Genomic DNA, 57,671 nt, shown 5'->3' on the forward strand with positions numbered 1-57,671 from the left:
TATCGCTACATCGGCGGGCGCCTCGTCGCCACCGAGCATGGACCCGCCGGCCTCTTCATGTACGAGGACGGCCACGGCACGCGCCTGGCGATGCTGGTACGCCCGATGGCAATCGAAGGCGACACACCGATGAAGGCACACGTACAGGCCGGCGTGGCGGGATACTCATGGGCCAATCAGGGCCTTGGATACAGCCTGGTGGCGTCGGCGTCCACCAGCGGCCTCCACCCACTGGCCGACGAGATGCGCCGGCAGATCAATGGACGGGACGGATCGGTAGACGCTGGCAGCAAACATCCTTCGCTGTAGGGAACGGCACCACCAACTGCCGCATGCCCCAAGGGCAATGCCTTTGCCCTTCGCCCCAATGGCGTACCGTCGATGCGCCCGCAATCGCGTTCACCGGGGCACCGGGTTGCGAGGATCAAGAACTGCGAACGGATCCACGCAATCCGGCAGCGCCATCGGTTGCGCACTTCGCGGACAAGACTCGGCCGGACGACCCGCTTGCCACGTAACACCCAAAATCTGCAACGACAGGAACGGCATTCTCAGATACGCATTCCATCGAGAACTGCTGGGCAAATCTAAAGCAAATATTTCATGTCGAGGCGCATCCTGCACCCAAAAAACTAACTTCTGACACTCAGGAAGTTCACTCAGAATTCTGTGCAGTCAGGCTCGTACTTGTCGGGATATACGGGTCCGCACACCTGGCCAACGCCCCCATACCCAGGCCGGCACAAATTCGATTGGGACAAACAAAGAGGAAAACATGAAGAACAGCCGATTTCGCGCGAGCGTCGTGACGCTCGTCTCCGCCGCGGTGCTCTCGCAGTTCGGCGCGGCCTATGCCCAGGACGCGCGGAAGGACGCCACTAGCGCGACAAAGGCCGCCAACCAGAAGCTCCTCAGCGAATTGCCTTTCTCGGATCGCTCCGATTTCGATGACGCACACCGCGGCTTTGTCGCGCCGCTGCCGAACGCGATGATCAAGGGGCCGTCGGGTAACCCCATCTGGAACCCGAACCAGTACGCCTTTATCAAGGAAGGTTCCCAGGCGCCGGGCACGGTCAACCCGAGCCTCTGGCGTCAGGCTCAACTGATCAACATCAGCGGCCTGTTCCAGGTGACCGATGGCATCTATCAGGTTCGGAATCAGGACCTGTCGAACATGACCATCATCGAGGGCAAGGAAGGCATCACGGTGGTCGATCCCCTCGTCTCGGAAGAAACGGCCAAGGTCGCCATCGATCTCTACTATGCCAATCGCGGCCGCAAGCCCGTGAAGGCGGTGATCTACACGCACAGCCACGTTGACCACTATGGCGGCGTGCGTGGCGTGATCAGCCAGGACGACGTCTCCTCCGGTAAGGTCAAGATCTACGCGCCGGAGGGCTTCCTGGAAGCCGCAGTGGCGGAGAACGTGATGGCCGGCAACGCCATGAGCCGCCGCGCCAGCTACATGTACGGCAATCTGCTGCCCGCCGATGAAAAGGGCCAGGTCGGCGCCGGTCTCGGCACCACGACCTCGGCCGGCACCGTCACGCTGTTGTCTCCGACGGACACGATCACCAAGACCGGTGAAAAGCGCGTCATCGACGGCCTGACCTACGAGTTCCTGATGGCTCCTGGCTCGGAAGCTCCGGCCGAGATGCTGTGGTACATCGAGGAAAAGCGCGCGATCTCCGCAGCCGAGGATTGCACACACACGCTGCACAACACGTATTCGCTGCGTGGCGCCAAGATCCGCGAGCCGCTGCCCTGGTCGAAGTACCTGAATCAGGCCCTGACCATGTGGGGCGCCAAGGCAGATGTCATGTTCGCCCAGCACCACTGGCCGAGTTTCGGCCAGAAGAACGTGGTACACCTGCTGCGCCAGCAGCGCGACCTGTATCGCTACATCAATGACGAGACGCTGCGTCTGGCCAACCAGGGCGAGACGATGGTCGAGATCGCGGACAAGTTCAAGCTGCCGCCCGATCTCGCCAACATGTGGGCCAACCGTGGCTACTACGGCTCAGTCAGCCACGACGTGAAGGCTACCTACGTCCTTTACCTCGGCTGGTTCAATGGCAACCCCGCCACGCTGGACGAACTGACGCCGGTGGAAGCCAGCAAGCGCTACGTCGAGTTCATGGGCGGCGCCAATGCCGTGCTGTCGAAGGCCAAGCAGGCGTACGACAAGGGTGAATATCGCTGGGTGGCCCAGGTGGTCAACCACGTGGTGTTTGCCGACCCGTCGAACAAGGCGGCCAAGAACCTCCAGGCCGACGCGCTCGAGCAACTGGGCTACCAGGCCGAATCCGGCCCGTGGCGCAACTTCTACCTGACCGGCGCCAAGGAATTGCGCGAAGGCGTGAAGAAGCTGCCCACGCCGAACACCGCGAGCGGCGATACGGTGAAGGCCATGACGCCGGAAATGTTCTTCGACTATCTCAGCGTTCGTGTGAACCGCGCCAAGGCGGCCAATGCGAAGATCGCGCTGAATGTCGACTTCGGCAAGGAAGGCGGCAAGTATCTGCTCGAACTTGAGAACGGCGTGCTCAACCACACGGCAGGCGTTGAATCCACAAACGCTGATGCCTCCGTGGCAATGTCACGCGACACGCTGAACGGCATCATCCTGCAACAGACGAAGCTGGCCGACGCGATCAAGAACGGATCGGCGAAGGTCACTGGCAATCAGGCCAAGCTCGACGAACTGGTGAGCTACCTCGACCACTTCGAGTTCTGGTTCAACATCGTCACGCCGTAAGGTAAAAAAAGGCCCCGGCGCTTGCCTCAAGCGCCGGGGCCTTTTGCCGCCCGTTAGTCTGAACGCAGCGGCTACATGCGGAAGTCCGCCGCCATGTCTTCGTCACTGCGGGCTTCGATCTTGCCCGTCCGACACGCGAGCTTGAACGCCTCGTAGTCCTTCAGATTCTGAGTGGCGCAGGCGAACGAGTATTCGGTGATCGCATCGGCGAACCGCTCCCCGCTGCCCAGGTAGGCCGCGATCTCCACTGCCTTCCCGCTTGCCTTCGCGTGCGCGCGCGCCAGCGCCCAACCGCAGAAGCGCGCATATCCCTGCAGTACCCCGTTGCTCATGCGTTCGACGTCGGCCGATACTTTCATGTCGCGTAACTGACGGAAGTAGAACTGTCGATTGGCCGGGCCAGATGTCCAGCCAAGGAACGCATCGCTGGCCGCCTGCAGCAGTCGCTGACCCGAAACGACGCGCTGACCCTGATGCGCCGGACCTTCAGCGTCATAGTGAAGCGCGATCACCGAGTCCCTGGCTTCCTTGACCTGCAGGAACAGCGGTTGCTCGTGGCTGTCCACCATCAACAGCACCAGGCAGAAGGTACCCACACTGCCGACACCTACCACCTTGAAGGCAACGTCCTGCAAGGAAAAGTGATCGATCAGCGCGCGTCGCTCCGAGGGAAGCGTTTTCAGATACCCGTCGAACGCGCGGGCCAGCTTGCCTCGCCACGCCTCGGTGTTGGACCATTGGTCGTGCTCACCAAGCAGCGAAGTGGGGCCGCTGGGATGAAAGATCGCCGGCGGCGCGTCCTGAATCCACCATTGGCCGTCACGCTGCGCGGCCATCTTGTTCAACATGCTTTCGTTGGTCCGCCCTGCGGCCTTTTCCTTCGCCTTGAGAATCGTTCGACGGCCCTCTTCGCTCGTCGCGGCTTCGAGCATGCGTTCGAACGAGACAATCTCGTTCCAGAGATCCAGCGCGCTATACCCGGCGTATTCGTCCATGCGATCGCGGTATTCGTGCACAGCCGTCGCCACGATGTCGCTGACGGTGTCCCGGGCGATACCCATATGCTCGCCAGCAATGGCCAGGCTTCCGGCAAGGCGCTTGACGTCCCACTCCCAGGGGCCCACGGCCACTTCGTCAAAATCGTTCAGATCGAAGACAAGCTGCCGCTCCGGCGTGGCAAAGCCCCCGAAGTTCATCAGATGCGCGTCGCCGCAGATCGGGAATGCAATACCTGCATTTGCCGTGGCGGCAAGATCGTGCGCCTGGAGAATTGCGCTGCCACGAAAGAACGTGAATGGCGACACCGACATGCGCCCATAGCGCAGCGGCACCAGCGCCTCCACGCGCCCCGCGCTGTTCTGCTCCAGCAACGCCACCGGGTCGCGGTCGGTGTTGCCGATCTCGGCATTCGATGATCGCTTTGCGCGGCTGCGTGCTTCACGTCCGATCGCCTGCCGTTCTGCCAGGGTGCGGATGTCTGCCATTTTGGGGCCTCCTGTAGGTGACATGCGGTGACATGCGGAACGCTGCCGCGTGAATCGATCGAATACCAGCCTTCCGAACACAAGGCCGGCATACGGAGGAAATCTAGTCTATGGCAACTATCGTTCGTGCTGTGTGCGCATCGCCACTCAATGTATCCCGCCTTCTATCCTGCTTACCACTCGCGAGAAACCCGGAATCGTGGCGCACCAGGCACTGCCCCGAAGGCCAATTGATTGCACCGGCTACCTATGACTGCAGGTGCGGCAAGCTAGCTATCTCCAAAGGAAGTCATCGGTCAGGCACGTGCGCGGCTTGGGATCATTGCGGTAGCAGTGCTATCGCAGCTTCTGACACGTCCGTCATTGCCACGCCATCTGTCCGGACGCGCTTGAAGCAACGCATGACCGGCGACTGAATCCTTTTCATACGCACAAGAGAAGATTCACTTCATAAGGCAACCGGCTTCAGCGATAGTCTGATGTCGACTGCCGGCGACATTGCACTTCTCACGCGTACGCCATCTGGCCTATAACGTTGAGGGTGTCCTTGCGCCACCAGCCGTGTTTCATTCGCCACGCAGCCAACGCCGCGGGCGCCACTGAATCAGGGGATTGCAATGAGCAAGCTGATCGGGACGATCAAGCACGAATTCATGGAGATGCTGCCGCCGACGATCTATTTCTTCGTCATCCTTCATATCGTCGCGATCATCCGGGCACTCATGGTCAAGGGAACTGGCATCGAGCTGGAGACCACTGCGTCCGTGGCACTGGCTGCCCTGATCCTCGGCAAGGCCGTGTTGCTGGCCGACATGCTCCCGTTTATCAACCGGTTCCCGGAAAAGCCGTTGATCTGGAATGTTGGATGGAAGACAGTGATGTACAGCCTGGTGGCCCTGTTCATTCATTATCTGGAGCGCCTTTATGATTTCTGGAAGGAGGCGCCCGGCTTTGCCGCAGCCAACAAACTGCTGGTCTCCGAGATCAACTGGCCGCGGTTCTGGGCAATACAGATTCTGCTGCTGACGCTGGTGCTCATGTACTGCACCCTCGCCGAACTGGCGCGTGCGATTGGTCGCGAAAAATTCAAGCGGGCGTTCTTCGGGCCGCTCCCGGACAACCTGGCCAGTCGGTCCGTCAACGAAGGCTGATCAACACGCTCACCGCGTTTCCGCGCCGATCCCACTTGGTCCCATGCATCGCGATCGTGTTAGCTGCCGCCCCCGCCTCGCACGTGCACCACAATCGCCGCGCGCCAACGCCGCAGCGTGGATTCCGCATACCTGCGCGGTTGAACCGTTACGCGATTCCATGCAGTCGGCGGCCTCGTCCGATCTGGTGGCTCGGACGATCCATGAGTACTGCAGTCAGCCAAACCCGTTCTTCCACGGTCGCCAATGGCGGCCGTCTCAGCAAGCCATGCCCACCACCGGAATCCGGCGAAGGCATCCATATCCAAGGGGGTTCGCTATGAATCGTGCATTGTGTATTGCCGCGCTGGCCATTTCGCTGGGCGCGTGCAGCAGTCCGGCCCCGCAGGCCACTTCTTCACCCGCGCCAGACACCCAGACGGCGGCCGCGGCGCCGCCGCCTGCAAGCAAGCCTGACGCCAACGCCGTGAACCCCGATGCCATCCAGGCCTTGAAGGACATGGGTGGATACCTGCAGACGCTGAAGCAGTTCTCCGTCAAGATCGACCTCGATGGCGAACGCGTGCTTGAAGACGGCCAGAAACTACAGCATTCGGCCAGTGCCCGCGTCGATGCCGATCGACCCGACAAGATGCGTGTGCAGATGCGAAGTGCACGGGCACAGCGTGACCTGTACTACGACGGGAAGAAGGTTGCGCTCTATTACCCGGAAAGCAACTACTACAGCACGGTCGACTCGAGCGACAACCTGAGCAACCTCGTGGTCAAGCTGCGGGAGCGCTTCGGCATCGAGGTACCGGTTGACGACCTGTTCCTGTGGGGCACGCCGAATGCACCAACTAACGGCATCACATCCGCCATGGTCGCGGGACAGGACTTGATCGACGGCCAGCTGTGCGACCAGTACGCATTCCGTCAGGGCATGATCGACTGGCAGATCTGGATCGCCTCCGGTAACCAGCCACTGCCGCGAAAGATCGTGGTCACAAACCGGAGCGATGAAGCGCGGCCGCAATCCGTGACGTGGTTGACCTGGAACCTGAAGCCGAAGTTCACAGCTTCCACCTTCCATTTCACGCCGCCCAAGGGAGCGAAAGTCGCCGAGTTCGTCCCCCTCAAGAATCAATGAAGGAGCCACCAATGAAACACTCTCTCAATCAGGCGATCGTAGCGCTGCTGGGTGCAGTCATCGTGGTGGCAAGTGGATGGGCACCCGTTGCCGAAGCACGCGGCGGTGGCGGTGGTGGTGGTGGATTTCACGGAGGCGGAGGCGGAGGTGGGGGCGGCGGTGGACGGGGTGGTGGTGGCGCGGCAATGAACGCGCAGGCAAACAGGCCGGCAGACGCACGCGCCAACAACGTCCGCAGCACCAGCGTGAACAGTGTCAACACCAACCGGAACGTCAACGTCAACACCAACCGGAACGTCAACGTCAACGTTGAAAACCACGGCGGTTGCTGCGGCGGCGGCTGGGACAACGACTATCACCCGGTGGCAACCGCGGCGGCAGTCACGGCGACCGTGGCGGTGACCTCTGCCGTCATCGGCTCCGTCGTACGGTCCGTTCCGCCAAGCTGTGCGCCAGTCAATTACGGCGGCATGGTCTACCAGCAGTGTGGCACCACGTGGTATCAACCGCAGGGATCACAGTACGTGGTGGTGAACGCGCCGTACTGATGGAAACCTGAGCGGTTGCTCCGCCGCATCGCATTCGCAGGCCGATGACGTTGCGGCTCGGTTCAAAGCGGAAACTGACGTCCGCATGAGCCGGTGCATGGCGCGGTTCCCGCGACATGCACCGCAGGAAGTTCATTCGAGGCGCTCGCCCCGGATGGTATGGATCTTCATGGTGACCCTGTACAGCGACGGGTAGCCCTTCCGGGACCCGGTCCGGGAATCTGCCTTCCGGGACCGGTCCTTCTTTTCCCCACACCGCGCGCGAATGCAATCACGTCTGATCACTGACATCGTCAAAAATTGACGACTCGAAATTTCCCGCGATATCGAAGGTTCTAAAGCGGCGCTCTCAAAGAATTCAACCCGAACCGAGGACGCAACTCTTATATTGAATTACTCCCGTTCCACTTGCAGGCTGGGCAACGCATGACCGCTTCTGCCTGCAACGCATTAGAAAGCACGCCTCGCGATGAAACCGGAAGCCGCCCTCAAATTCCAGCCATCGAGCCGCACCCTGGCACTGGAGCCTCGCCTGCTGTACGACGCCGCTGCTGGTGCCGCTGTCGAGCAGCAGCACTCGCAACAACAGGCCCAGCCAGACGCAGTCAGGACTGCCCCGACCGACGCACACGCCCCGGCGCCCGATGGTCATGCGGCAACCCAGCAGTTGCTGGTGATCGATGCCCGCATCAATGGCGCCAACGAACTCGCGCAAAGCGCCACGCCGGGAACGCGTGTCGTCGTGGTGGCTGCAGGCCAGGACGGCGTGGCGGCGATCCAGGCCGCGCTGGACCAGCTCGGACAAGTCAGTTCGATCCAGATCCTCGGCCATGGCAATCCCGGCGAGATCACGCTGGGCACCAGCCAGCTCACCGCCGCATCCGCTGACATCAACCGCGCCGCCGAGTGGGCGAGCCACCTGAGCGCGGGCGCCGACATTCTGCTTTACGGTTGCCGCAGTGGTGCGGGCGACAGCGGCGAAGCGCTGATCCAGCGCCTTGCCGCCGTAACGGGCGCCGACGTGGCCGCCTCGACCAATGACACAGGTTCGGCTGCCGCCGGCGGTGACTGGACGCTTGAAAGGAGCACCGGCCCGATCGAGAGCCACCTCGACATCAATGCCGACGAACTGGCCCACTACAACGGGCTGCTGGCCAATGCCAGCCCCACCACCACGCTCGGCAGCAGTGGCGAGACCATCTTGCTCGGGGGCACCGCCACTTTCGAGGTGACCTTTACCAACCCGTCCAGCCAGCCGGGCTATGCGCCCTATATCGACGTATTGCTGCCGGCCACGGGCTATGACGGCGACGACGGCGCGACGTTCGTTTCGGCCACCTACCAGGGCATCGCGCTCAACGCGCAGATCATCACGTTCGGGGCGGACGGTACCGCCGTTCATCCGATCGCCAAGGACGCCAGCGGCAACCCGCTGATTCTCCGCGCCGCCGATTACGGCTACCGCGCCGGTGACCAGCTCGTCGTGCTGGAGTTGCCGTACGCCAGCTTCGGCAACGGCCAGCCCTCCGCCACGGTCGACATCACGGTCAAGCTAAGCGAACTGGCCGATGCCAACCAGCCCCACGTGATCAGTGTGCGGGGCGGCTTCCAATACGGCAACGACGCGCTCGACAATCCGACCCAGGACCCGACGCTGATCGAGGCGTCATGGGACAAGTACACCCTGGAATCGACGCCGCTGGAAATCACCCAGACGGTGGACATGGTCGAAGGCGAGACCGTGACGGGGCAGAACTTCCCCCACTCGCTCACGGTCACCACCACGCCGGCTCCCGGCCAGACGCTGCACAATGTCCAGGTCACGCAGGACCTGCCCGACACGATTCGCGTGGAGAGCATCACGCCGGGCGCGGGCGGACTCGTGCTATCGATCACGCTGGCGGACGGCACCGTCGTCACCGGCCAGACGGCGATTGCCAACGCCCTGGCGGGCGGCGCGTACCTGCGCTCGTACACGGTCGTGTATCCGACGCTGACGCAGGCAACAAACACGGTCGTGGGCTTCTACGTGGGCGATACGGACAGCACCGGCGCGCCGATCCTGGACCCGATCAGCGGCGCCAGCAAGACGATCACCGTGGGAGCGCCCCATGTATCGGCCGACTGGCAGCCGCTCGATCCGCGCGATGTGCCGCCCCAGCCGCCTCCCTTTCTGGTCGTGACTGACGACGGCGATCCCGTCACCTTCACGGCCAAGTCGATTACGTTGCACAAGTCGGCCGCATTGGCCAACGACACTGGCGTGGCCGGCGTCTCGCCCGGAGACACGCTGCAGTTTCGCTATGACATTGCCGTATCCGACTACTTTTCTTTCGGTCAGACCCTGCTGCACAACGGCCAGCTAACCGTCACCGACCAACTCGGCGATGGCATGACCTTCAGTGGCACGCCAACGATCACCTTCCGCCAGGACGGCGTCTCCTATACCGTGCCCCTGGTCTACACCATCGGCGCCAAGGGACCCGCTGGAACGACCATCACCTTCGACCTTGCCACGTCGATCCGCAACGCGGGGTTTCCACTGGCCGTGCTGGCCGGGGATATCTCCAGCAATGGCACGCTGCAGTCAGGCACCATTGCCACGGTCACCTACAACGCGGTGATCGACGAGGCCTACCAGACCACCTATCCGCAGAGCGAGATCAACGAGGGCGACAGCCTTGGCAACAACGCCCTGATCACCGGCACGGTGGTGATCGGGCCGTTCAATCTCGGCGGCACCGACACCGACGACTCGCAAACCACGGTCACTGTTCCCACCAGCCAGGTCGACGTTGCCGTCACGCAGATCAACGGCACCACGCCGCCCGCCAGCTACGAGCTGCATCCGGGCGATACCGTGACGTTCCGGCTCAGCTATGACCTCGTGACTGGCGACTACGAGAACTTCAAGCTCTCGGCGTTCCTGCCGCTGCCGCTGTTCGACGCCGCCATAGCCTGGAGCAACGGCACCGGCATCAATCAGTGGAGCTACGGCAGCGGCGACACCCACCCGGGTAGCGTGCTGAGCGTAAGCGGTGGCGCGGGCAATTCCGTCGTTTTCAACTTCGGCAACTTCATCCTGAGCGGCAGCGCGGCCGGGCAGAACCGCATCGAGCTGGTTTTCATCATGCGCGTGAGCGACCAGCCGTTTGCCGACCAGCGTTCGATCAGCGTGGTGGGGCAATCGAGCCAGACCACCACGATCAACCAGCAGGTGCTGGTCAGTACGGATGTCGAGGAAGTGCATTCGGTGGCCGAACCAGTCCTCAGCATCAAGCACGGCGTCGTGTCGAGTACGCATGGCACCGTTACGGGCACCACCGGTACCTGGGCAGCCGCTGGCAGCGCTGGCGCGGCCTTCACCCAACCCGTGACCGATATCAACGCAGTGGAAGGCACCGTCACCGGCATTGACGCCGGCGACGTGGTCCGTCTGGCCACGGCGATAGAAAACACCGGCGGTGGCGGCGCCTACGACGTCGTCACCACGCTGACGCTGCCGCCCAACCTGACATTCCTGAACGGCAGCCTCGCGGCAGCAAACCTGCGCATCAGCCGCGGCGACGGCACGCTGCTGCAGGCTGGCGTCGATTACTCGGTGTCGGGCAACACCATCACCTTCCTCGATGCCGGCAACCAGGCCACGTTCCTGGCCGGCCGCCCCGGCAGCGCCAATGACGTCGCCGGCACGAACATGGTGATCATCACCTATGACACCGTGGTAGCCCAGTCGGTGCTGGCCGGACAAAATCTGCAGACGGTAGCCGCGTTGACCAACTACGCGAGCATCAATGGCGGGACCGATTTCACGCCCACCGATCTGACCGACACCGCGGACGAACTGGCTGCATTGCCGGTGGTCACGAAGGTTTTCGCTGGGGGCGGCAGCACACCGGCGGAAAGCGATTCCAGCGCCAGCCACACCACCGGCGCCAATCTGGTGATCGGCGAAAGCATGCTGTACGACATCGTGGTGACGCTGCCGGAGGGCTCGACGCAGAACCTGCGCCTGACCGATATCGTGCCCGACGGCCTGACGCTCGACACCAGCTTCGGCAACGGCGGCTATCAACTCATCATCACGCGGGCCGGAAGCGCCGCGCTTGCCGCCGACTTTGCCGGATCGGTCAACGTGGCCAGCATCAGCCCCGTCGGTGGGGCGGCCGGCGCGGACGGCACTGACATGCAGCTGACGTTCAGCGCCAGCTCGGCCATTGGCGACAACAACACGGCCAACAACAGCTTCGTCATCCGCGTGCGGCTGGTGGCCAGCAACGTGATCGGAAACCAGGCCGGACGGCAGCTCGCCAACAACGCCGCCATCACGTTCACTGATCCGGACGGCGACGTGCCCAATGGCACCACCGGCGTGGATCGCGGAATCGCGCTCACCGGCACGCAGCCCGCGGTAACGATTGTCGAGCCGACGCTGACCGTCAGGCAGGACGTCACTTCCACTGGCACGATCGCCGGTGTGGACCGCGGCGACCAGATGACCTACACCATCACGTTGAGGAACGGCACATCGTCCAGCGACGTCAACGCCTACGACGTGTGGTTCGTCGACAACCTGCCCGAAGAACTCATCAATGTGCAGATCACCGGCGTCACGCTGTCGGGCGGCGCAACGATCTCCGGGCCCGGCGACTTCGTGATCGTCAATGGCGTGCTGCAAAGCGCGCCAGGCACCAAGCTCGACATTCCGCGCGGCGGCGCCGTCGCCATCCAGTTCACTGGCACGCTGAGCATTCTCACGGGCTTGTCCGGCACGGTGGACAACCAGGTCAATGTCACGTGGACCAGCCTGGACGGCGCCAACACCGGAGAGCGCACCGGCACGGATGGCGTGCTTAACAGCGGCGTCCTCAACGACTATCAGATCAACAACGTCAATGCCACGCGCGTGGCAGCCGGCTCTTCCATCAGCCACGTCGGTGGCGACCCCGATACTCCGCTCGGCCCCACCGTGGTCGATCAGGAAGACGTGGCCGTGGGTGAGATCATTCACTACCGGGTGGCATTCGTGGTACCGGAAGGCGTCGTGCTGGACGGCTCGGTACAGATCTACCTGCCCGAAGGGCTGACCTTTCTCAACGACGGTTCCGCCGCCATCAGCTTTATCTCCGACCCGAACAGCAGCGGCACGCCCGGCCTGACGACCACGCTGGGCAACCTGGCCGTCGGCGGCACCCTCTATCTCAATGGCGGCGTCACCAGCTCGGGCCAGACCTTGTTCAGGCGGATCTCGGTGGCCAGCTACGGGCCCAGGGCATCGTCAACACGTCGCTGATCGACACCTCGAACGGGCGTGTGATCGTCCTGCCACTGGGTTCGCTCGTGAACCTGAACCAGGACCCCGACTTCGAGGGCTTCTACTTCGAGTTCAATGTGCGCGTGGATAACACCGCGAACGTGACCGCCGGCGCGCTGCTTCCGGTGCACGCCGACTTCCTGAGCGAAGGCCAACTGCGCACCAGCACCGCACAGGTGGTCGAGCGCGTGGTGGAGCCGCGTATCGTCGATCTGGACAAGTCCGTCGTGGCGTTCGATCCCGGCGTTGGCAGCGCATTCGGCCAGGCCACCTACAGCGTCAGTTTCAGCAACTCCGGCACGACTGCCGCGCACGACGTGGTACTGACCGACAGCCTGCCGCCCGGCGGCCAGGCGCTCACGGTGCAAGGCGTTGTTGTGAATGGTGTGACATACAGTCCTGGCGCCCTGCCTCCGGGATTCACACTGACCAACACCGGCACCCAGGTCACGCTGAACATCGACTATATGCCCCAGGGTGGCAAGGTTTCGCTGATCTACTCGGCGAGCCTGCCGAACAACACACTTCTGGCCGATACGGCGGCTACCGTTACCTATACCAGCCTGTCGAACGCCTTCACCACGTTCGGCGGCTCGAACGTCGGGCCGGCAGGCAGCGCCACCGGAGAGCGCACCGGCAGCCTGGTGGGCCCCAACAACTACCAGGACAGCGATGCAGCCGGCGTGAGCTATGTATCGGGCACGCTCTGGAACGATACGGATTCCGCCACGGGAAGCTCGGCACCGGACGGCCCGGCCATTGCGGGGCAAACCGTCACGCTCACCTGGGGCGGTGCGGACAACAACCTCGACACCACGGCCGACAACCAGACCTGGACCACGACCACCGACGCCAACGGCTTCTACAGTTTCGGCGTGCTGGGACGCGGTGTATTCCGGATCGATGCGCCACCGACCATCGTGCTGGCAACGCCCACCGGCACCGTGAATGCCCGCATCGACAGCGATCCCTCCAGCCCGCTCGCGCGCGTGCAGTTCTCGGGCGGTGACAGTGGCGCGGCGGTGGCCGGCAACGTCGGTTACGTGGAGCGTAACGACCCGCCGGTCAACATCCTGCCCACTTCGCCGTCGACCCTCGAAGATACCGCGCTGCCTATCGTGGGCCTTGCGGTCAGCGACCCCGACGCCGGCAACGGCATCATCCGGGTCACCCTGAGCGTGCTGCACGGCACACTGACGCTCACCCCCGGGGCCACAACAGTCGTCGCTGGCGCGCTGGGCACGGCCACGTTCACGCTGGAGGGCAGCCAGACCGATATCAGCGCGGCACTCGCCACGCTGCTCTACACGCCCTCGCTGAACTACAACGGCAACGAAACGCTGACCATCCGCACCGACGACCTTGGGCAGCGCGGCGATGCCAATGGAGACGGCATCCCGTTCGATCCGGTGCTGGACAACCTCACCGCCATCAATACCCTGACCATCACGGTCATTCCGGTGAATGACCCACCGGAGGCCAAGCCAGATGTCGCATTTGCCACCGAGGCCGGCGGCACCGCCAACGGCACGCCAGGCGTCAACCCGTCCGGCAACGTGCTCACCAACGACACCGACGTGGACATTGCCACGAATGGCGATGTGCTGAAGGTCGAGCGCATCGCCTTCGGCGCAAACAGTTCGGCGGTAACAAGTACGGCATCGACCGTGATTGCCGGTCTCTTCGGCACGCTGCGCATCGGCGCGAACGGCGCTTTCCAGTACGTGGTGGACAACAACAACGCCACGGTGCAGGCGCTGCGGCTGTCGACCGACACGCTGACCGAGGTCTTCACCTACACCATCAGCGACCTTGCCGGTGTCCAGAGCACCACTACGCTGACCGTGACCATCCGTGGCGCCAATGATGCGCCGGTGGCCGGCGACGATGCCAGCGACGCCACCGAGGCCGGTGGCGCGGCCAATGGCACGCCCGGTTCCGACGCCATCGGCAACGTGTTGCTCAACGATGGCGATATCGATACCGGAGACAGTCTCACGGTCACCCGGGTGCGCACCGGCACCGAAGCGGCGGGCGGCCCGGCTTCCGTGGTTCCCCCGGGCACCACGTCCACGAACGGCGGGCTGCCCATCGCCGGTCTGTACGGTACCCTGGTGATTGGCGCCGATGGCAGCTACGTCTATCGCATCGACAACAACAACGCCGCGGTGCAGGCGCTGAATGTGGGCGACACGCTGCAAGAAGTGTTCACATACGCGGTGACCGATGCGGGCGCCCTGAACGACACCGCCGCACTGACCATCACGATCCACGGCGCGAACGACAATCCCGTGGCGGTCGACAACGAGGCCCAGGGCTACACCGCGCGCCAGCCGACGGCCAGCAACCCGGCGGGCGGCACACCGATCAACCCGGCTGGCAATGTCATCACCGACGAGCACGACCCCGCATCCATTGGCCAGGTGGACAGCGATGTCGACGATCCCGTCTCCAGCCTGGTGGTAAGCCAGATCCGCTCAGCTGGCGGCAGCGACACCCCGGTGAGCGCCGGTGGCATAACACTGCTCGCCACTTACGGCACGCTGGTGATCCACGCCGACGGCAGCTACACGTACCTGATCGACAACACCAATCCCACGCTGGTCGCCCTCGGCCCCAACGACACGGTGACCGACAGCTTCGTCTACACACTGCTGGACCCGCACGGCGGAACGTCGACCGCCAACCTGAACATCATCATTCACGGTGTCAACGATGCGCCAGTGGCACTGGACGTCACGGCCACCGCGAAGGAAGCCGGTGGTGTCAATAACACCACGCCGGGCACCAAGGCAACCGGCGACGCCACGGTCAACGACATCGATCCGGATGGCGACGCGATCTCGGTTATCAAGATCGCATTCGGCAGCACGACGCTGGATATTCCCGTCGGTGGTTCGATCGACATCGTCGGCGCCTACGGCACGCTGAACATCAACGACCATGGCGTTTTCACCTACACGGTCAATGACAGCCTGACCGCTGTCCAGGCACTGCGGCGCAGCACCGATGTGCTGATCGACACGTTCACATACACGGACAGCGACGGCACCCTGACCGCTCAGGCCCATATCCGGATTCGCATCACCGGACAGAACGACAATCCGATCGGCGTCGACGACAATGCGGTCGCCCGCGAAGCGGGTGGCATCAACAACAACACACCCGGCGTCAATCCCTCCGACAACGTGCTGACCAACGACACCGACGTTGATCAGTATGGCGAAACCAAGACCGTGGCCGGCGTGCGCGCTGGTGACAAGAGCGCGGGTGCCGTGGCCGATAGCGGCTCGAACTTCATGCTGGTGACAGGCCAGTACGGCACCCTGCTGATACGCGCGGACGGCACCTACGTCTACCTGGTGGACAACAGCAATCCGACCGTCGACGCATTGAACGCCGGTCAGTCGATCCAGGATGTCTTTACCTACAAGGTGCGGGATGCCGCTGGCGCGACCGATCTGGCGCAACTCACCATCACCATCAACGGCGCCAACGACGCACCTGTTGCGGCAAGCCAGCGCGCCGATGCCGTCGAGGCCGGGGGCACGCTGAACGGTACGCCAGGCGTGGACCCCGGCGGCAACCTGCTGCTGGGTCTGTACGATCCCGATACCGGCGACACCGCCGCAGTCACCGCGTTCCGCACTGGCGCCGTCAACGACAACGGCGGCACGGTGGGCACGCTCGGCACCTACCTGCAAGGGCGTTACGGCGTATTGCTGGTGAATGCCGACGGCACCTACCAGTACGTGGTGGACAACAACAACCCGGTGGTGGAACGGCTGCGCACCAACTTCGATACGCTGACCGACGTCTTCACCTTCACGGTCACGGATGCCGGCGGTCTGAGCAACGCCGCCGAGTTGCACGTCACCATCCACGGGCGCGACGACGCGCCGGTCGCCAAGCCGGACACGGGTGAGGCGATCGAAGCAGGCGGCACGTTCAACGGCACGCCCGGCAAGCCAGCCACGGGCAACGTGCTGATCAACGACACCGATGTGGACGCGGGCGACACCAAGGCCGTCAGCGCCTTCCAGACTGCGGCAGGTGTCGGGGGTACCGTGGGCGCCAGCCTGACCGGGTTGTATGGCTCGCTCACACTGTCGGCCAATGGCGACTACGTCTACAACATCAACGATGCGCTGACCGCCGTGCAGGCCCTGAAACCGGGCGACACGCTGACCGAAACGTTCACCTACACCGTACGCGATACGGCCGGGCTGACCAGTACCGCCACGCTGACGATCAACATCCGGGGGCGATACGACGCACCCGTTGCCGTTGACGATGCCGCGGACGCCACCCCTGCCACCTCCGATACCCCACCGGTGGACGCCACGGGCAACGTGGTGACCAACGACAAGGATGTGGACGCCAACGATACCCGGACCGTCACCGGCATCCGGTCCGGCGCCGAAAGCACCGGCGCGACGCTGCAGGACATGTCAGGCAAGGTGCGCATTAACGGTCTCTACGGCTGGCTCGACATGGATCCGACCGGGCAGTTCCAGTACCACGCCGACGAAACCAATGCCGTCGTGGCGGCGCTGGCGCCGGGACAAACGCTGGTGGAGCGGTTCACCTACCGCCTGGCGGACGGCGGCGGCCTGACCGACACCGCCGAGCTGGCCATCACGATCCACGGCATCAACGACCGGCCGGTCGCCTCCGACGTGATCACGCTGGCGCGCGAGGCAGGCGGCGTGGCCAATGGCACGGTGGGACGCGACCCGAGCGGCGTGGCGACCTTCAACGACTTCGACCCGGAAGGTGGTCCCCTAACCATCGTCGCCCTGCGTACCGGTTCCGAGAACGGCAAAGGGACCAGCGGCATCGTGGGCGTCCCGCTGCGCGGGCAGTACGGCACCCTGGTGATGGGTGCGGACGGTCGCTTTACCTATACCGTCGACAACAACCTGCCCGAAGTCCAGGCGCTGCGCATGTTGCTCGATGGGCTGGTAGACACTTTCACCTACACGGTCAGCGACGACCACGGCGCCACGGATCAGGCCACGCTGCGCGTACTGATCCTCGGCCAGAACGACAACCCGGTGGCGCATGACGATGCCGGCAACGCCATCGAAGCCGGTGGCCGATACAACGCCACGCCGGGCGCGGATGCCACGGGCAATGTGCTCGACAACGATACCGATGTCGACCAGTACGGCGAGACCAAGGCCGTCACCGCCATCAATGGCCCACTTGGCGCCGGCGCGGTGGCAGGTACCACGGCGGGCCGCTACGGCACGCTGACGGTACAGGCCGATGGCAGCTACCGGTACGTGATCGACAACGACAATGCCGCGGTACAGGCGTTGCGCACATCGGACGAAACGCTGACGGAGACCTTCGTCTACGTAGTGGCCGACCGCGCGGGCGCCACGGCCACGGCAACGCTGACCATCACGATTCACGGCCAGAACGACGCGCCCGTGGCGCGCGACGACAGCAACAACGTCGACAATATCCACGGGCAGCCGATCACCAGCGGCAACGTGCTGCCGAACGATTCCGACGTCGACACCGGGGACCAGCTCACCGTGGTTGGCATCCGGCCCGGCGCGAAGGACGCGGGCGGCGCATCGACGCCGCCCGGCACGCGCATTGCCGGAAGCTACGGCTACCTGCAAATCAATGCCGACGGCAGCTATACCTACGAGATCGACCTGACCAATCCGGCCGTGCAGGCCGCGGCCGGGCGCGGCAGCATCCTCAAGGATGTCTTCACCTACACCATTGCCGACCGCGCGGGCGCGACGGATTCTGCGCAACTGATCATCTCGCTCAATATCGACGCACCTTACGTGCCGCCGCCAAGCCCCGGCGACCACGAGTATTTCCTGCACGACGAATGGCACCGGGACCGGTTCGGCACCACCCTCGGCGTCGATCCGGTGGTGTATGTCACGCCCGAGGTGCGGAGCATCTTCCCCGTCCATCAGCGCAACGACAGCCTGCTGCGCGGCGAGAACCTGGACATGGTGACGCCGCCGCATATCCAGTCGCCCTCGCTGGCGGCGGGTCTCGGGATGACGTCAGGAGAGTTCCTGCGGCCCGCATTGCTGCAACTCGAAGCCATTGTGCAGTTCGAAGCAGAACGCACGGCCGGGCGGCACGGCATCGTGTCGCTGTCCGCCGACGGGTTGCTGCGTGACCCGTCGGTCTTCGCGCTCAAGGGCATCGAGGCCCGCCCCGAGAAGGCGGCCCCGTCGGACGGCAAGCATGACAAGCGCGGCAAGTCCGCGAAGCCGCACCCGGGCCGCCATGCCTCGCCACCTACGGAACCTGCGCGCCCCGCAGCCTCCTTCACCGATCAAATCCGCCAACTGGCGTCGCGGCCCAGCATGGTGGCCGCCCTGTCCCACGCCAACAACAGCACCAACGAAGATGCGAAAAAGTAGCCCGCCCCTAGCCATCGCACTTGCTGCCACGCTGCTGACCACCGCGTGCTCCACGGCGCCGAGCGTGCCCCAGCCCTATTCGAAAGAGGAAGTGCGTCAGCGCGTGGAGGAAGACCGGCGCGGTATGTACAGCGACCAGGAACCTGTCACCCGCCCGATCACGTTCTACGAGGCCGCCGCGCGTGCGCTCAAGTACAACCTCGACTACCGCCTCAAGCTGATGGAAAGCACGTTGTCGCGGCAGCTTGTGGACGTGACCAAGCACGACATGCTGCCCAAGCTCGTGGCATCCGCTGGCTACACGCACCGGTCAAACGACTCGGGTGGCGTCTCGGTCGGGATCCAGGATGGCCAGATCAGCCTGCGGCCTTCCACCTCGGAGCAGCGCTACCACCGCCTGGCCGATCTCGACCTGACGTGGAGCACGCTGGATTTCCTGGTGGCCTACGAACGCACCCAGCAAAAGGCCGATCAGGTGCTGATGGCCGAGGAGCGCCGTCGCAAGGTCGTGCAGAACGTGCTACAGGATGTCCGTAATGCCTACTGGCGCGCGCTTGGCGCGCAACGCCTGATCGGCCAGGTCGACGCATTGCTGAACAAGGTCCGCCAGGGTCTGAAGGCCGCGCAGGAAGCCGACGAGAAGGGCCTGCTGCCGCGCCAGCAGGCGCTGGCCTATCAGCGCGCGCTGCTCGATGCCGTCAGCCTGCTGTCGGCGCGGCGCCAGGACCTGGAACTGGCGCGCGCGGAGCTGGCCGCGCTGATGTCGCTGCCGCCGGACCAGCCTTTCACGCTTGCCGACGAGGCCGAGCAGCGCATGCCGAACGATCGGTTCGACGTCGCCGGGTTGGAACAGATGGCGCTCGAAAGCCGGCCGGAGATCATGGAAGAGTGGTACCGCAAGCGCGTCACCGACAACGACATCAAGATCGCCAAGGCCGAACTGTGGCCCAGCCTGTCCGTCGACCTGGGCGGCCACTACGACTCCAACGCCTACCTCTACAACAACGCGTGGTCCGCGATCGGCCTGCGCCTGTCGTACAACTTCTTCAACCTGCTCAAGATCCCCGTGCTCAACGAGGCGCAGGACAGCCAGAACAAGGTAGGCGACCTGCGCCGCATGTCGCTGTCCATGGCCGTGCTCACGCAGGTGCGCGTGGCGCTGCAACGCTACCACCTGGCACTCGAGCAGCTCGATTTCGCCGAGGAAAGCCTGCAGGTTGACAGCCGCCTGCGCAGATTCGCCGAGGCCAGCGCCCAGGTATCGGCCGACTCGAAGCTCGAGTTCATCCGCGCCGATGCGCGCATGTTGCTGGCGCAATACCAGCGCTACGCCGCCTACTCGGAGGCGCAGGCCGCCTGGGGTCGTCTCTACAACTCGGTTGGCCTCGACGTCATGCCGGACGCGATCGCCAGCCATGACGTCCCGACCCTCGCATCGGAGATCGAACAGACCATGCAGGGCTGGCAACAGAAGCTCTACCCAAGCGCCGTCGATAGCAAATCATGAGCAACGCGTCATCTCGCTTTTCGTTCGGTCTTCCCGGCCTTGCCGGTCTCGCCAGTCTCGCCGTTGTCTCGGCCGCCCTGTTCCCCGGCGTGGCAGTCGGCGCCAACGATCCGTCGCCGCCCAGCCGGGCCGTCGACCCCGGCGCCATTCGGGTGCTGCTCAGCGCGGACCCCGAAACAACGATGGCCGCCACGATGAACGGCACGGTCCAGAGCCTGGGCGTCACCCTCGGTCAGACCATTACCAAAGGACGCCCGCTGGTGCAGATGGACTGCGCCGAGCCACGCGCGCGGCTGGGCATGGCCGATGCCGAACTGGCCGGCGCGCGCGAAACGCTCACGGCCAAGTCCGCGCTGCGCAAGCTCGACGCGGTGGGCGACATGGAGCTCAACCTCGCCAAGTCAGCCGCCGACCGGGCCTCCGCCGCTGTAGCGCTGGCGCGCACACAGGTGGCCTACTGCACGGTAGCCGCGCCGTTCTCGGGCCGGGTGGCCCGCGTCTATGTGCGTCCGCATGAAAGCGTCAACGCCGGCGCGCCGCTGCTCGACCTGGTCAGCGATGGACCGCTCAAGTTGCGCCTGAACGTGCCATCGCGGATGCTGCGCGACCTGCGCATTGGCAGCCAGTTCAACGTCAACGTCACCGAGACAGGCAAAAGCTACACGGCCAAGGTGTCGGCCATCAACGCCAGGGTGGATGCCGTGGCCCAGTCGATCGAGATCGAGGGTCGCCTGACGGCGCCAGCGGCGGAGCTGCTGCCTGGCATGAGCGGCGTGGCCCAGTTCCAGCAGACGAAGTAACGCCCATGCAGATGCCGACGCAAAGCGATGTCGTGCTGTTGCTGCAGCTTGCCGAGCTGGAAAGCCTGGCACGCCAGGCGGACAGCGTGCAACAGCTCAGCTTCCACATTGCCAACGACGCCCATCCGCTGCTGCGCTATCGCCAGGCGCTGGTGTTCGATGTCAGACCGCCAGCGTGGCACCTGCTCAATATCTCGGGGCTCGTGTCGATCGACGAACAGTCCCCTTACGTGGTGTGGCTCGGGCATGCGCGCAAGTGGCTACGCGAGCGGCTGGAGGCCGGCGAGCCACAGTGGATCACGCAGGAGGATGCCGCCCTCGCCAGCGATGTCGTACGTAGTGGCTGGGAGGAGTGGTGGCCGAATGGCGCATGGGCGCTGCCACTGCGCAGTCGCGCGGGACAGGTGCAGGGCTGGGTGCTGTTCCTGCTCGACGAAGTGCCCGGCGCGGGCGCTGGCATCGCCATGTCGCGGCTCACGCAGGCCTGGGGCTATCACTGGGAGATGCTGGCGCGCCGCGAGCGCGATGTCTCCTGGCTGTGGGGCAGCCGGACGCGCCGTATTGCGATCGCGGCTGTAGTGCTGATTCTGCTGATGCCGGTGCGGCAAAGCGCGCTGGCACCAGCAGAAGTGACGTCGCTGGACCTGCAGATGGTGAGCGCGCCCATTGAAGGCGTGGTCAAGGAAGTGCATGTGCAGCCCAACCAGACGGTCAAAGCCGGCCAGCCGCTCTTCTCGCTCGACGACACCACGCTCAGCCATCGCCTGGAGGTGGCCTCGCAGGCCGTGGCCGTGGCCGACGCGGAACTGCTGGCAGCGCGTCAGAACGCTTTCCGCAGCGACGACAGCAAGGCGCAGCTGACCACCTTGCAGAGCCGTGCCGAAGAACGCCGGGCCGAGCTGGAATCGATCCGTTCGCAATTGCAGCGCCAGACCGTCGTGGCGCCGCGCGACGGTGTCGCGGTGTTCGCCGATATCAACGACTGGCTCGGCAAGCCGGTGGTGACCGGCGAGCGCATCATGCAACTGGCCAATCCCGATCGGCCGGCCATGCTGATCCATCTGCCGGTGGCCGATGCGCTCACGCTCGACGTGGGCGCGCCGGTCAGCCTGTTCCTCACGGTGCGCCCGCTGCAACCGCTCTCCGGCAAGCTGATCGAAACCAGTTACCAGGCGGCGCTCACACCCGACGGCGTGCCGAGCTACCGGCTGCGTGCCGATATCGAGAACGGCGATCCGCAACACGCCCGCATCGGCCTGAAGGGAACCGCGCGCATCAAGGGCGGCTGGTCGGTACTGGCTTACGAGATCCTGCGCCGGCCGCTGGCAACCTTGCGCGCGTGGACGGGCATCTGACATGCAGGCCAGCCCCGACGAACTGCCGCTGCCGCTGCTGCGTGAGGACTTGCGCCTGTTCCCCGGCGCCCCGCATACCGACGGCAGCCCGGCGTGGATTATCGAAGACCCCGTACGCAACCGCCATTTCCGGATCGGCTGGCTCGAGTTCGAATGCCTGCAGCGCTGGCACATGACGCCGCGCGCCATCGCGGAGCAGGTTCGCGCCAGCACGCCGCTCGAGGCTCAAAGCGAGCAGGTGCTCGGCTTTGCCGCATTCCTCCAGGGCAATGCGCTGCTGCGGCCATCGCCCGGACGCAGCCAGGAGATGGCCACCACCCGCCAGCCACGCGAATGGCTGAGCTGGCGCTGGTGGCTGCACCACTACCTGTTTTTCCGCATTCCGCTGTTGCGGCCGACCTACCGCATCCAGTCGCTGTACCGGCATCTGCAGTGGCTGTTCCAGCCGGCCACGGCATGGATCGTACTGGGGCTCACATTGCTGGGGGTCGTGCTGACCTTGCGGCAATGGGACACCTTCCGGCATACGCTGTTCGAATCGATCTCGCTGGAAGGCGCGGTGGGCTTCGCGTGCGCCGTGGTCGTTGCCAAGACGCTGCATGAACTCGGTCATGCGCTGGTCGCGACCCACTTCGGCGTCAGGGTGGGACACATGGGTGTGGCCTTTCTCGTGATGTGGCCCATGCTCTATACGGACACCAGCGAGTCCTGGCGGCTGACCAACGCGCGGCAGCGGCTGGCCATTGCCAGCGCGGGCATCGTCACCGAACTGATCATTGGCGGTCTGGCCACGCTGGGCTGGGCGCTGCTGGCGCCCGGCCCATTGCGCCAGGCGTGCTTCTACCTGGCCACCACCAGTTGGGTGCTGTCGCTGGCGCTCAATGCCAGCCCGTTCATGCGTTTCGATGGCTACTTCATCCTGTCCGATCTGCTCGACCTGCCGAACCTGCACGAGCGGGCGGGCGCGCTGGCGCGCACGGCGCTGCGGCGTCTGCTGCTGGGCTGGCCAGACCCGTGGCCCGAGCCGCTGCCTGCGACGCTTCGCAACCGGCTGATTGCCTTTGCCTGGATCACGTGGTGCTACCGGCTGACCGTATTCCTCGGCATCGCACTGGTGGTCTATCACCTCTTCTTCAAGGCGTTGGGCGTTGCGCTCTTTCTGGTCGAAATCGTGTTCTTTATCGCGCTGCCGTGCTGGCGGGAGCTCCGCGTGTGGTTCCGGCGGCGGGCGGAGACCACGCGCCCGCGCCGCCGGCTGCTGTGGGGCGCGCTGGCCGCGCTGCTGATCGTGCTGGCGATTCCCTGGCCGACCGGCGTGCGGGCGCCGGCGCTCGCGCACAGCACGCGCCAATGGACCGCATACGCGCCGGCGCCAGCGCAACTGGTATCCACCACGCCCCCGGGCCACGTGCGCGCCGGCAGTGCCTTGATCCAATTGCGCCAGCCGGAACTCGTGAGCGAGGCAATGGCGGCGCAGGCCAGCATCAATGGCAACGATGCGCGGCTGACGGGCCTGCTCGAATTGCGCCGCGGTATCGAGCAACAAGCCGCCACGCTCGAAGAACTGCAGCAGAGTCTGGCGCGCGCACGCGCCGTCCACGCGGAAGAACGCCGACTGCTGCTTGCGGCGCCGTTCGATGGCGCATGGGTGGATGTACCGGATGACATTCGCGCCGATACCTGGGTGGGCTCCAAACAGGTACTTGGCCGACTGATCGACCCCGCGCACTGGATGGTGGATGCCTTCGTCGACGAAAGCGACGTGCAGTATCTGCGCACCGGGGCCAGCGCCTGCTTCTTCCCCGATGCGCGTCCGGCTCGCCACTGCGGCGTGATACGGGCCATCGCGCCGTCGCGCAGCGCGCAGATTCCGGCGGCGCAACTCACCACGCCCCACGGCGGGCCCATCGCCGCCGTCGACAAGCAAGGCGCGCTGATTCCGGATGCCGCCCTCTATCTCGTCCAGATCGACCTGGCCGCGCCGCCGCCATCACTGGTCGAACTGCGCGGCAACGTCCATCTGGCCGGCGAGCCTCGCAGCCGACTGGCGGACTGGATGCGCAACATCTACAGCGTCGTGATTCGGGAGAGTGGATTCTAGGCGCCGAGGACCGGGGCGGTGCCGAAAGCCGCGAAGGTGGCGAACACGGCGCGACGTGCCGCTCAACGCCGCGGCGGGTTCTCCGCCGAGATCCAGTTCAGGAACAGGTCCCGTGCCGGGTGCAGGTAGTCGCCAATCGGCTGCGTGCGGCCGTTGGCGTACCAGTGACAGTACGCGCCGTGGAAGATGGCCACCAGCAGGCGGGCGATGTCGGTAGAAAGCGGGCGCTCCGGCGTGCCCAACGCCTCCACCAGCACGCGGACATGGCCGTTCCACCCTTCGCGGATATGTTCGCGCACGGACTGCGGGGTGTTGGCGGAGAACAGCAGCGCCATCACCACCCCCTTGGTTTCCGGATTGCGCGTGAAATAGTCGGCCACCCGGTCAAAGATCTCGTCCACGCGCTCGGCCAGCGGCCTTCCTTCCAGATCGTCGGGACGCAGCGCAAGCTCGATTTCCTGGAACAGACTGATCGCCGCCTCGGCAAGCAGCATTTCCTTGCTGCCGAAATGCCAAAGCAGGCTGCTCTTGGCCACGCCGACCTGGGCAGAGATCTGATCGAGCGTCACTTCGCTATAGCCATGCTCGGAAATCAATGACTTCGTGAGCGCAATGACGCGATTGCGGGTCTCGAGGCCCCGGCGGTACTTCGTTGTCCCATTCGGAATGGCGACAACGTCGCCCGTCTCGTTTGCACTCATCGACTTCACCCATTCAGCTTGCCGCAAATTGTAGCAGCGGCGTCATATCGGTCCTCCGGACTTGCCCTAGGTTTCCCCTTCCTGGCTTGACACCGATCTGCCCCAACTCCGACACTTCAAATTGTACTGACTGTTCAGTTTATTTTTAAGGGGTTTCTAGTGCCCGATACTCCACAAACAGCAAGAGAATCCACGCGTGACGGGATGGAGCGTCTGTTCCAGGCGCAGCGGTCAGCCTTTGCCGCCGCGCCCTACCCGGCGCTGGCCGACAGAAAGCAGGGCCTGCGGCGCCTGCGCGATGCAGTTCGCAAGCACGCCGGCAGCCTGGCGCACGCGGCGGACCGCGACTTCGGCGGACGCGCCCATGCCGAGACGATGATGGTCGACGTGCTGCCGTCCGTGCTGCACATCAACCACCTGCTTGGCGGGCTTGGCCGGTGGATGCGACCGTCGCGCAGGAGTGTCGAACTGCTGTTCCTCGGGAACAGCGCCAAGGTGGTGTATCAGCCGAAGGGCGTGGTTGGCATCGTGGTGCCCTGGAACTTCCCCGTCTATCTGGCGCTCGGGCCACTGGCCACCGCGCTGGCGGCAGGCAACCGATGCCTGATCAAGACCTCGGAGTTCGCGCCCCGGACCTCTGCCGCGCTACGCGCCTTGCTTGCCGAGGCATTCACCGAGGACGAAGTCGCCATCGTCGAGGGCGACGCCGACGTGGCACGCCAGTTCACCGGCCTGCCGTTCGATCATCTGGTGTTCACGGGCTCCCCCGAGGTCGGCCGCCACGTAATGCGTGCCGCCGCCGAACACCTGACGCCCGTCACGCTCGAACTCGGTGGCAAATCGCCTGCCATCGTGTCGTCCAGCGCGAACCTGGCAACCGCTGCACGGCGCATCGCCCACGGCAAGACGGTCAACGCCGGTCAGATCTGCGTGGCGCCGGACTACGCCCTGGTGCCAGAGGCGCTCGCCGGCCGTTTTGCCACGGAAGTGCTGAACGCATCCGCAGCGCTGTTCCCGGCGGATCGCGACGACTACGCAAGCATCATTCATGACCGCGCCCACCAGCGCATGAACGACCTGCTAGATGACGCGCGTGCCCAAGGTGCGCAGGTCATGCGCGCGGCCATGCCCGAGGATGGACGTCGCGTGCCGCTGCACGTGGTACTCGGCGTAACGCCCCGGATGCGCATCGCGCGCGAGGAAATCTTCGGCCCGATCCTGCCGGTCTTCACCTATCGCAAATTCGAGGACGTCGTGACGCATGTACGTGACGGCACGCGACCGCTCGCCATGTACTACTTCGGCGACGACAAGGCCGAATCGACCACGCTGCTGCAACGCACGCACGCGGGAGGCGTCACGCTGAACGACTGGGGCTGGCACGTGCTGAATCACGACCTGCCGTTCGGTGGCACCGGCACGTCCGGCATGGGCAACTATCACGGCGCCGAGGGCTTCCGCGAGCTATCGCACGCCAAGGCCGTGTTCTCCGAGCGGAAGTGGTTTCCGATCGAACTGTTTCACCCGCCCTACGGCACGTTCATCCAGCGCCTGACGCTGCGGATGTTCCTGGGTCGGCCCGCCGCAGCGCCCCCCGTGCAAACCGAAGCCTTGCCAGTGACGGCATCCCAAGACTAATTCCCAGGTTCCGAAGAACAACATCATGGATTTCGACTACGTCATCATTGGCGCGGGTTCGGCTGGCTGCGTGCTGGCCAACCGCCTGAGCGCCGACCCTTCCGTGCGCGTCTGCCTGGTCGAAGCCGGCCCGGTCGATCGCTCTCCGCTGATCCATACGCCGGCTGGCATCATCGGCATCCTGCCGACCCGACACGTCAACTGGGCATTCGAGACAGTTCCGCAGCCAGGGCTGAAGGGCCGTCTTGGCTACCAGCCGCGCGGCAAGACGCTTGGCGGCAGCAGCGCTATCAACGCGATGATCTACATCCGCGGCCACCGCACCGATTACGACGATTGGGCGGCGCTGGGCAATCCCGACTGGTCCTACGACGGTGTGCTGCCCTGGTTCCGGCGCTCCGAGGATTACTTCGGCGGCGCCGATACCTATCACGGCGCCGGCGGCGAGCTGACAGTGAGCGCGCTCGACGCCCATCCGGCCACGCACGCGTTTATCGAAGCCGGCCGCAAGAGCGGCCACGCCGTCAATGCGGATTTCAACGGCGCCGAGCAGGAAGGCGTTGGCCACTATCACGTGACCATTCGCAACGGCCGGCGCTGTAGCGCATCGGTGGCGTTCCTGCATCCCCTGCGCGACAAGCGCCCGAATCTCACGGTGCTAACGGGCGGCCATGCCACCCGACTGATCCTGCGCGGCAACACGGCCGAAGGCGTCACGGTCCTCGTGAAAGGCCGTGACGTGGAACTGCGCGCGCGCCGCGAGACCATCGTGGCGGCCGGCGCTTTCGGCACGCCCCAACTACTCCAGCTTTCCGGCATCGGCGACGAAGCAGACCTACGCCCCCACGGCATCGCCGTCCTGCACGCGCTGCCCGGCGTCGGCAAGGGGCTGATCGACCATCCCGACTACATCCTGCCCTTCAAGAGCCCCGATAAGTCGTTGATGGGCATGTCGCTGCAAGGCGTGGCGGCCATGACGAAAGCGTTCTTCGAGTACCGCAAGTCACACACGGGTCTGCTGGCCAGCAACTTCGGCGAGGCCGGCGCGTTCCTGCGCACCGATCCGACGCTGTCGCGCCCCGACGTGCAGTTGCACTGGGTCACCGGCATCGTGGACAACCACAACCGCACGCGCCACGCGGGCCACGGCATGAGCTGCCACGTCTGCGTGCTGCGTCCGAAGAGCCGCGGCACGGTCGGCCTGAACTCGGCCAATCCGCTGGCGCCGCCGCGTATCGACCCGAACTTCCTCAGCAACGACGACGACGTGACGACGCTGCTCAAGGGCTACAAGCTCTCGCGCGAGATCATGCACGCGCAGCCGCTGGCCCGCTACGCCGGGCGCGAGCTGTACGTGAAGGGCGTGAGCAGCGACGACCAGCTCGTCGACCTGCTGCGCCGCCGCACCGACAGCATCTACCACCCGGTGGGTACCTGCCGCATGGGTAGCGACGACATGGCCGTGGTCGACCAGCGCCTGCGCGTGCGCGGCATGGACCGCCTGCGCGTGGTCGACGCCTCGATCATGCCGACGCTGATCGGCGGCAACACGAATGCCCCATCGATCATGATCGGCGAGAAAGGGGCCGCGATGATCGCGGAAGACTGGCAGGGCCGCGCGGCCGCCTGATTGCGCATCGCAACGCCGCACCGCAACGCCAAATAACAAACCCGCAAAACAAGAGCCCGAGAAGGAAACTCCATGCAACGCAAGACCGCCGCGATTCATGCGGCCATTTCCCTGCTGGTAGGCAGCCTGTTCCCGATAAGCGCCATGGCCGCGCCCACCGAGACCATTGCCACCAACGACGCAACGGCCGCCACACGCGATGCCAATGCGGACGTACTGAAGCGCCTGCCTTTCGCCAACCGGCAGGACTTCGAGGATGCCCAACGCGGCTGGGTCGGGTCGCTCGACAGTGGCGAGATCCGCAATGCCGATGGTCGCGTGGTCTGGAACCTCGACGCCTATGCCTTCCTGCGTGACGATGCATCGCCCGCCTCGGTCAATCCGAGCCTCTGGCGCCAGGCGCAGCTCAACCTGAAGCACGGCCTGTTCAAGGTCACCGACCATATCTATCAAGTGCGTGGTTTCGACCTCTCGAACATGACCATCGTCGAGGGCGACAGCGGCCTTATCGTGATCGATCCGCTTCTGACCGCCGAAACCGCCCGCGCGGCGATCGACGTCTACTACAAGTACCGCCCGAAGAAGCCCATCGTCGCGGTGATCTACTCGCACAGCCATGTGGACCATTTCGGCGGCGTGAAGGGCGTGGTCAGCCAGGATGACGTCAAGTCTGGCAAGGTGAAGATCTACGCGCCCGAAGGCTTTATGGAAGAGGCCATCAGCGAGAACATCTTCGCCGGCAATGCCATGAGCCGCCGCGCGCAGTACATGTACGGCGCCCTGCTGCCAAAGGGCCCGCAGGGGCAGGTGGACGCCGGCCTCGGCAAGACCGTTTCGCTCGGCACGATCACGCTGATTCCGCCCACCGACCTGATCGGCAAGACCGGCGAAACCCGCACGATCGACGGCGTGCGGATCGAGTTCCAGATGGCTCCCGGCTCCGAGGCGCCGGCCGAGATGCTGATGTACTTCCCGCAGTGGCGGGCACTGTGCGCGGCGGAGGACGCCACGCATAACCTGCACAACCTCTACACCATCCGCGGCGCCCAGGTGCGCGACGCCAACCAGTGGTGGCGCGCGCTCGACGAAACCATCGACCGCTACGGCAACCGCACCGACGTCATCTTCGCGCAGCACCATTGGCCAAAGTGGGGCCAGCAGAACATTACCGGCTTCCTCTCGCGGCAGCGCGACGCCTACAAGTTCATCCACGACCAGACACTGCGCCTGGCCAACCAGGGCTACACAATGACCGAGGTAGGCGAGCGCGTGAAGCTGCCGCCGTCTCTGGCCAGCCAGTGGGACCTTCGCGACTACTACGGCACGGTGAATCACAACGCCAAGGCCGTCTACCAGCGGTACCTCGGCTGGTACAGCGGTGACCCGGCCGACCTGCACCCGCTGCCACCGGAGGAATCCGCGCAACGCTACGTGCAGTACATGGGGGGCGCCGACAAGATCCTCGCGCAGGCCAGCAAGTCGTACGCCCAGGGCGATTACCGCTGGGTGGCGCAGGTGGTCAAGCACGTGGTCTACGCCGATCCGTCGAACCAGGCGGCCCGCAAGCTCGAGGCCGACGCGCTTGAACAACTCGGCTACCAGACCGAGGCCGCAAGCTGGCGCAGTGCCTATCTGGTGGGCGCCTACGAACTGCGCAATGGGGTGCCCAAGCTGCAGAGCACCCAGACTGCCAGCCCGGACATGATCGGGGCCATGACCGACACGATGTTCCTGGACTTCCTGGCCGTGCGCCTCAATGGTGAGCGCGCCACCGGCCACGACCTGAAGTTCAACTGGGTGCAACCCGATACTGGCAAGCGTTATGCGCTGTCGGTGGAAAACGGCGTCTTCCTCTACAAGCCGGAGCGCCAGTTCGACGACGCCGGTGCCACGTTGACGATGCCGCGCAGCGCGCTGATCGGCTCGCTGCTGGGCCAGACCACGCTGCCCGCGGAACTCTCGGCCGGGCGCGCCAAGGTGGACGGTGATCCGGCTGTACTGAAGTCATGGATGGGAATGCTGGACAAGTTCGACCCGCAGTTCAATATCGTGACGCCCTGATGCCGTCTGGCATCTCCACCCGCTGAACCGCTGAGCCGCCATCCGGCCCTCCTCCAGGAGCCGGGTGGCGGCCCCCGCGCCCGGCACCCGCGCAGGTCGATGCGCCCCTGCTGTCATCACAGCGCGTGCAGAGCCGCCATCTAGTCAATTTGGCAAATTGCGCTGTTTATCTTTGACTAAATCAAATACTGCAATAAAAGGAATTGGCGCGCGAACCGTTTTCGCTCTCGCGTTTTCCCGCAGGCAGAACTCGTACGACGGCTATCCCCGGGGAAACCGACCCGCCATACCGCCCGCTTCGGACATCCCTGTCTGCGAAGTCAGTATCCGAGCGCTTCATAAACAATTCACTTCACACCTTCAATAAACTGAATTCCGTTGATCTCACTCAACAGCGATACTTCACGAGACTTATGCGCCATTGCAATTTGCACCGGAGGCACTTTCATGAGGCGAGCTGAAATGAGAAAGACAAGAATCGGGGGACTGGCAACGCTTGCCATTGCCGCTGCCGTACTGACATTAGCGGGCTGCGGCAAGCAGGAAGAGCCCAAGGCACCGGCAGCGCAAGCACCGGCCGCGCAATCTTCCGCCGAGGCGCCTGCAGCGCCGCAGGCCGCCCGCGAGAATCCCCCTGTCGCCGCGAATGCGCCGGAGTCGGCAGCTTCCGCGCCGGCACTGCCGCCAGTGGCCAATTCCGGCAAGAAGCCGAACATCCTGGTGATCTTCGGTGACGACATTGGCCAGACCAACATCAGCGCCTACAGCCATGGCGTGGTTGGCTACCGCACCCCGAACATCGATCGCATCGCCCGCGAGGGCATGATGATGACCGACTACTACGGCGAGAACAGCTGTACCGCTGGCCGTTCTACCTTTATCACTGGTGAAGTCGGCTTGCGTACCGGCCTGCTGAAGGTTGGCATCCCCGGCGCGACCGTTGGCCTGCAGGCGCAGAACGCGACCATTGCCGAAGCGCTGAAGCCGCTTGGCTATGCCACCGGTCAGTTCGGCAAAAACCACCTTGGCGATCGCAACGAATACCTGCCGACCGCGCACGGCTTCGACGAGTTCTACGGCAACCTGTATCACCTGAACGCCGAAGAGGAGCCGGAGCGTCCGTACTATCCGAAGAACGACGCGGCCTTCGTGAAGGCGAATTCCCCGCGTGGCGTGATCCACTCGTTCTCCGACGGCAAGGTGGAAGACACCGGCCCGCTGACGCGCAAGCGCATGGAGACCATCGACGATGAGACCACGGCCGCAGCCATCGGCTTTATGGAGAAGCAGGTCAAGGCGGACAAGCCGTTCTTCGTGTGGATGAACACCACCCGCATGCACTTGTTCACCCATGTACGCGAGTCGATGCGCGGCCAGAGCGGTATGCCGGGCAACGAGTACGCGGACGGCATGCTCGAGCATGACGCCGACGTGGGCAAGCTGCTCAAGACGCTCGACGACCTGAAGATCGCGGACAACACCATCGTTGTCTACACGACGGACAACGGCCCGAACCAGTTCAGCTGGCCGGATGCGGCAACCACGCCGTTCCGCAGCGAGAAAGACACCAACTGGGAAGGCGCGTTCCGCGTGCCGGCGCTGGTGAAGTGGCCAGGCCGCATCAAACCGGGCACGGTCTCCACAACGATGATGTCCGGCCTTGACTGGTTCCCCACGCTGCTTGCGGCCGCAGGCGATACCGACATCAAGGAACGACTGCTCAAGGGCACCAGCCTTGGTGGCAAATCGTTCAAGGTGCACCTGGACGGCTATAACTTCATGCCGTACCTGACCGGGCAGACCAATACCGGCCCGCGCCAGGACTTCTACTACTTCAACGATGACGGGCAACTGGTCGCCTATCGCTACAACGACTGGAAAATCGTCTTCTGTGAGCAGCGGCAGCCTGGCGGCTTCCAGGTGTGGTCCAACCCGTTCACCTGCTTGCGCGCGCCCAAGGCGTTCAACCTGCGCATGGACCCATACGAGCGCGCCGATACGGTATCCGATCAGTACTATGACTGGGCCACGAAGAACGCCTACCTGATGCAGTACGGCGTCTATCGCGTGATTCCGTTCCTTCAGACGTTCAAGGACTATCCGCCCAGCCAGCGTCCCGCGAGCTTCAGTATCGACCAGGCGGTCGAGCAACTGATGAAGACGCTGGACAAGACGCCAGCCAAGTAACACCGGATAGCGTCTGACACCACCGGCCGGCTTCCGCCTCGCGGAACGCCGGCCGGTGGCATTCTGGGCAGGCAGAAAACACGCAGGAAATCTCGTCGCGCCTAGAATGGCGGCTTTCCGCAAGCGGATTGCGGGTCGTTCCGGGGAGACCCCTCATGAAGCTCCATCAATTGCGCGCGTTGGCCGCCGTCTCCGAGACGGGCAGCATGCAAGAGGCATCCCGCCTGCTCCACGTCACCCAGCCAGCACTGAGCAAGGCCATCAAGGAACTGGAAGCCAGCGTGGGCGCCGCGCTGTTCGTGCGCACGAACAAGGGTGTGCAACTCACACCATACGGGCAACGACTGGTCGGCCATGCCCGCCTGATCAGCGAGAACGTCAGGCGCGCGCGCCAGGATCTCGAGGACATGAAAGGCACCGTGGTCAGCGAGATCACCGTCGCCGTCACGCCGGTCACCGCCCTGCTGCGCCCGGCGGGCGCCTGCATCACGGCGTTCCGGCGCGATTTCCCGAGCGCGCAGTTGCGCTTGCAGGAAATGCGGCCCGCGCAAATGCTCGAGCACCTGCGCGAAGGCACCATCGACTTCGCGCTGACCTCCCAGTCCCTGGCCACCGCGCATGGCCTCGACTGCGCCCAGGCTTGCCACGTGCCGACGCTGATTGCCGGCCGCAAGGATCATCCGTTGCGCAAGACGCGCTCGCTCGGCGCGTTGCTGGAGGCGGAGTGGCTCGTACTCGATCCGCTCTCCGATACCGGCACGCCGTTTCATCAGCTCTTCGCCATCAACGGCATGACGCTGCCGTCGCGCGTTGTCGAATGCACGTCGATGACCCTGGCGCTGGAGATGTGCCGGCAGAGCGACCTGCTGGTGCTGCTCTCCGAGGAATCCCGCCGCAGTCGCTATCTCGTCGACACCATGGACTTCATCGACGTCGACGAGACCATGCCGGACCGCACCATCGCGCTGGTATCGCGTGACCGCCACACCCTCACCTGGGCAGCGGCACGGCTGCACGATGCCCTGCTGGACGCCTTGCGCCAGGAGTTTCCCACGGCGGATTGACGCCAGCCCGTGATTACCAACGCTCATACCCATGAAAAAAAGCTGCGTGCGCCATGGGTGCCAGGCACCTAAGATCGTCCGGTCGAACAGAAACCCATAAGAACACGGGCAGCCATTCAGCGACTGCCCGGACGGACCACCACGAGGAGCCTCATGAACGAAGCCACCGTTTCGCTGGGCAGCGATGCCGCAGCCAGCGTTGTCGCGCCCGCTTCACGCACGCAGGGCCGCCGCGCCGTCATCGCGGCCGCCATCGGCAATGGCCTGGAGATCTACGATTTCACGGTCTACAGCTTCTTCGCCGCCACCATCGGCCGGCTGTTCTTTCCCGCCAGCAGTCCGCTCGCCTCGTTGCTGCTTTCCTTTGCGACGTTCGGTGCCGGCTTCGTGATGCGCCCGCTCGGCGCCGTGCTCATCGGCAACATGGCCGACCGGCGGGGCCGCAAGGCCGCGCTGACGCTGACGATCGGCCTGATGACCGCCGGCACGGCGCTGCTGGCCTTCACGCCGTCCTACGCCAGCATCGGCGTGACCGCCACTGCGCTGGTGGTGGTGGGCCGTCTGCTGCAGGGCCTGTCCGCTGGCGGCGAGGTTGGCGCCGCGTCGGCGCTGCTGATGGAGTCAACTGGCAAGCAACGGCGCTGCTTCGCGGTGAGCTGGCAAGGCGCAAGCCAGGGCGCTGCGGCATTGCTGGGGGCGCTGACCGGGGCCGCGGTCTCGGCGCTGCTGAGCCCCGAAGCACTCCAGTCATGGGGCTGGCGCGTGCCGTTCATGCTCGGCCTGCTGATCGCCCCGGTCGGCATCTACATCCGCCGGCATCTGGAAGAGACCCAAACCGAAAACACCGCCCACGCCGGCCTCATGACGGTGGTGCGCGAGCATCGCCGCACGCTGATTCTCGGCGTGCTGCTGATGACGAGCAGCACGTCGTCGATGTACATCATGGTGTTCTACATGCCGACCTATCTGGTCAACACCGTGCACATGCCGCCCGTCACCGCGTTCCTGGGCGCCTGCGTGGCAGGTCTGACGATGCTGGTCATGTCGCCGCTGTTCGGCTTGCTCGCGGACCGGCTGCCACGCCGCAAGCCGCTGCTGATTGCCAACAGCGTTGTCGCCATCAGCGTGATGGTGCCCAACTTCGCGCTGCTGTCTTCTGGCCCGGGGCTGCCGTTGACGCTGGCCTGCATCGCGTTATCGGTCACGTTGAGTTCCGTAGGCGGCGGCGCGGGATCGGCGCTGATGATGGAATCGCTGCCACGCCATCACCGCGCCACCGGTATGTCGATCATGTACAGCGTGGGCGTGACCGTTTTTGGCGGCTTCGCGCCGCTGGTGGTCACGTGGCTGATTGCCACCACAGGTAGCCGCATGGCGCCGGTCGGATACATGCTGTGCGCGTCGCTGATCAGCTTTACTGCGCTTCTGCTGTTCCCCAGCCATCCGGGCCGCGATTGAGCGCCGCCTTGAAGATGCCCACGATTGCCCCACAACGCTCAGCCCCATTCATCATGACGACCACACCCATTCCCGCCGCCATCTCGTCCGCAGCCAGCCGCTTTGCCGAGCTGCGCCATCGTATCCACGCGCACCCGGAGCTCGGGGCCGACGTGCCGCGCACCGCCGCCATGGTGGCCGGTCTACTGCGCGAATGGGGCTACGACGTCCATACCGGCATTGGCGGCCACGGCATCGTGGCCCAGCTCAAGGTCGGCAACGGCCCGCGCCGCATCGGCATCCGGGCCGACATGGATGCGCTCCCGCTGCAGGAACGCACCGGCTTGCCCTATGCCAGCGAAGTACCTGGCCGTATGCACGCCTGCGGGCATGACGGGCACACGGCCACGCTGCTGGCCGCTGCCGAGTATCTCGCGGCCACGCGCAACTTCGATGGCACGCTGAACCTGATCTTCCAGCCGGACGAGGAAGGCATGACCGGCGCCCTGTCGATGATGGAGGATGGTCTCTTCGAACGCTTTCCGTGCGACGCGATCTACGCGTTCCACAATGCGCCGGGCCTGCCGGTCGGCATGGCCGTGGTCCAGCCTGGCGCGCAGGGCGGATCGTCGGACCGCGTGACCGTGACCTTCCGCGGCAAGGGCGGGCATGGCGCGATTCCGAATCGTGCCGCCGACCCCACGCTGGCGTTGGCGCACACCGTGGTGGCCCTGCAAGGCATCATCGCGCGCAACGTGGCGCCGGTGGATGCGGGCGTGATCAGCGTGGGCCAGATCGAAGCGGGCACGACCTACAACATCATCCCGGAGACCGCCACGCTCAAGCTCAGTGTGCGTGCCACGTTGCCCGAGGTCCGCAAGCTGCTGGAGGAACGCATCCGTGCCGTGGTCACGCATCAGGCCGCGTCGGCCGGTGTCGAGGCCGAGATCGACTACCAGCATCTGGTGCCGGCCATCCGCAACACACCGGCAGAAGCGGCGATCGCACGCGAAGCCGTCGCCAGCGTGCTCGGCAATGACAAAGTCATCCAGGTCCCGCCCTCGACGCAGATGGGCAGCGAGGACTTTGCCTGGATGCTCGAGAAGGTGCCCGGCTGCTACTTCGTGCTTGGAAACGGCACGGGCGAGTGGGTAGGTTGCTCGGTGCACAACGACGGCTACGACTTCAACGATGCGCTAATTCCGCTCGGCGCGGCCTGCTGGGTGGCATTGGCAGAGGGCTATCTCAAGTTGTGATCGCCACAGCCTGCCCCTCTCGCAAGCTGACTGCGAGACGCAGCAACACCGCCTCGAAGCCGCGCAACATGGCGGTGACGGGGCGGTCGGCAGGATGTTTCCGTGCGATGGCCGCCGCGACATGGCGGCGAATCAGCGCGACCTGCGCGTCGATGAACGCCAGGCAGCGCAAACGATCCGGCTCGGAGCCCGCCGCGATCACGGCTAACACCGGTGCCAACGCCAGCGTGCGATACCCCTCCACGGGCAGGGCGGCGATGCCGCCGGGCGCGGCCAGCAGTTCCGGCAACAGGAGCCGGAACACTGCATTGCCCCACTCCGCCTTCTCCGCGGCTTCAGCGGCGCGCCGTTGCGCCAGCGCTTCCGCGTAAACCGGCGACGTGATGCGCCCATGCCGCACCAGCTCCTGATAGCCATCGCGCGTGCCTTCCGATATACAGTCCGCGCCGATATAGGCCGCACCGTTTCTCCGGCTGTCCAGCACGGCCGCCTGCAGCGCATCGGGTGTCCATGCATCGAGCGGCACCACGGCACACGTGGTTGGGCGCGCGGCGTGGATGGTGCAGAGATTGTCATCGCCAAGTGCCGGACAGTGGGCCAGCGATGGGTAGTCGACACCCTGAATCGCCAGCATGAGACCGTCGCCGCCGGGCAAGACATGCCCAAGCATGGCCGCCAGCGCACGGGCCTCCGGGTGCGACGGGCGCACCCGCCGCAACGACAGGCAGCCGATAAAACGGTCCTGATGACGGAATAACTCGGCCATCGTCAGCAGCGGCGACGAGTTGCAGCATTTGCCGCACGCGCTGCATTGGAATGAGAACGTCCGCGCGTGCGTCACGGCGATATCGGCCAGCTTCACCACGGACGACGCACCGAATCGTTGAAGCGCGCCAGGATAAACGTCTTGACGGGCTCCGAATGCAGGCCGCGCACAGTTGGCGTCAACCACGGCGCATCGCGGTCGCGCGCGCGGACGGCCAGCACATTCGCAAAGGGCACGCGTGCGTCCTCCATGCCGAGCGCGTCGCGCGCGGGCGCGAGACCAGCTGCCGATGCCGTGGCAAACGGAAGCGCCACAAGCGCGGCGTTGTCGAGCACGGCGGCAAGCCTCGCCTCCGCAACGGCACGCCAGCGCAGCCCTCGCCGGTTCTCCACGATATCGGTGGTGCGCGGGCTCAGTCCCGCATCGGACGATATCCGGATCAGGCCGTAGCCTTGCAACAGAAGCAGGGCACGCCCCTGCGCGGACGGCTCGGCAGGCAACGCGACAACGGATCGCGGCGGCAATCCGCGCAGATCGGATAGCGTGCGCGAGTACAGCCCCATCGGATAGGTGACGGTGTGGGCCACGGGCAGCAGGCCGCTGCCGGCCCGAGCCAGCGACGGCCCATCCTGTGCGATGTTTGCTTCGATCCGGCCCGCGGTCACCGCCGCATTGGCCTGCGCCACGCTGGCAAAACGCACGGTCTCCAGCCGCACGCCTTCGCGCAACGCCGCATCGCTGGCCGCGCCAACCAACTCGCTGTCTGGTTCCGCGACCACGCCGATACGCACCGTGTAGCGCGGCTGGACAGAACCGGATGCCGCCGTGGCAGATCCTGGCAATGGCAATGCCATCGCCAGCAGCGCCGTCAGCACGCCGCGCCGGTGGATGTGAATCTTCTCAGCCATCGCGCAGCACCGTCCGGAAGCCGATATGCGACGTCGGCAGGTCACTTTCGGCAGACTCCCGCGCCGAAGCACGGTAGCGCACGCAAAAGTCCGGCGCGCACAGGAATGATCCGCCCTTGATCACACTGCTCGCGGCCGGCTTGCGCGACCGTGACGCTGCCGCCACCACTGCCGTATCGCCGTTGGCGTGCGACTGACGCGGGCCGGTGTAGGCGTCGCCAGTCCACTCCCAGGCGTTGGCGATCATGTCGAACAAGCCGAGCGCATTGGCCGTGTAGCACCCCACGGGCGCGAGCCCCGCAAACCCATCGCGCGAGGTATTGAGCACCGGGAACACGCCCTGCCAGTAGTTGGCGGTGGGCGTTCCATCGGCCGTTTGCGGTGCCGTTTCCAGTCCGGCATCGCTACGTCCCGCCTTGGCCGCGAACTCCCATTCGTCCTCCGTGGGCAGGTCATGGCCGAGCCAGTTCGCATAGGCGCTGGCATCGGCCTGCGTGACGAGCGTCACCGGCTGGTTGTCACGTCGGTGATCGTAGCCATGCGGATTGGCAGCGTCCGGCCCTTCTGGATGCCGCCAGTTGGCGCCCGTCACCATCGTCCACCACGCGTAGGGCCGTTGCCCCAGTTCTGCGTCGGTCGGCTTGTGGAAGACCACCGCCGCGCCTTGGCGCTCGGCTTCGGTAACGTAACCGGTGGCCTGCACGAACGCTGCGAACTGGGCCACCGTCACCTCGGTACGGTCGATCCAGAAGCTGCCAACGCGCGTTTTTCCTGCTGGCCGCTCATCCGGATAGCCAAGCGTGGTGCCGGGCACGAACTCACCGCCCTTCACCCGGGCCATGCCAGCCGTCCGCGACTTGCCCCAGCCGGCCGGCAAACCCGAGTAGGCGGCACATCGCTGCACCGAGCCGAGCGTGGCGCCGTCAGGCATGGCGCCCCCCGGCACCGCATGCACGCCCAGCGACGCGATAGCACCCACCGCGAATGCCAGCCCAGCTACCGCCAGCGGCATGCGCCAGCGTCCCCTGTTTCGCAACACGTTCACGACCATGTCCACGGGTTCCGCAATGTCAGTAGATCATGCCCGGCACCTTGGGCAGCACCGCGCCCACGCGCGCGGCGTAGTCGTTCCACTTGGACTTCAGGTCGCTCAGCACATCTGGGCGCTGCGCTGCGAGGTTGTTCGTCTCGCCGCGATCGGCGCGAATGTCGTAGAGCGTCCATTCGCCGTCTGCCGGGCCGAACGGTGGCTCGATCCATACGGCCTTCCAGTTGTCGCTATAGACATAGGTGCGACCGTACAGCTCCTCGGAGAATGTGGTGCGCGACGGGTCGGTTGCATTGCCCTGCAGCGTCGGCAGCAACGACAGGCCGGTGATCGGATAGACATTGCGACCGTCGTACACGACCTTGCCTGCATTGCGGTCGATCCCCTTGCTGTCGTAGAGCGGCGCGGCCGGCTTGGTCGGCGCGCTGACACCGGCGAGGTCCAGGAACGTCGGCGCCAGGTCCACCACATGGGTGAAGCCCGTCACCCTGCTCTGCGGCTGCGCGGGTGCCTTGCCCGCCAGCTTGACGATGGTCGGCACGGAATGTCCGCCCTCTGACGGGAACGACTTCCACAGCTTGAATGGCGTGGCACTGACTTCCGCCCAGCGCTGGCCGTAGTCGATCGTGGCCGTGCCCTTGTAGGCCGGCGTGCCGAGCGTGGGGAACACGGCCGGGTCGGCGTTCTTCGTGTCGTAGTTCTGGTCGTACTTGCCGCTGAACTCGTAGTAGCTGGCTTCGGGGCCATTGTCGGACTGAAACACGATGACGGTGTTTTCGTACTCGCCGATGTCCTTGAGGTGCTGCACCAGCCGGCCAACGTTGTCGTCCAGGTTCTCCACCATGGCCGCGAAGATTTCCATGTGGCGGGCCTGCGCCTTCTTCTGGTCCGCGGTCAGGCTGTCCCACTTCTTGTTCGCGTTCATCACCCGGGTGTCCACACCGCCTTGCGCGACGCTGCGCGTGGCGCTGACGTACGACGCCTGAGGCGTGCCCCAGTTCGCCGTGGCCGGTGTGACGGCGAGTGTTTCATCACGACCCGGATTGGGCGTGAAGTCGGCCGGGATCAGGCCGAGCGCTTTCTGCCGGGCCAGCCGCGCGGCGCGTATCGGCTCGTAGCCCGCGTCATAGACACCCTTGTAGCGGTCGATATAGCCTGTCGGTGCCTGCAGCGGCGAGTGTGGCGCCTGGTAGGTCAGGTAGGCAAAGAACGGCTTGCCATCGGCGTTCTTGCCCGTGCTCGAGTCGATGTACTTGATGATCGTCGAGGTATAGAAGTCCGACGAGAAGAAGTTGGTCGTGTTGGGCGTGACGTAGTGATCGTCCTCCACGTAGGCGGTTGCGCCGTTACGGCCGAAGTGATCTCCGCCGCCGCCGAGCAGCGCGTAGCTCTTTTCGAAACCCCACGAGACCGGCGTCTGCCCCGGTGCCGATGTGCCAACCGCCGCGCCCTGGTTCGTCGCGTTGGGCAAGCCACTGCCAAGGTGCCACTTGCCGGCCATGTAGGTGTGATAGCCGCCGTCCTTCAGCAGTTGCGCGATCGAGAGCGCGCGATCGTTCAGGTAGCCCTCGTAGCCGGGAACGGGCTTGCCGTTCTCGTCCACGTAGTTGGGGTCGCTGTTCGCCATCGTGCCCTGTCCGACCAGATGATGGTCCGTGCCGGAGATGATCATTGAACGCGTCACCGCGCACACGGCGGCGGTGTGGTGATTGGTCAGGATGCGACCATCGCGCACCAGCGCGTCGATGTTGGGCGTGCGGATCTCGCTGCCGAACGCGCCCAGGTCCGAGTACCCGAGGTCATCGGCCATGATGAACAGGATGTTGGGCTTCTTCGCCACGACCTGCGGTGGGGTGGTGACCGGCGTGCCACTGTCCACGGCCAGCGTGCCGCTATCGGTGCCATCGCTCCCGCAACCTGCGGCCAGCGCCGCCGCGCCAAGGCAAAGGGTGGCCAGCGCGCGTCGCACCGGTTGTGGGAAGGCAGCCGCTTTCGTTCTTTTCATATGCGTCTCTCGCTTCAACGTCGGGGTTGAGAAAGAGAGCCATGCTATGAATCACATCGGTTTCACAGAACGAATGGTTTCGCATATGCATTGTCGAAGCGCGCGAATACACGGCCGGGAGCGGGGCCGGCGGCAGTATCAGCGCGGCTTGATAGCGCTTATGCTGATCGTGGATCCGGTGTGACGAAGGGGTGGCCATCGCTGGCAGACGCGTCGATTCCGCGCTTGACCGCCATGCTAAGATCTCCCCGGTCAGCCTCCACGGCTCGTCCCGCAGGGCGAATCGCAGCGCCCCTGAAACGTCCAGACGCACCTACAGCCGGACCATGCGTCGTCCGGCAAGCACACGAGAGACTGGGAATACCAGCGACGTGATGAAGATTCCTCCGCTCAACCCATTGAAGGTCTTCGAGGTCGTGGCCAGAGCCAAGAACCTCACGACCGCCGCCAACGAACTCCGGGTCAGTCAATCGGCAGTGAGCCGTCAGATCGCGGTGCTGGAGGAATACCTGGGCGTCCAGCTCTTCACCCGCGAACGCATCGGCGTAAAGCTGACCGAGGTTGGTGAAGCCTACGCGCGGCGCATCGGCCCGGCGTTCGAGGAAATCTCGGAGGCCACCAAGTTCGTCACCCAGAAATACTCCGACAACGTCATTCGCCTGCGCACCTACACCACGCTGACAGCGCGATGGCTGATTCCCAGGTTGCCGCATTTCAAGCTGCAGTACCCCGACGTCGAAGTGCTGATTACCAACAGCAACGCGCCGCTCGATTTCGGCACTGAGCAATGCGACCTGGCGATCGTCCTCGGTGATGGCAACTGGCCCGACGCCGAGGCAACGCTGCTGCTCGAGGATGTCATCGAACCCGTCTGCTCGCCCGCGTTCCTGGAAGCCTTCCATGGCAGCACGGAGCAGTTGCTGGAATCGCTGCAAAGCAAGCGCCTGCTGGTTTCCAAGTACCGCAAGAATGACTGGCCGACGTGGCTCGCGCACGTCGGCATGGGTCACGTGTTCGACAAGGCCGAGAAGATGGTCTTCAGCAGTTCCATCCTCACGTGGCAGGCGGCCACGGACAACCTTGGCATCGCAATCGGCCAGCAACACATGCTGGACCCCGACCTCAAGGCTGGACGGCTGGTCTGCCCGTTTGCAATGCCGCTGCGTACCGGGCGGGACCACTATATCGTGACGCCGTCGGTGCAGCGTTACTCGGGCAAGATCGCGGCCTTCAAGGAATGGCTGGTGCGTGAGGCCCGGGAAAGCAAGCCCATGACACCGGGCTGATGCTTTATGGCGCCAAGGCCGGCGGATTCGGCCTCTTACCCGCGCCGAATCATGCGATTCCCGACCGGGTAATCGTTCCTCTCCAGAAACTCGCCGCGCGCGAGGTATTTCTAGCCGGTCAGCCACAACGCGAAGAAATCGGCCGGGCCAGGCTTCGGCACGTTGGCCAGCATGGTCCTGTCCACCTGCGCCGCTTCGCGGTGTCATGCACCCCGCACGGAGACCTTCCCGGATGTGGGGCTGGTATGAGTATTTGTTCGGGCTACTGACGAAAGGCGAAGTTCTCAGGCTTCGGGGCCGCAGGCACCATTCCTGCGTCACACATCCCGAACAGACGCAGGAACACACATGGATTTCAAGCTCAGCGAGGAACATCAGGCTTTTGCGGACTCGGTTGCCCGTTTCGCGCAGGACAAACTCAAGGATGGCGCGCTGGCCCGGGCGCATTCGCCCCACTACCCGTGGGACACGGCGGCGCTGCTCGCCGAGCAGGGGCTGCTGGGCATCGCCTTCTCCGAAGACGATGGCGGCCAGGGCGGCACGCTGATGCACGCGGTGCTGGCGATCGAGCAAATCGCGCTGGTTTGCCCCAGGAGCGCCGACATCGTCCAGGCTGGCAACTTCGGCCCGATCCGGACGTTCGTGGAGTACGCATCGCCCGAACAGAAGGCGCGATACCTGCCAGATCTTCTGGCTGGCCGCAAGGTGGTCTCGCTGGGCATGAGCGAACCCGATGCCGGGTCCGCCGTAACCGAGTTGAAAACCAGCGCGCGGCTCGACGGCGACAGCTACGTCATCAACGGCAGCAAGGTTTTCTCCACGCACAGCCCCGACGCCGAGCTATTCCTGATCTATGTTCGCTTCGGCCCCGGCGTTGGTGGCATCGGCTCCGTGCTGGTCGAGCGCGGCACGCCCGGCTTCCAGGTCGGCGAGCCATCATCGTTCATGAACGGCGAGCAGTGGTCGCAGCTCTACTTCGATGATTGCCGTATCCCGGTGGAAAACGTGCTGCTCGGACCGGGCGGTTTCAAGAAACAGATCTCGGGGTTCAACGTCGAGCGTCTGGGCAACTCGTCACGCGCGCTGGCGCTGGGGCGCCACGCGTTCAACGTGGCCCGGGAACATGCCATGACCCGCAAGCAGTTTGGCCGGGAGCTCTGCGAATTCCAGGGCATTCAATGGAAGTTCGCGGATATGGCGATGAAGCTGGAGCAGGCGCAGATGATGCTGTACCGCGCCGCGCTCGAAGGCGAGCACGGACTGCCGAGCGCGCAAAGCACGGCCATGGCCAAGCTGGCCTGCAACATGGCTGGCTGGGAGGTTTCTAACGAAGCGCTGCAGGTGATGGGCGGCATGGGCTTCAGCCAGGAATCTCTCGTGGAGTACTGCGTGCGGCGGACGCGCGGCTGGATGATCGCCGGCGGCTCCATCGAAATCCTGAAGAACCGCATCGCTGAAGGCGTCTTCGGCAGGACGTTCTCGCAGCGCCCGACCAACGGCTGACACTCGGCTGACACTCGGCGCTTGGCAAGCGGGGCCGGGATGAATCCCGGCCTCCGTCATCCCCCCTTCCTGCGTGCCCTCTCCGCCACGCACGTGATCCTTGGCTCGCGCAACTGGCGCGCCCACCGGCAGCCAACCACCATTGGTGGTATCATCCACGCTCCCTGCCATACGCCGGCATTGCCCGGCGTCGAGGCTGCGGCCGCTAGACATCACATTCATAGAAGAACACCAGCGGCCTGTCGGGCGTACACCCGATTCATTCTGGGTGACAGACATCGCCCGCAACCTACCTGACCGGCGGCACGTCCGCTCCGCGATTGTCGCGCCTGTACTGGCGCCTCAGTCAGCGTAAGCACGGTCTACCTCACACCAGTTTTCCGCCTGCGCCTACGTGCGAAGCGGCACTGATTTATCCAATGGCTTTCGACAGCCGGCAAGCGCGCCGCACATGTGAAGTGGCGACAGAAGAAGCTTTCCGGGCCGAGCGCCACTGAACAGGACCAATTTGAATACGAGCACCACCCCATTTACCGTTTCCGTGTACCCGATCCAGCAAGAGCCGGGCGTATGGTTTGCCAACTACATGATCTCGGAGTACCGGAACGGCGCCGAGCGTGTCGTCGCCAACGTCTCCATGCGGCACGCCACGCATTGCTCGGAAGCCAAGGCCAAGCAGGCCGCCCGACAGGCGGGCAAGAGCGCCGCAGCCCGCATGCAACGTTCCGCGCAACGACGCACGCCATCGGGTCAGGCGTGACGCAAGGCCCACTCCGGGCACCTTCTCAACGGCGCAACGCCTGCCTTACGCAGGTACCCGTGCTGCCCACCATCCAATCCGCAAACAGGAGAGCAAGCAAGACATGCCTAACAACGAAGAATGGGAAGAACTCCACCTGACCCCGGCCGGATGGATTGCCGGCAGTTACCGGCACACGCCGTGGCAGCCGGTTGCCGTGACGCCACCGGATGCTGCCGTATTGACGGTACGCCGCCACGTGACCGCTACCTATGGCGGCCCATCGCGCGCTATCGAGGATCGCACGCCGCAAACGCAGGACATGGCACTGATCGAGTCATTGCTGACGCGTTACGGCAGCCCGGAATTCGGCATCTAAGCCAAGTGCGCCACAGGCGGTGGGACAATCCGCCGCCTGCGAATCACACACTCAAACTCACACTCGCACTCAGCCCAGCGGACGATGCCGTAGGCCGCCCGTGGGCGCGCCCGCCCCAACGGGCCTGAGTTCGCCGTCCCAAGGCTCGGCGCCCAGATCCAGCGCGGTGTCGCCTTCCTTGGTTTTCTCGTAGAGGTGGTCCCGGACTGCCTGCCCGATCGCCAGGCGGCATAGTGCCTCCGAGTTCGCTGCAATCTCGCCCTGAAGCGATCCCGCTCCGGTCACCACACCGAACGAACGCCTGCCATCACCGACAAAGCTGGTGAATCTGACGCCCGTGGGCTGGGCCGCATCCGCAAAGCTAACGGCCACGTGATAGGCAATTCCCTTGCCCTGGCCGGGTAACGTGCACAGAAAACTGGATGGCGCGGCGGTGTTCGTCATGCCTGAGATGTCCTCATGAGCTACGTTATCGTTCGTCTGAATACGACGGGAAGCTAGGACTATACCCGGGTCAGTTGTCAATGCCAGTGACAGTGAGGCAGTTACAGGGAAACAACGGACTGACCGGTCACTTCTCCGTTGATGATTTCCTCGGCATAGCGCAGCACGGCGCGCCGGGCGGCGCCCACGTTGTCCCAAGGCGTTGTGTCCAGGTGAAACCTGCGGGCCTGCGTGCTATCGGGATGCGCGCCCTCGCGGCAGATCACCACCGCCGCGTTGAAGGACCGGTCCGGCCTCGGCTCCCCCCAGGCACGCGCCCCGTCGGTATGTCTGTAGACTAGAGGGTAAATGTCATACCCTTTGTAAGTGGCAGTCGGGTAAGCATCCATAGCGTACTCCTAAGCTTTTGCGGTATTCATTGCTCACTCTACTCTTCTTGCGAGGCCAGGCGTGACCTAATTTCACCCTGCGCGGCATTTCGAAGCTGCTGACTTGACTTGCATCGGCCAGGTCCGATCGAGTCGCCCCAGGGATCCGTCCATAAGTCTTCGCGAAGAGCGGACCCTAACAATCCGGACAAGTATCTGCCCGATTCTTCGTGTAGAAGAAATTTGTCCCGCGACACCCAATACTCAACCTCCGAGGAGTGACAATGCACCGAAATCAACCTCCGCCGCGGAGGGTGCTGTCCACTCTCATCCGGCTGATTGCCGCCGTGCCGCTACCGATTGCGCACGCTACAGGCCGCGTTCTGGGGCGGCTCGTCTATGCCCTCCCGGGACGGTACCGACAGCACGTTCAGCAGAATACCGCCCAGGCTGGTTTTTCCGATCCGGCATTTGCCCGGCAGGCCGCAGGCGAGACCGGCGCCATGATGATCGAACTGGCACGCGTGTGGTATCGCGGCCCGGCGTGTCGCGATCAGGTGATTTGCGATGACTGGACAGTGATCGAGCAGACCCTGGCGGAAGGTCGCGGACTCATCATGCTGACACCGCACCTTGGATGCTTTGAACTGGCAGCCCGCTATGCCGCGGAGCGCATCGCGCTGACAGTCATGTTCCGACCACACCGCAAGCCGATATTGCGGGACCTGCTTGAATCGGTACGTGCCACCTCGAGTCTGAAGACAGTTCCCGCGACTTCCCAAGGCGTGCGCGCGTTCGTCCGCGCGCTGCGCCAGGGTGAAGCGATCGGGCTATTGCCCGATCAGGCGCCCAAGGGTGAAGGCGTGTGGGTACCGTTCTTTGGCCGCAAGGCCTATACGATAACGCTGCCAGGAAAACTCGCAGCGCAAACGGGGGCGCCGCTGATCGTTGCCGCGGGCGAACGCCTGCCCGGTGGGCGCGGCTGGCGCATGCACGTGAAGCGCCTGTCGGGACCATTGCCGCAGACCGCCGAGGCGCAGGCAGCATGGATCAACGCCGAACTGGAAGAAATGATCAGGCGCTTTCCGCTGCAGTACCTGTGGGGGTACAACCGCTTCAAGGTCCCGTCCGGCGCTCCGGCACCCGATTCAGCCGTCGTCCCGGAACACGACGCCTCCGTTATCCAGGGTCCGCCAGCACCTCTCGCCCCTTGATCCTGATGTATCGGGAGAGCGTCCGCGCTCGGCCTGCCACAGCGGTAGCGCGCCCCCGAGACAAGACTCAAGCCATCACGGCAGGAATCGCGGCGCCCGCTTCTCCATATTGGCGCGTACCGCCTCCGTCTGGTTGGGCGCGCCAATCAGCGCATCCTGTTCGACAGACTCGGCCTGGAGAATCGCCAGCGCGTCGCCATCCTCGGTGACGCGCATCAGGCGTTTGCCCGCACGGATCGCGTCCGGGCTCTTCATGGCGATCTCGCGTGCGACGGCCATTGCCGCGGCCCTTGGATCTTCACACACGCGCGTGGCCAGCCCCAGTTCCACGGCCTCGGTACCGCTGATGATGCGTCCTGTGTAAATCAGTTCGTTCAGCACATCTGGCCGCACGAGCCCGCGCGTCAGCAACATGCCGCCCATGTCCGGCACCAGACCCCACTTGATCTCCATGATCGAAAGCTTGGCATCGGCCGTCACGTAGCGCAGGTCCGCGCCCAGCGCCACCTGGAGCCCACCGCCAAAGGCAGCGCCATGCACCGCGGCGATCACTGGCACGGGCAGTTCGCGCCAGACCATGCAGGCGTATTGCGGGTGATTCGACATGCCATGCGTGCGCGGCGTCAGCCGGCCACGCTTGAGCGAGGGGTCGGTCCCTTCGCCCAGACTGGCCATGCGGCCCATGTCCAGACCCGCGCAGAATGCCTTGCCTTCACCGGAAAGCACGACAGCACGCAGACCTGGCATCTCGGCCAGTTGCCGGCCCGTGTCGACCAATGCGTCGAACATCGCCTGGTCCAGCGCGTTCATCTTGTCGGGGCGATTCAGGCGGACTTCGGCCACGCCTTCCTCGATGGTTACAACGATACGTTGGGAGTTGTCAGCAGTCATTCCAAGGGCTTCTCTTTGATACAGCATGTTGCAGCGGTCGCATCCCGGATTTCGGTCACTGGCTTCCAGGGCGCGCCGAACATGGCACCGCAGACCAAAAAAATCCCGTCGGACACGCTCCACGCGTGCACTCCGACGGGGCTTTGGAAAACGTGTGCCGCGCGGTCAGAGCCTTTCGACGATCGTGACGTTGGCCATGCCACCGCCCTCGCACATGGTCTGCAAGCCGTAGCGCTTGCCGCGCTGATGCAGCGCATGGACCAGCGTCGTCATCAGCTTGGTGCCTGAGCCACCCAGCGGATGGCCCAGTGCGATCGCGCCGCCGTTGACGTTCAGGCGATCCGCGTCGGCGCCCAGCGCCTGCAGCCAGGCCAGGGGGACCGGCGCGAACGCCTCGTTGACCTCGTAGAGATCGATATCGTCGATCCGCATGCCGGCCCGCTTCAGCGCGCGCTCGGTAGCGGGCAGCGGGGCCTCCAGCATGATCACCGGGTCATGTCCGAGCACGCTCATATGGTGGATGCGTGCCAGCGGCTTGACGCCCAGCATCTTCAACCCGCGTTCGTTGACGACCATGACGCCGCTCGCGCCGTCGCAGATCTGGCTGGCAGTGGCCGCCGTGACGCTACCGCCTTCGGCGATCAGCTTTACCGAGGCGATGCCCTCCAGCGTCGCGCCGAAACGAATACCTTCGTCGATGGTGTGGAACTCGCCGAGATCGCTGCCGTCATTCATGCGCGCGGCCAGCGGCAGGATCTCCTGCTCGAAGCGCCCTGCCTTCGTGGCCGCCGCGGCGAGCTGGTGGCTGCGCAGCGCATAGGCGTCGAGCGCGGCCTTGTCGAGCTTGTACTTCTTCGCGATCATCTCCGCGCCGGTGAACTGGCTGAACTCCACGCCCGGATAGCGCGCCTGCATTTGCGGGCTGACGTAGTGGCCCAGGCCGTTCTTTCGCGGCAGCGTGCTCGGGGTGCCCATCGGCACGCGGGACATGCTTTCCACGCCGGCGGCGATCACCACGTCCATGGTGCCCGACATCACGGCCTGCGCCGCGAAATGCAGCGCCTGTTGCGAAGATCCGCACTGGCGGTCGACCGAGGTAGCCGGCACCGATTCCGGCAGCTTCGATGCCAAGACCGCGCCACGCGCGATGTTTGAGGACTGCTCGCCCGCCTGGCCGACGCAGCCCATGATGACGTCCTCCACCATGCTCGGGTCGGCCCCGCTGCGCTCGACAAGCGCGTTGAGCACCTGCCCCGCGAGGTCCGCGGGATGCCAGCCGGACAGGCGGCCATTGCGACGGCCGCCGGCAGTGCGGACGGCGGAAACGATATAGGCTTCGGACATGGTGTCTCCAGTGATGAGATGACGGGCTGGCGCCCGATCTTCCGTCGGGCCGCCACCCTGAAAGCAGGAATGCCGGTTAGCGCGCCGCCATGCGAATCGCGCCGTCCAGACGCACGGATTCGCCGTTGAAGTAGCGGTTGACGATCATGGTCTCGGCCAGTTGCGCATATTCGTCCGGATCGCCGAGCCGCTTCGGGAACGGCACCGACGCGGCCAGCGCGGACTTCACGTTGTCGGGCAGGCCCTGCATCAACGGCGTGTTGAACAGGCCAGGCATGATCGTGTTCACGCGGATGCCTTCGCTCATCAGATCGCGTGCGATCGGCAGCGTCATGCCAGTGATCGCCGCCTTGGACGCACTGTAGGCCGCCTGGCCCATCTGCCCGTCCTCCGCCGCCACCGACGCCGTATTGATGATGGTGCCGCGTTCGCCGTCATCGAGCGGGTCCAGCGTCAGCATTCCGGCGGCGGATTTGGCAATGCAACTGAAGGTGCCCACCAGGTTGATCTGGATGATCCGGTTGAAGTTGGCCACGGGGAAGTGGCGGATTTCTCCCGTCGATTTGTCCCGGCCCGCCGTCTTGGCGGAGAAACCGGTGCCGGCACAGTTCACGAGCACGCGCTCCTGTCCATGTGCCGCGCGCGCCTTGGCAAATGCGGCGTCGACCTGCTCCTCGTTGGTCACGTCAACCTTGCAGAACACGCCACCAAGCTCGCGCGCCAGCGCTTCCCCCAGCTCCGCATTCAGATCGAACAGCGCCACCTTGACGCCGGCGCCGGCCAGGCGTCGCGCGGTGGCGGCACCCAGGCCGGAAGCGCCACCGGTGATGACCGCGGCAATGCTGGAATCGAGTTTCATTGCATATCCTTGCGTGAATGGAAGACTGCCGTCGCATCTGGCCAGCCGGCGACACATGCCACCGGCATCGGCAATGCGGGGTTCAGACGAAATACTTGCTCGTCGCTTCGATGCGGTTCTGACAATCGCTGACCATGCGCGAGATCAGTTCCGCGCAGGTCGGAATATCGTCGATCAGGCCGATGCACTGGCCGGCGCTGACCACGCCGTTGTCGACCTCACCCGATTGCAAGGCCGCGCGGCCACGGGTGCCGGTCACCAACGGACGGATGTCTTCGAAAACGCAACCGCCGGGGCGCCGTTCCATGGACACCACTTCCTCGGCGATGGCGTTGCGGAAGACGCGCGCCGTGTTCTTCAGCGTGCGGAAGATCAGCGCGGTGTCACGCTCGGAACCATTGACCAGCGCCTGCTTGATGTTGTCGTGAATTGGCGCTTCCTTCGTCACGCAGAAGCGCGTGCCCATGTTCACGCCCTCGGCGCCCAGCGCCAACGCGGCGGCCATGCCACGTCCGTCCGCGATGCCGCCGGATGCGATCACCGGAATCTCCAGCGCCCGCGCGGCAGCGGGAATCAGCACCAGCCCGCCCACGTCATCCTCGCCGGGATGGCCGGCGCATTCGAGGCCGTCGATCGACACAATGTCCACGCCATTGCGTTCGGCGGAGAGCGCATGTCGCACGGTAGTGCACTTGTGCACGATGGTCACGCCGGCTGCCTTGAAACGGGCGATGAAGTCCTTCGGGCTGTTGCCTGCAGTCTCCACGATGCGCACGCCGCCATCGATGATCGCGTCCACGTACTGGGCATACGGCGGCGGATTGATCGACGGCAGGATGGTCAGGTTCACGCCGAAAGGACGATCGGTCATCTCGCGTGTGCGGGCGATTTCGTTGCGCAGGGCATCCGGCGTGGGTTGCGTCAGCGCGGTCAGGATGCCGAGGCCACCGGCATTGGACACGGCCGATGCCAGTTCGGCCAGACCCACCCACTGCATGCCGCCCTGGATGATCGGATAGTCGATGCCAAGCAAACGCGTGACGCGGGTTCGCATGGGATTGCTCACGATAGTGACTCCTTGAATCAAGTTAGGACTGGTGTTGCCTCCGCCAGTCTGCAAAAGCGTATTGCTCAGCCTGCGCTTGCCGGCTGCAGCGCGCCCCAATGCGCTAGTGCGGCATCGAGGGCAACCCTTCGTTCGGATTGCGGCGCGGCCGCAGGGGTGCGCGAGAAACGCGGCGCCGCGGCAGGCTGAACCACGCCCTGCAAGGTGACGAAGGCCTCGCGTTCGCGGTTGTGCGGGTGCTCGGGCGCCTCGTCCCAATCCAGCACCGGGGCGAAGCACGCATCGGAACCCTCCAGGAGCGCGCACCACTCGGCGCGCGTCCGGGTACGGAAGATGTCCGCCAGTCGCAGCTTGAGCAGCGGCCAGCGCGCGGTTTCCATCTGGCCGTCGAACAGCGGGTCTTCGATGCCGCAACGCTCGCGCAGCGCCGCGTAGAACTGCGGCTCGATCGCACCGACAGCAACATACTTGCCATCGGCGCAGGCATACGTGTCGTAGAACGGCGCGCCGCCGTCGAGCAGATTCTCGCCGCGCTGGTTGTTCCAGCGGCCGCCGGCCTTCATGCCGTACTGCATGGCGGAAAGCAGCGCCGATCCATCCGTCATCGCGGCATCGATCACCTGGCCACGTCCGGACTGGCGCGCCTCGTACAGCGCAGCCATCAGGCCGAACGCGAGCATCATGCCGCCACCGCCGAAATCGCCAACCAGGTTCAATGGCGGCACCGGCGCTTCGCCGGCCCGGCCAATCGCGTGCAGCGCGCCGCTGATGGCGATGTAGTTGATATCGTGGCCGGCGGCCTGCGCCAGGGGACCGTACTGGCCCCAGCCGGTCATGCGCCCGTAGACGAGCCGAGGATTGCGCGCGAGGCAGACATCCGGCCCCAGTCCGAGCCGTTCCATGACGCCGGGCCGGAAGCCTTCCACCACAACATCCGCGCGGCCGATCAGTTCCAGCGCGGCATCTCTTCCGGAAGCCTCACGCAGGTCCAGCGGTATCGTGCGCCGGCCGCGTGCCAGCACATCCGCAGGATTCACCTTTGCCTCGACGCCCGGCGCCGTGGGGCGCGTGATCCGGAGCACATCGGCACCGTGATCCGCCAGCAACATGCAGCAGAACGGCGCGGGCCCCAACCCGGCGAACTCGACAACCTTCAAACCTTCCAGCGAACCTGCCATACCTGCCCCTATCGCGCCAGCGGCGCTCACATCACGGTCAACGCCGCTATGGTGCGTCAAACAAGGGGGGTAACGAATCGTCGGAAGCGACGAAATCCGTTCGCGAGCGTTGCCTGGCGGAACGCTCCTGAGCGTTCCGCAGCGGATTCAGGCAATCACACCCAGGCGGCGCGCGATGGCAACAGCCTGCGTGCGGCTGTGGGCGCAGATCTTGTTGTTGATGTTGCGCAGATGCGTGCGCACGGTGCTATCGGAGACGAACAGTTTCTCCGCGATGGCGCTGTTGGAATAGCCCTCGGCAAGCAGCTGCAGCACGCGGATTTCCTTTGGCGTCAGCGGATCCAGCAGTTGCGGCCGGTCTCCCGCGATTGGCTCCGGAGACTCCTCGAGCGGCCCACATGCCTGCACCAGCCGCAGCACGAATTCGGCGAGAACGGGATCGCGCTGGGCGCTGCCGCTCGACTCCAGCGTCCGCGAGAACTGCGCCAGCAGCGGCCCGATGCGATTGCCCCCTTCGTCGAGCAGCAATCGCGCAAAGCCTTCCGCGCAGGCGGCCTTCAGCACAGGCGCCAATATCGCCTGCGCCGCCGCAGGTTCGCCGGCGCGTTGATATGCTAGCGCGCACAGCAAGCGGAGCTTCATGGCCCGTCGATGACGCCCATCGTGGTCGGCAAACTCGGCGGCTGCCCGCAGGCGGGCCACCGCGGCCTGCGCGTCGCCGGCCAGCGCCTCCCAGCGCAGTTGCGCGAGTTCCAGGTAATCCAGATCATTGGCGATCAGGTGCAGACGGCTCACACGTTCCCACAGGGCCGGGTCGTCGGCACGCGCCAGTTCGTCCTTCGCGGCCCGGGTATGTCCCTGCATCAGCAGGATGCGGGCACGTTCGAGCTTGGCGCCGGCCGCCACGCGCGCCTGGCGTCTGACGTGGCCCAGATACTCGAGCTGCGTCAGCGTCTCGAACGCCTCGTCCACATCGCCTCTGGCAAACGCAATGCGCGACAGCATCACGTGCCCGAGCGTGACGTGATCACCCAACAGCACATCGCGCGCGAGTGGCACGTAGACCCGCAGCAGATGCGCGGCCTGGGCCAGATCGTTCGCCTCATAGACCGTGGCCGCATACATCACGCCGGCCCAGGCATTGCCGCCCGTGTAACCGTAGTGTTGCGTGCTACCGCTGCCAACAGCGATCCGCAAGCGCGCCGTGGCCTCGCGCAGGCGCCCGCCCTGCAGGTCGAAAATGGCCTCGACGGTTTCGGAGTACATCATGTTGAAGGCGCTGCTGTCGGCGCCCTGCGTGCGGCGCGCGGTTTCCAGCAGACGGCGCGATTCGACATGCTGCCCCGACACCGCGAACACGTTCGCCATCGCATTGGCAAGCACCATGTCCGCGAAGGCCACGCCGGTGGGCCAGTGCGTCAGGCATTCGCGCCCGACTTCCAGCGCGCGCTCGAGCTGGTCCATCATCGACAGCAGCGTCGGGCGCAGCGCGAGTACATGCGGACGCACCGCCGGATCGTCGGAGTCCCGCAACCCGCTGCGTTCCAGCAGGTCCATCGCCTCCAGGGGGCCGCGCGTGAACGTCAGCGCCCAGATCCGGATGGCCTGCAGCGGCAGGTGATCGCGCAGGACGTCCTCGGGCAGCGCGTCGAACCAGCGTGTGAGCAGCCGCATACGCCCCTGCCCGAGCAGCGCCGGCGCGTGTGCGATCAGCAGCGTCACGGCATACGCGTAATCGCCGCCTTCGATCGCATGGTCGATGGCGGGCACGGGACGATCCTGTGACCGGAACCATCCGGCGGCGGCATGGTGCAGGCGCGGCACCTCGGCAGGCGCTTCGCGTTGCAATTGCGCCTTCAGAAATTCGGCGATCAGGCTGTGGTAGCGCCACGCCCGGTCTTCACTCTCGATCGGCGCGATCAGGCTGGAAGCTTCGAGTTGCCGCAGGATCGCCTCGCAATCCACATCGGGCAGCAACACGTGACACAGCTGCGGGTTCAGATAGCGCAGGATGCTGGTGCGCAGCAGGAACTGGCGTACCGGCTCGGGCTGCCGGGCCACCACGTCTTCGGCCAGATAGTCGGCCACCGACCGGCTGGTGCCCGAGAAACGGTCGATGAACTCGGTATGCGCTTCGCTGCGCTCCAGCGAAGCCGATGCGAGCGACAACGCGGCCGCCCAGCCCTCCGTCTTGCGATACAGGCGCTGCAGATCATCCGCCGCAAGCGGCATCGGCCGCACGGTGCGGAAGAACTGCTCGGTTTCCTCGATCGAGAAACGCAGCGCCGTGGCGTCGATTTCCAGCAACTGGCCTCGGGCGCGCAGGCGGCCCAGCCTCACATCGGGCGTGCTGCGCGAGCCGATGATGAGCTGCCCGTTATGCGGCAGATGGTCGATGATCTCGCGCACCCAGGCGATGACCCCGGGCTCTTGAAGCACTTCGAAATCGTCGAGGAAGAATGCGAACGGCTCCGGGTAGCCTGCCAGGCAGTCCATGCTCTGCAGCGCGGCTTCGCCGGTGGTGCGTGGCGCGGGTCGGCCGATATCCGCGATGGCGTCGTCCCCGTCCCCGACGATGGCCGCCAGCGCCGCTTCGAAGCCGGACAGGAAGCGTACCGGGTCGTTGTCGGCGCTATCGAGCGTGAGCCATGCGGTTGCCACCGAGGCCGCCTCCAGCCGCGCGCGGTACTGCAGCATGGCGGTCGTCTTGCCGAACCCCGCAGGCGCCCGGACGATCACGAGCCTGGCCGACGACGCGGCGCGCAGCATGTCGCCAACGCCTTGCCGGATCACCTGGGATGCGGGGGCAACTGGCGGCCTGAGCTTCATGCTCGGCACATGCCGTGTCATGCTCGGCGGCGAAGTCATCTGCTGGATGTGTGGGCTGGACGCGAACTGGGCAGTTTAGCAAAGCGTCCCCCCTATGTCGCCGCCTGATCCATCCTTGGCCCATCCGTGGGCTCTAGTCCATTTTCTCCGTCAGACCCAGCGAGCGGCTGATGATCTCGAGCATGATCTCGGACGCGCCGGCAAAGATCCGCGATACGCGTGCGTCGCGATACATGCGGCTGATGCGGTATTCGTCCATATAGCCCGAGCCGCCGTGCAGTTGCAGGCAGTCGTCGATCACGCGGTTCTCCAACTCCGTGCTCAGCAGCTTGGCGGACGCCGCCGTGACGGCATCCAGCCGGCCGGCGTTGTGCTCCACGACGAGCGCATCGAGCCAGATCTGCATGGCGTCGAGCTCGGCGCGGCGGCGGGCCAGCACGAAGCGTGTGTTCTGCAGGGCGCCGATCGGGCGACCGAATGCGCGGCGCTCCTTGACGTAGGGCAGCGTCAGATCGAACGCGGATTGCGCGTGCGCGATCGACTGGCACGCGCACAGCAGGCGCTCCTCTTCAAGGCCCTCCGCCAGATAGGCAAAACCGCGCGCCGGATTGCCCAGCACGTTCTCGTCCGGGACGAAGACATCGTTGAAGAACAGTTCCGCCGTGTCCTGCGCGTCCAATCCGAGCTTTTTCAGTCGACGGCCCCGCTCGAATCCCGCCATGCCGCGCTCGACGACGAACAGGCCGAAGGCACGGCGCTCGTCGGGGTTGGTACGCGCGACCACGATGACGGCATCCGCGTTTAGCCCGTTCGAGATGAACGTCTTGGCGCCGTTGATGACCCAGCCGCCGTCGCGCCGCTCGGCACGCGCGCCGATCCCAGCCAGATCGGAGCCGGCGCCCGGCTCTGTCATGGCAATCGCCAGGATCGTCTTGCCGCTCGCCGCGCCGGTCAGCCACCGGCGCTTCTGCGCCTCCGTGCCCAGCCGGCCGATATACGGCGCGACCAGCCGCGAATGGAGCGTCAGATACACACCGACATCGCCATGGCGAATCAGCTCTTCGAAGAGGATCTGTTCGTAGCGGAAATCGGTCACGCCCGCGCCGCCATAGGCTTCGTCGGCCCACATCAGCAACAAGCCCTGCTCGCCAGCTTTCTCGAAGATGGCACGGTCACAGCAGCCCTGCTCGCGCCAATGGTCGACATAGGGGGTGATTTCGTTTTGCACGAATCGCGCGACCGAGGCACGGAACTGCTCGTGATCGGCATCGAAGATCAAGCGGCGGGTCTGGGACATGGTGATGGAAGGAAGGGATGCGACCGATGGCCGATCTTAGGACCGGTGCCACTGCCGTGCCTCGTCGAATCCGACGAATCTCCCCTAGGGAAAATCCGGAGCCGCAAGATCATCCATTCCGACGACGCGCCAGCCGTATCGCCGCCTGACAATGCTCCGCAGGCAGTGCTCCGACAACCGATAACGGGAGACAGTTCGTGTATCTGACACAGGCTCTGCACAAGGCATTCCGCGAAAACCCGTCTGGCGTCGCGACGATTTTTGCGCAACGCAGCACGACGTTCTCCCAGCTCATCGACCGGGTTGCAAGACTGGCCAGCGCCTTGCGTGGCCAGGGCGTTGCTGCGGGCGACCGGGTCGCCATGCTGGCGCTCAACTCCGACCGCTACGTCGAGTACATCTTCGGCACGCTCTGGGCCGGCGCGGCGCTGAACCCCGTCAACACCCGGTGGAGCGTCGCGGAAATCGCCTACTCGATGGAGGATTGCGGCACCAGCGTGCTGCTCGTGGATGACAACTTCCTGGATCTGATCGGGCCACTGCGCGAGCGTTGCCCCTGCATCCAGACCATCATCTATTGCGGCGACGCCGAGACCCCGGCAGGCATGATCGACTACGAGCAACTGGTGCGGTCGAGCGCGCCGATTGCCGACAGCCTGCGCAGTGGCCACGATCTTGCCGCAGTGCTCTACACCGGCGGCACCACCGGCGCACCCAAGGGCGTCATGCTGTCGCACGCCAATATCGCCAGCAACGTGCTGTCGTCACTGGCAGCGGCATCGCGCCCGCCAGTGACGTCGATCCTGCAGATGGCGCCGATGTTCCATATCGCGGCGCTCAGCTTCGTCTTTCAGGCCGTGACGCGCCTCGCCACGCAGGTGATCCTGCCCGGGTTCGACCCCAAGGCAGCGATTCGCGACCTCAGCCGCTACCGCATCAACGAGGTTTTCACCGTCCCGACGATGCTGAAGATGATGCTCGACGATCCCACGTTCGCCGACCATGACCTGAGCAGTCTC

At 64.9% G+C, this 57,671-nt stretch carries 38 protein-coding genes and 1 pseudogene (1 of these 39 running past the window's edge); 24 read left to right on the forward strand and 15 right to left on the reverse strand.

Going from position 1 to position 57,671, the window contains the following annotated elements; all coding sequences use genetic code 11:
- Positions 1 to 309: pseudogene (locus RN01_RS34280) on the forward strand (anti-sigma factor); the annotation flags it as partial.
- Positions 310 to 775: 466 nt separating this feature from the next.
- Positions 776 to 2,758: an alkyl/aryl-sulfatase gene (locus tag RN01_RS08250; protein WP_017511394.1), complete on the forward strand. Its 1,983-nt coding sequence runs from the start codon at positions 776 to 778 to the stop codon at positions 2,756 to 2,758.
- A gap of 71 nt (positions 2,759 to 2,829) precedes the next feature.
- On the opposite strand, the gene RN01_RS08255 is transcribed toward RN01_RS08250, so the two are convergent.
- Positions 2,830 to 4,242, reverse strand: a complete 1,413-nt coding sequence (locus tag RN01_RS08255) for a DUF2252 domain-containing protein (RefSeq protein WP_017511393.1) — start codon at positions 4,240 to 4,242, stop codon at positions 2,830 to 2,832.
- A gap of 617 nt (positions 4,243 to 4,859) precedes the next feature.
- Between RN01_RS08255 and RN01_RS08260 the strand changes: the two genes are divergently transcribed.
- The 9 genes from RN01_RS08260 (at position 4,860) to RN01_RS08295 (ending at position 24,554) form a co-directional block, all read left to right on the forward strand.
- A complete protein-coding gene (locus RN01_RS08260; protein ID WP_017511392.1) occupies positions 4,860 to 5,393 on the forward strand; it encodes a hypothetical protein in 534 nt (177 codons plus the stop codon).
- A 319-nt stretch (positions 5,394 to 5,712) separates the two neighbouring features.
- Positions 5,713 to 6,522, forward strand: a complete 810-nt coding sequence (locus tag RN01_RS08265; RefSeq protein WP_017511391.1) for a DUF2092 domain-containing protein — start codon at positions 5,713 to 5,715, stop codon at positions 6,520 to 6,522.
- 11 nt (positions 6,523 to 6,533) lie between these two features.
- Positions 6,534 to 7,070, forward strand: coding sequence for a hypothetical protein (locus RN01_RS33850; RefSeq protein ID WP_024569986.1), 537 nt, complete (start codon positions 6,534 to 6,536; stop codon positions 7,068 to 7,070).
- 469 nt (positions 7,071 to 7,539) lie between these two features.
- Positions 7,540 to 12,363, forward strand: coding sequence for a DUF4347 domain-containing protein (locus tag RN01_RS34570; protein ID WP_223277377.1), 4,824 nt, complete (start codon positions 7,540 to 7,542; stop codon positions 12,361 to 12,363).
- 20 nt (positions 12,364 to 12,383) lie between these two features.
- Positions 12,384 to 18,791: a VCBS domain-containing protein gene (locus tag RN01_RS34575; protein WP_017511867.1), complete on the forward strand. Its 6,408-nt coding sequence runs from the start codon at positions 12,384 to 12,386 to the stop codon at positions 18,789 to 18,791.
- On the forward strand, positions 18,778 to 20,298 hold the full coding sequence (locus tag RN01_RS08280) for a TolC family protein (RefSeq protein ID WP_024569985.1): 1,521 nt from the start codon (positions 18,778 to 18,780) through the stop codon (positions 20,296 to 20,298). Before RN01_RS34575 ends, RN01_RS08280 begins: the two co-directional genes overlap by 14 nt.
- Complete coding sequence (locus tag RN01_RS08285; RefSeq protein ID WP_017511869.1) at positions 20,295 to 21,098, forward strand: efflux RND transporter periplasmic adaptor subunit; 804 nt, start codon at positions 20,295 to 20,297, stop codon at positions 21,096 to 21,098. Before RN01_RS08280 ends, RN01_RS08285 begins: the two co-directional genes overlap by 4 nt.
- A 5-nt stretch (positions 21,099 to 21,103) precedes the next feature.
- Complete coding sequence (locus RN01_RS08290) at positions 21,104 to 22,453, forward strand: efflux RND transporter periplasmic adaptor subunit (RefSeq protein WP_017511870.1); 1,350 nt, start codon at positions 21,104 to 21,106, stop codon at positions 22,451 to 22,453.
- A gap of 1 nt (position 22,454) precedes the next feature.
- A complete protein-coding gene (locus RN01_RS08295) occupies positions 22,455 to 24,554 on the forward strand; it encodes a site-2 protease family protein (protein ID WP_024569984.1) in 2,100 nt (699 codons plus the stop codon).
- Positions 24,555 to 24,616: 62 nt separating this feature from the next.
- Here the strand turns inward: RN01_RS08295 and RN01_RS08300 are convergent, their stop codons facing one another.
- Positions 24,617 to 25,255: a TetR/AcrR family transcriptional regulator gene (locus RN01_RS08300; RefSeq protein WP_017513639.1), complete on the reverse strand. Its 639-nt coding sequence runs from the start codon at positions 25,253 to 25,255 to the stop codon at positions 24,617 to 24,619.
- A 159-nt stretch (positions 25,256 to 25,414) separates the two neighbouring features.
- On the opposite strand from RN01_RS08300, the gene RN01_RS08305 reads away from it, so the two are divergent.
- The 7 genes from RN01_RS08305 to RN01_RS08335 all read left to right on the forward strand — a co-directional run bounded on the left by RN01_RS08305 (position 25,415) and on the right by RN01_RS08335 (position 36,528).
- A complete protein-coding gene (locus tag RN01_RS08305; protein ID WP_024569983.1) occupies positions 25,415 to 26,893 on the forward strand; it encodes a coniferyl aldehyde dehydrogenase in 1,479 nt (492 codons plus the stop codon).
- A gap of 25 nt (positions 26,894 to 26,918) precedes the next feature.
- Complete coding sequence (locus tag RN01_RS08310; protein WP_024569982.1) at positions 26,919 to 28,523, forward strand: GMC family oxidoreductase; 1,605 nt, start codon at positions 26,919 to 26,921, stop codon at positions 28,521 to 28,523.
- A 72-nt stretch (positions 28,524 to 28,595) separates the two neighbouring features.
- Positions 28,596 to 30,584, forward strand: coding sequence for an alkyl/aryl-sulfatase (locus RN01_RS08315; protein ID WP_024569981.1), 1,989 nt, complete (start codon positions 28,596 to 28,598; stop codon positions 30,582 to 30,584).
- Positions 30,585 to 31,046: 462 nt separating this feature from the next.
- The gene (locus tag RN01_RS08320) at positions 31,047 to 32,771 is read left to right on the forward strand and encodes an arylsulfatase (RefSeq protein WP_017510916.1); all 1,725 of its coding nucleotides are present in this window, start codon (positions 31,047 to 31,049) and stop codon (positions 32,769 to 32,771) included.
- 155 nt (positions 32,772 to 32,926) lie between these two features.
- Positions 32,927 to 33,835, forward strand: a complete 909-nt coding sequence (locus tag RN01_RS08325) for a LysR substrate-binding domain-containing protein (protein WP_017510917.1) — start codon at positions 32,927 to 32,929, stop codon at positions 33,833 to 33,835.
- A gap of 153 nt (positions 33,836 to 33,988) precedes the next feature.
- Positions 33,989 to 35,293 carry an MFS transporter gene (locus RN01_RS08330; protein ID WP_017510918.1) on the forward strand — a complete coding sequence of 435 codons (1,305 nt, stop codon included), beginning with the start codon at positions 33,989 to 33,991 and terminating at the stop codon, positions 35,291 to 35,293.
- Between the two features lie 53 nt (positions 35,294 to 35,346).
- Entirely contained in the window at positions 35,347 to 36,528 is a 1,182-nt protein-coding gene (locus tag RN01_RS08335) for a M20 aminoacylase family protein (protein ID WP_024569979.1), read from the forward strand.
- Here the strand turns inward: RN01_RS08335 and RN01_RS08340 are convergent.
- From RN01_RS08340 to RN01_RS08355, 4 genes are read right to left on the reverse strand one after another with little or no spacing between them, the layout of a single operon-like run.
- On the reverse strand, positions 36,518 to 37,393 hold the full coding sequence (locus tag RN01_RS08340; RefSeq protein ID WP_017510920.1) for a zinc/iron-chelating domain-containing protein: 876 nt from the start codon (positions 37,391 to 37,393) through the stop codon (positions 36,518 to 36,520). The genes RN01_RS08335 and RN01_RS08340 overlap by 11 nt on opposite strands.
- The gene (locus RN01_RS08345) at positions 37,387 to 38,202 is read right to left on the reverse strand and encodes a MetQ/NlpA family ABC transporter substrate-binding protein (protein ID WP_017510921.1); all 816 of its coding nucleotides are present in this window, start codon (positions 38,200 to 38,202) and stop codon (positions 37,387 to 37,389) included. The genes RN01_RS08340 and RN01_RS08345 overlap by 7 nt, the downstream gene beginning before the upstream one ends.
- Entirely contained in the window at positions 38,195 to 39,253 is a 1,059-nt protein-coding gene (locus RN01_RS08350) for a formylglycine-generating enzyme family protein (RefSeq protein ID WP_017510922.1), read from the reverse strand. Before RN01_RS08350 ends, RN01_RS08345 begins: the two co-directional genes overlap by 8 nt.
- 19 nt (positions 39,254 to 39,272) lie before the next feature.
- Entirely contained in the window at positions 39,273 to 41,255 is a 1,983-nt protein-coding gene (locus RN01_RS08355; RefSeq protein WP_024569978.1) for an arylsulfatase, read from the reverse strand.
- Positions 41,256 to 41,629: 374 nt separating this feature from the next.
- On the opposite strand from RN01_RS08355, the gene RN01_RS08360 reads away from it, so the two are divergent.
- The 4 genes from RN01_RS08360 (at position 41,630) to RN01_RS08375 (ending at position 45,162) form a co-directional block, all read left to right on the forward strand.
- Positions 41,630 to 42,541 carry a LysR substrate-binding domain-containing protein gene (locus tag RN01_RS08360; protein WP_017510924.1) on the forward strand — a complete coding sequence of 304 codons (912 nt, stop codon included), beginning with the start codon at positions 41,630 to 41,632 and terminating at the stop codon, positions 42,539 to 42,541.
- A gap of 348 nt (positions 42,542 to 42,889) precedes the next feature.
- Entirely contained in the window at positions 42,890 to 44,044 is a 1,155-nt protein-coding gene (locus RN01_RS08365; RefSeq protein ID WP_008641310.1) for an acyl-CoA dehydrogenase family protein, read from the forward strand.
- Between the two features lie 508 nt (positions 44,045 to 44,552).
- On the forward strand, positions 44,553 to 44,804 hold the full coding sequence (locus RN01_RS08370) for a hypothetical protein (protein WP_024569977.1): 252 nt from the start codon (positions 44,553 to 44,555) through the stop codon (positions 44,802 to 44,804).
- 103 nt (positions 44,805 to 44,907) lie between these two features.
- Positions 44,908 to 45,162, forward strand: coding sequence for a hypothetical protein (locus tag RN01_RS08375; protein ID WP_008641308.1), 255 nt, complete (start codon positions 44,908 to 44,910; stop codon positions 45,160 to 45,162).
- A gap of 69 nt (positions 45,163 to 45,231) precedes the next feature.
- On the opposite strand, the gene RN01_RS08380 is transcribed toward RN01_RS08375, so the two are convergent.
- Together RN01_RS08380 and RN01_RS08385 are read right to left on the reverse strand one after the other, a co-directional pair.
- Complete coding sequence (locus tag RN01_RS08380) at positions 45,232 to 45,606, reverse strand: hypothetical protein (RefSeq protein WP_011519835.1); 375 nt, start codon at positions 45,604 to 45,606, stop codon at positions 45,232 to 45,234.
- 101 nt (positions 45,607 to 45,707) lie between these two features.
- Positions 45,708 to 45,995: a hypothetical protein gene (locus RN01_RS08385; RefSeq protein ID WP_017510926.1), complete on the reverse strand. Its 288-nt coding sequence runs from the start codon at positions 45,993 to 45,995 to the stop codon at positions 45,708 to 45,710.
- Positions 45,996 to 46,288: 293 nt separating this feature from the next.
- Here RN01_RS08385 and RN01_RS08390 point away from each other — a divergent pair, with 293 nt between their 5' ends.
- Complete coding sequence (locus tag RN01_RS08390) at positions 46,289 to 47,188, forward strand: lysophospholipid acyltransferase family protein (RefSeq protein ID WP_024569976.1); 900 nt, start codon at positions 46,289 to 46,291, stop codon at positions 47,186 to 47,188.
- A 75-nt stretch (positions 47,189 to 47,263) separates the two neighbouring features.
- Here RN01_RS08390 and RN01_RS08395 read toward each other — a convergent pair whose 3' ends face one another.
- The 7 genes from RN01_RS08395 to RN01_RS08425 all read right to left on the reverse strand — a co-directional run bounded on the left by RN01_RS08395 (position 47,264) and on the right by RN01_RS08425 (position 56,652).
- A complete protein-coding gene (locus RN01_RS08395) occupies positions 47,264 to 48,079 on the reverse strand; it encodes a crotonase/enoyl-CoA hydratase family protein (protein ID WP_017510927.1) in 816 nt (271 codons plus the stop codon).
- 165 nt (positions 48,080 to 48,244) lie between these two features.
- Positions 48,245 to 49,423 (reverse strand): acetyl-CoA C-acetyltransferase, encoded by a 1,179-nt coding sequence (locus RN01_RS08400; protein ID WP_017510928.1) that lies wholly within the window; start codon positions 49,421 to 49,423, stop codon positions 48,245 to 48,247.
- A 76-nt stretch (positions 49,424 to 49,499) separates the two neighbouring features.
- Positions 49,500 to 50,282 (reverse strand): SDR family NAD(P)-dependent oxidoreductase, encoded by a 783-nt coding sequence (locus RN01_RS08405; protein ID WP_008641302.1) that lies wholly within the window; start codon positions 50,280 to 50,282, stop codon positions 49,500 to 49,502.
- 82 nt (positions 50,283 to 50,364) lie between these two features.
- Positions 50,365 to 51,336: a nitronate monooxygenase family protein gene (locus RN01_RS08410; protein ID WP_017510929.1), complete on the reverse strand. Its 972-nt coding sequence runs from the start codon at positions 51,334 to 51,336 to the stop codon at positions 50,365 to 50,367.
- Between the two features lie 77 nt (positions 51,337 to 51,413).
- On the reverse strand, positions 51,414 to 52,526 hold the full coding sequence (locus RN01_RS08415; RefSeq protein ID WP_017510930.1) for a CaiB/BaiF CoA-transferase family protein: 1,113 nt from the start codon (positions 52,524 to 52,526) through the stop codon (positions 51,414 to 51,416).
- Between the two features lie 147 nt (positions 52,527 to 52,673).
- Entirely contained in the window at positions 52,674 to 55,355 is a 2,682-nt protein-coding gene (locus tag RN01_RS08420; RefSeq protein WP_189443389.1) for a LuxR C-terminal-related transcriptional regulator, read from the reverse strand.
- A 133-nt stretch (positions 55,356 to 55,488) separates the two neighbouring features.
- Positions 55,489 to 56,652, reverse strand: coding sequence for an acyl-CoA dehydrogenase family protein (locus RN01_RS08425; protein WP_017510932.1), 1,164 nt, complete (start codon positions 56,650 to 56,652; stop codon positions 55,489 to 55,491).
- Between the two features lie 197 nt (positions 56,653 to 56,849).
- Between RN01_RS08425 and RN01_RS08430 the strand changes: the two genes are divergently transcribed.
- A protein-coding gene (locus RN01_RS08430) for a long-chain-fatty-acid--CoA ligase (protein WP_024569974.1) crosses the window boundary here: on the forward strand, positions 56,850 to 57,671 show its 5' portion. 726 nt of this gene lie beyond the right edge of the window; the window shows 822 of its 1,548 coding nt (coding positions 1–822); it begins with the start codon at positions 56,850 to 56,852; the stop codon falls past the right edge of the window.

Origin of the sequence: Cupriavidus sp. SHE, from assembly GCF_000812445.1 — a bacterium.
Taxonomy (GTDB): Bacteria; Pseudomonadota; Gammaproteobacteria; order Burkholderiales; family Burkholderiaceae; genus Cupriavidus; species Cupriavidus metallidurans.

Excerpts from the sequence above, each read along its gene's own strand:
- RN01_RS08250 (WP_017511394.1), top strand. The coding sequence starts at position 776 with ATGAAGAACAGCCGATTTCGCGCGAGCGTCGTGACGCTCGTCTCCGCC.
- RN01_RS08255 (WP_017511393.1), bottom strand. The coding sequence starts at position 4,242 with ATGGCAGACATCCGCACCCTGGCAGAACGGCAGGCGATCGGACGTGAA.
- RN01_RS08260 (WP_017511392.1), top strand. The coding sequence starts at position 4,860 with ATGAGCAAGCTGATCGGGACGATCAAGCACGAATTCATGGAGATGCTG.
- RN01_RS08265 (WP_017511391.1), top strand. The coding sequence starts at position 5,713 with ATGAATCGTGCATTGTGTATTGCCGCGCTGGCCATTTCGCTGGGCGCG.
- RN01_RS33850 (WP_024569986.1), top strand. The coding sequence starts at position 6,534 with ATGAAACACTCTCTCAATCAGGCGATCGTAGCGCTGCTGGGTGCAGTC.
- RN01_RS34570 (WP_223277377.1), top strand. The coding sequence starts at position 7,540 with ATGAAACCGGAAGCCGCCCTCAAATTCCAGCCATCGAGCCGCACCCTG.
- RN01_RS08280 (WP_024569985.1), top strand. The coding sequence starts at position 18,778 with ATGCGAAAAAGTAGCCCGCCCCTAGCCATCGCACTTGCTGCCACGCTG.
- RN01_RS08285 (WP_017511869.1), top strand. The coding sequence starts at position 20,295 with ATGAGCAACGCGTCATCTCGCTTTTCGTTCGGTCTTCCCGGCCTTGCC.
- RN01_RS08290 (WP_017511870.1), top strand. The coding sequence starts at position 21,104 with ATGCAGATGCCGACGCAAAGCGATGTCGTGCTGTTGCTGCAGCTTGCC.
- RN01_RS08295 (WP_024569984.1), top strand. The coding sequence starts at position 22,455 with ATGCAGGCCAGCCCCGACGAACTGCCGCTGCCGCTGCTGCGTGAGGAC.
- RN01_RS08300 (WP_017513639.1), bottom strand. The coding sequence starts at position 25,255 with ATGAGTGCAAACGAGACGGGCGACGTTGTCGCCATTCCGAATGGGACA.
- RN01_RS08310 (WP_024569982.1), top strand. The coding sequence starts at position 26,919 with ATGGATTTCGACTACGTCATCATTGGCGCGGGTTCGGCTGGCTGCGTG.
- RN01_RS08315 (WP_024569981.1), top strand. The coding sequence starts at position 28,596 with ATGCAACGCAAGACCGCCGCGATTCATGCGGCCATTTCCCTGCTGGTA.
- RN01_RS08320 (WP_017510916.1), top strand. The coding sequence starts at position 31,047 with ATGAGAAAGACAAGAATCGGGGGACTGGCAACGCTTGCCATTGCCGCT.
- RN01_RS08325 (WP_017510917.1), top strand. The coding sequence starts at position 32,927 with ATGAAGCTCCATCAATTGCGCGCGTTGGCCGCCGTCTCCGAGACGGGC.
- RN01_RS08330 (WP_017510918.1), top strand. The coding sequence starts at position 33,989 with ATGAACGAAGCCACCGTTTCGCTGGGCAGCGATGCCGCAGCCAGCGTT.
- RN01_RS08335 (WP_024569979.1), top strand. The coding sequence starts at position 35,347 with ATGACGACCACACCCATTCCCGCCGCCATCTCGTCCGCAGCCAGCCGC.
- RN01_RS08345 (WP_017510921.1), bottom strand. The coding sequence starts at position 38,202 with ATGGCTGAGAAGATTCACATCCACCGGCGCGGCGTGCTGACGGCGCTG.
- RN01_RS08350 (WP_017510922.1), bottom strand. The coding sequence starts at position 39,253 with ATGGTCGTGAACGTGTTGCGAAACAGGGGACGCTGGCGCATGCCGCTG.
- RN01_RS08355 (WP_024569978.1), bottom strand. The coding sequence starts at position 41,255 with ATGAAAAGAACGAAAGCGGCTGCCTTCCCACAACCGGTGCGACGCGCG.
- RN01_RS08360 (WP_017510924.1), top strand. The coding sequence starts at position 41,630 with ATGAAGATTCCTCCGCTCAACCCATTGAAGGTCTTCGAGGTCGTGGCC.
- RN01_RS08365 (WP_008641310.1), top strand. The coding sequence starts at position 42,890 with ATGGATTTCAAGCTCAGCGAGGAACATCAGGCTTTTGCGGACTCGGTT.
- RN01_RS08375 (WP_008641308.1), top strand. The coding sequence starts at position 44,908 with ATGCCTAACAACGAAGAATGGGAAGAACTCCACCTGACCCCGGCCGGA.
- RN01_RS08380 (WP_011519835.1), bottom strand. The coding sequence starts at position 45,606 with ATGACGAACACCGCCGCGCCATCCAGTTTTCTGTGCACGTTACCCGGC.
- RN01_RS08385 (WP_017510926.1), bottom strand. The coding sequence starts at position 45,995 with ATGGATGCTTACCCGACTGCCACTTACAAAGGGTATGACATTTACCCT.
- RN01_RS08395 (WP_017510927.1), bottom strand. The coding sequence starts at position 48,079 with ATGACTGCTGACAACTCCCAACGTATCGTTGTAACCATCGAGGAAGGC.
- RN01_RS08400 (WP_017510928.1), bottom strand. The coding sequence starts at position 49,423 with ATGTCCGAAGCCTATATCGTTTCCGCCGTCCGCACTGCCGGCGGCCGT.
- RN01_RS08405 (WP_008641302.1), bottom strand. The coding sequence starts at position 50,282 with ATGAAACTCGATTCCAGCATTGCCGCGGTCATCACCGGTGGCGCTTCC.
- RN01_RS08410 (WP_017510929.1), bottom strand. The coding sequence starts at position 51,336 with ATGCGAACCCGCGTCACGCGTTTGCTTGGCATCGACTATCCGATCATC.
- RN01_RS08415 (WP_017510930.1), bottom strand. The coding sequence starts at position 52,526 with ATGGCAGGTTCGCTGGAAGGTTTGAAGGTTGTCGAGTTCGCCGGGTTG.
- RN01_RS08420 (WP_189443389.1), bottom strand. The coding sequence starts at position 55,355 with ATGAAGCTCAGGCCGCCAGTTGCCCCCGCATCCCAGGTGATCCGGCAA.
- RN01_RS08425 (WP_017510932.1), bottom strand. The coding sequence starts at position 56,652 with ATGTCCCAGACCCGCCGCTTGATCTTCGATGCCGATCACGAGCAGTTC.